Source organism: Neolewinella agarilytica, from assembly GCF_900110645.1.
Taxonomy (GTDB): domain Bacteria; phylum Bacteroidota; class Bacteroidia; order Chitinophagales; family Saprospiraceae; genus Neolewinella; species Neolewinella agarilytica.
In genome coordinates this window covers 115,343-173,013 of sequence record NZ_FOFB01000002.1, presented here as the reverse complement: position 1 = coordinate 173,013, position 57,671 = coordinate 115,343, and the positions used below count along the sequence as shown (strand labels likewise).

General features: G+C 48.5%; 56 protein-coding genes (2 of these 56 running past the window's edge). 35 read left to right on the top strand and 21 right to left on the bottom strand.

Going from position 1 to position 57,671, the window contains the following annotated elements; translation table 11 throughout:
- Nucleotides 1–1,240, bottom strand: the 5' portion of a protein-coding gene (locus BM123_RS02975) for an ATP-binding protein (protein ID WP_090165331.1). It extends 998 nt beyond the left edge of the window; 1,240 of the gene's 2,238 nt are visible here — the first part of the coding sequence; it begins with the start codon at nt 1,238–1,240; the stop codon falls past the left edge of the window.
- Nucleotides 1,241–1,558: 318 nt separating this feature from the next.
- Nucleotides 1,559–2,260: an SIR2 family NAD-dependent protein deacylase gene (locus BM123_RS02970; protein WP_090165330.1), complete on the bottom strand. Its 702-nt coding sequence runs from the start codon at nt 2,258–2,260 to the stop codon at nt 1,559–1,561.
- Between the two features lie 187 nt (nt 2,261–2,447).
- Between BM123_RS02970 and BM123_RS02965 the strand changes: the two genes are divergently transcribed.
- The 5 genes from BM123_RS02965 (at nt 2,448) to BM123_RS02945 (ending at nt 6,995) form a co-directional block, all read left to right on the top strand.
- Nucleotides 2,448–3,026, top strand: coding sequence for an SH3 domain-containing protein (locus tag BM123_RS02965; RefSeq protein ID WP_090165329.1), 579 nt, complete (start codon nt 2,448–2,450; stop codon nt 3,024–3,026).
- A gap of 170 nt (nt 3,027–3,196) precedes the next feature.
- The gene (locus tag BM123_RS02960) at nt 3,197–4,111 is read left to right on the top strand and encodes a UDP-3-O-(3-hydroxymyristoyl)glucosamine N-acyltransferase (protein WP_090165328.1); all 915 of its coding nucleotides are present in this window, start codon (nt 3,197–3,199) and stop codon (nt 4,109–4,111) included.
- 183 nt (nt 4,112–4,294) lie between these two features.
- Nucleotides 4,295–5,293 (top strand): rhomboid family protein, encoded by a 999-nt coding sequence (locus BM123_RS02955; RefSeq protein WP_090165327.1) that lies wholly within the window; start codon nt 4,295–4,297, stop codon nt 5,291–5,293.
- Nucleotides 5,294–5,492: 199 nt separating this feature from the next.
- Complete coding sequence (locus tag BM123_RS02950; protein WP_139211738.1) at nt 5,493–6,347, top strand: endonuclease/exonuclease/phosphatase family protein; 855 nt, start codon at nt 5,493–5,495, stop codon at nt 6,345–6,347.
- Between the two features lie 153 nt (nt 6,348–6,500).
- A complete protein-coding gene (locus tag BM123_RS02945) occupies nt 6,501–6,995 on the top strand; it encodes a hypothetical protein (protein WP_090165325.1) in 495 nt (164 codons plus the stop codon).
- An 87-nt stretch (nt 6,996–7,082) separates the two neighbouring features.
- Here the strand turns inward: BM123_RS02945 and lpdA are convergent, their stop codons facing one another.
- Both lpdA and BM123_RS02935 read right to left on the bottom strand, forming a co-directional pair.
- On the bottom strand, nt 7,083–8,492 hold the full coding sequence (gene lpdA / locus BM123_RS02940) for a dihydrolipoyl dehydrogenase (protein ID WP_090165324.1): 1,410 nt from the start codon (nt 8,490–8,492) through the stop codon (nt 7,083–7,085).
- A gap of 291 nt (nt 8,493–8,783) precedes the next feature.
- Complete coding sequence (locus tag BM123_RS02935) at nt 8,784–10,358, bottom strand: hypothetical protein (protein ID WP_090165323.1); 1,575 nt, start codon at nt 10,356–10,358, stop codon at nt 8,784–8,786.
- 287 nt (nt 10,359–10,645) lie between these two features.
- On the opposite strand from BM123_RS02935, the gene BM123_RS24155 reads away from it, so the two are divergent.
- The 22 genes from BM123_RS24155 (at nt 10,646) to BM123_RS02835 (ending at nt 30,693) form a co-directional block, all read left to right on the top strand.
- Nucleotides 10,646–10,792, top strand: a complete 147-nt coding sequence (locus BM123_RS24155; RefSeq protein WP_175489228.1) for a hypothetical protein — start codon at nt 10,646–10,648, stop codon at nt 10,790–10,792.
- A gap of 393 nt (nt 10,793–11,185) precedes the next feature.
- Complete coding sequence (locus tag BM123_RS02930; protein WP_090165322.1) at nt 11,186–11,668, top strand: hypothetical protein; 483 nt, start codon at nt 11,186–11,188, stop codon at nt 11,666–11,668.
- Nucleotides 11,668–13,950 (top strand): TonB-dependent receptor, encoded by a 2,283-nt coding sequence (locus BM123_RS02925; protein ID WP_090165321.1) that lies wholly within the window; start codon nt 11,668–11,670, stop codon nt 13,948–13,950. Before BM123_RS02930 ends, BM123_RS02925 begins: the two co-directional genes overlap by 1 nt.
- An 11-nt stretch (nt 13,951–13,961) precedes the next feature.
- On the top strand, nt 13,962–14,690 hold the full coding sequence (locus BM123_RS02920; RefSeq protein WP_090165320.1) for a hypothetical protein: 729 nt from the start codon (nt 13,962–13,964) through the stop codon (nt 14,688–14,690).
- A gap of 80 nt (nt 14,691–14,770) precedes the next feature.
- Entirely contained in the window at nt 14,771–15,031 is a 261-nt protein-coding gene (locus BM123_RS02915) for a phosphopantetheine-binding protein (protein WP_090165319.1), read from the top strand.
- A 57-nt stretch (nt 15,032–15,088) separates the two neighbouring features.
- The gene (locus BM123_RS02910; RefSeq protein WP_175489227.1) at nt 15,089–16,294 is read left to right on the top strand and encodes a beta-ketoacyl-[acyl-carrier-protein] synthase family protein; all 1,206 of its coding nucleotides are present in this window, start codon (nt 15,089–15,091) and stop codon (nt 16,292–16,294) included.
- 1 nt (nt 16,295) lies between these two features.
- Nucleotides 16,296–17,291, top strand: coding sequence for a beta-ketoacyl synthase N-terminal-like domain-containing protein (locus BM123_RS02905; RefSeq protein ID WP_090165317.1), 996 nt, complete (start codon nt 16,296–16,298; stop codon nt 17,289–17,291).
- 9 nt (nt 17,292–17,300) lie between these two features.
- Entirely contained in the window at nt 17,301–17,696 is a 396-nt protein-coding gene (locus BM123_RS02900; protein ID WP_090165316.1) for a hotdog family protein, read from the top strand.
- Entirely contained in the window at nt 17,696–18,991 is a 1,296-nt protein-coding gene (locus BM123_RS02895; RefSeq protein WP_090165315.1) for a phenylacetate--CoA ligase family protein, read from the top strand. Before BM123_RS02900 ends, BM123_RS02895 begins: the two co-directional genes overlap by 1 nt.
- 209 nt (nt 18,992–19,200) lie before the next feature.
- A complete protein-coding gene (locus tag BM123_RS02890; protein ID WP_175489226.1) occupies nt 19,201–20,370 on the top strand; it encodes a class I SAM-dependent methyltransferase in 1,170 nt (389 codons plus the stop codon).
- Nucleotides 20,363–21,976: an HAL/PAL/TAL family ammonia-lyase gene (locus BM123_RS02885; RefSeq protein ID WP_090165313.1), complete on the top strand. Its 1,614-nt coding sequence runs from the start codon at nt 20,363–20,365 to the stop codon at nt 21,974–21,976. Before BM123_RS02890 ends, BM123_RS02885 begins: the two co-directional genes overlap by 8 nt.
- Nucleotides 21,973–22,725: an SDR family oxidoreductase gene (locus BM123_RS02880; RefSeq protein ID WP_090165312.1), complete on the top strand. Its 753-nt coding sequence runs from the start codon at nt 21,973–21,975 to the stop codon at nt 22,723–22,725. Before BM123_RS02885 ends, BM123_RS02880 begins: the two co-directional genes overlap by 4 nt.
- Nucleotides 22,726–22,883: 158 nt before the next feature.
- The gene (locus BM123_RS02875; RefSeq protein WP_090165311.1) at nt 22,884–23,066 is read left to right on the top strand and encodes a hypothetical protein; all 183 of its coding nucleotides are present in this window, start codon (nt 22,884–22,886) and stop codon (nt 23,064–23,066) included.
- A 346-nt stretch (nt 23,067–23,412) separates the two neighbouring features.
- On the top strand, nt 23,413–23,592 hold the full coding sequence (locus BM123_RS02870) for a hypothetical protein (protein ID WP_090165310.1): 180 nt from the start codon (nt 23,413–23,415) through the stop codon (nt 23,590–23,592).
- Between the two features lie 328 nt (nt 23,593–23,920).
- Nucleotides 23,921–24,085, top strand: a complete 165-nt coding sequence (locus BM123_RS24150; protein WP_175489225.1) for a hypothetical protein — start codon at nt 23,921–23,923, stop codon at nt 24,083–24,085.
- Nucleotides 24,086–24,173: 88 nt separating this feature from the next.
- On the top strand, nt 24,174–25,328 hold the full coding sequence (locus BM123_RS02865; RefSeq protein WP_090165309.1) for a M50 family metallopeptidase: 1,155 nt from the start codon (nt 24,174–24,176) through the stop codon (nt 25,326–25,328).
- Between the two features lie 44 nt (nt 25,329–25,372).
- Nucleotides 25,373–26,533, top strand: a complete 1,161-nt coding sequence (locus BM123_RS02860; RefSeq protein WP_090165308.1) for an LpxL/LpxP family acyltransferase — start codon at nt 25,373–25,375, stop codon at nt 26,531–26,533.
- The gene (locus tag BM123_RS02855) at nt 26,530–27,198 is read left to right on the top strand and encodes a 4'-phosphopantetheinyl transferase family protein (protein ID WP_090165307.1); all 669 of its coding nucleotides are present in this window, start codon (nt 26,530–26,532) and stop codon (nt 27,196–27,198) included. The genes BM123_RS02860 and BM123_RS02855 overlap by 4 nt, the downstream gene beginning before the upstream one ends.
- A 24-nt stretch (nt 27,199–27,222) precedes the next feature.
- The gene (locus BM123_RS02850) at nt 27,223–28,449 is read left to right on the top strand and encodes a glycosyltransferase (protein ID WP_090165306.1); all 1,227 of its coding nucleotides are present in this window, start codon (nt 27,223–27,225) and stop codon (nt 28,447–28,449) included.
- A gap of 3 nt (nt 28,450–28,452) precedes the next feature.
- On the top strand, nt 28,453–29,454 hold the full coding sequence (locus tag BM123_RS02845) for an ATP-grasp domain-containing protein (RefSeq protein WP_090165305.1): 1,002 nt from the start codon (nt 28,453–28,455) through the stop codon (nt 29,452–29,454).
- Nucleotides 29,444–29,686 (top strand): hypothetical protein, encoded by a 243-nt coding sequence (locus BM123_RS02840; RefSeq protein WP_090165304.1) that lies wholly within the window; start codon nt 29,444–29,446, stop codon nt 29,684–29,686. Before BM123_RS02845 ends, BM123_RS02840 begins: the two co-directional genes overlap by 11 nt.
- On the top strand, nt 29,683–30,693 hold the full coding sequence (locus BM123_RS02835; protein ID WP_090165303.1) for a hypothetical protein: 1,011 nt from the start codon (nt 29,683–29,685) through the stop codon (nt 30,691–30,693). The genes BM123_RS02840 and BM123_RS02835 overlap by 4 nt, the downstream gene beginning before the upstream one ends.
- Here BM123_RS02835 and BM123_RS23830 read toward each other — a convergent pair.
- The 6 genes from BM123_RS23830 to BM123_RS02810 form a co-directional block, all read right to left on the bottom strand.
- Nucleotides 30,630–31,142, bottom strand: a complete 513-nt coding sequence (locus BM123_RS23830; RefSeq protein ID WP_139211736.1) for a beta-ketoacyl synthase N-terminal-like domain-containing protein — start codon at nt 31,140–31,142, stop codon at nt 30,630–30,632. The genes BM123_RS02835 and BM123_RS23830 overlap by 64 nt on opposite strands.
- A gap of 103 nt (nt 31,143–31,245) precedes the next feature.
- A complete protein-coding gene (locus BM123_RS02830) occupies nt 31,246–32,316 on the bottom strand; it encodes a beta-ketoacyl synthase N-terminal-like domain-containing protein (RefSeq protein ID WP_090165302.1) in 1,071 nt (356 codons plus the stop codon).
- On the bottom strand, nt 32,313–32,786 hold the full coding sequence (locus tag BM123_RS02825) for an acyl-CoA thioesterase (protein WP_090165301.1): 474 nt from the start codon (nt 32,784–32,786) through the stop codon (nt 32,313–32,315). The genes BM123_RS02830 and BM123_RS02825 overlap by 4 nt, the downstream gene beginning before the upstream one ends.
- The gene (locus BM123_RS02820; protein WP_139211735.1) at nt 32,783–33,559 is read right to left on the bottom strand and encodes a hypothetical protein; all 777 of its coding nucleotides are present in this window, start codon (nt 33,557–33,559) and stop codon (nt 32,783–32,785) included. The genes BM123_RS02825 and BM123_RS02820 overlap by 4 nt, the downstream gene beginning before the upstream one ends.
- Before the next feature lie 39 nt (nt 33,560–33,598).
- Nucleotides 33,599–34,198 (bottom strand): RNA polymerase sigma factor, encoded by a 600-nt coding sequence (locus BM123_RS02815; RefSeq protein WP_090165299.1) that lies wholly within the window; start codon nt 34,196–34,198, stop codon nt 33,599–33,601.
- Between the two features lie 12 nt (nt 34,199–34,210).
- Entirely contained in the window at nt 34,211–34,684 is a 474-nt protein-coding gene (locus BM123_RS02810; protein ID WP_090165298.1) for a hypothetical protein, read from the bottom strand.
- A 221-nt stretch (nt 34,685–34,905) separates the two neighbouring features.
- Between BM123_RS02810 and BM123_RS02805 the strand changes: the two genes are divergently transcribed.
- On the top strand, nt 34,906–36,147 hold the full coding sequence (locus BM123_RS02805; protein WP_090165297.1) for an arginase family protein: 1,242 nt from the start codon (nt 34,906–34,908) through the stop codon (nt 36,145–36,147).
- 266 nt (nt 36,148–36,413) lie between these two features.
- Nucleotides 36,414–37,022: a hypothetical protein gene (locus BM123_RS02800; RefSeq protein ID WP_139211734.1), complete on the top strand. Its 609-nt coding sequence runs from the start codon at nt 36,414–36,416 to the stop codon at nt 37,020–37,022.
- A 168-nt stretch (nt 37,023–37,190) separates the two neighbouring features.
- Here the strand turns inward: BM123_RS02800 and BM123_RS02795 are convergent, their stop codons facing one another.
- The 5 genes from BM123_RS02795 to BM123_RS02775 form a co-directional block, all read right to left on the bottom strand.
- A complete protein-coding gene (locus BM123_RS02795; protein ID WP_090165295.1) occupies nt 37,191–38,681 on the bottom strand; it encodes a PSP1 domain-containing protein in 1,491 nt (496 codons plus the stop codon).
- Nucleotides 38,682–38,739: 58 nt separating this feature from the next.
- The gene (locus BM123_RS02790; protein ID WP_090165294.1) at nt 38,740–39,882 is read right to left on the bottom strand and encodes a DNA polymerase III subunit; all 1,143 of its coding nucleotides are present in this window, start codon (nt 39,880–39,882) and stop codon (nt 38,740–38,742) included.
- A 382-nt stretch (nt 39,883–40,264) separates the two neighbouring features.
- Nucleotides 40,265–42,214, bottom strand: a complete 1,950-nt coding sequence (locus BM123_RS02785; protein WP_090165293.1) for a SulP family inorganic anion transporter — start codon at nt 42,212–42,214, stop codon at nt 40,265–40,267.
- A gap of 354 nt (nt 42,215–42,568) precedes the next feature.
- Entirely contained in the window at nt 42,569–44,335 is a 1,767-nt protein-coding gene (locus BM123_RS02780; protein WP_090165292.1) for an ABC transporter ATP-binding protein, read from the bottom strand.
- A gap of 189 nt (nt 44,336–44,524) precedes the next feature.
- Nucleotides 44,525–45,151, bottom strand: coding sequence for a 50S ribosomal protein L25 (locus tag BM123_RS02775; protein WP_090165291.1), 627 nt, complete (start codon nt 45,149–45,151; stop codon nt 44,525–44,527).
- 330 nt (nt 45,152–45,481) lie between these two features.
- Between BM123_RS02775 and BM123_RS02770 the strand changes: the two genes are divergently transcribed.
- From BM123_RS02770 to BM123_RS02760, 3 genes are all read left to right on the top strand, one after another.
- Nucleotides 45,482–45,829: a c-type cytochrome gene (locus BM123_RS02770; RefSeq protein ID WP_090165290.1), complete on the top strand. Its 348-nt coding sequence runs from the start codon at nt 45,482–45,484 to the stop codon at nt 45,827–45,829.
- Nucleotides 45,830–45,834: 5 nt separating this feature from the next.
- Complete coding sequence (locus tag BM123_RS02765) at nt 45,835–46,965, top strand: anhydro-N-acetylmuramic acid kinase (RefSeq protein WP_090165289.1); 1,131 nt, start codon at nt 45,835–45,837, stop codon at nt 46,963–46,965.
- A gap of 238 nt (nt 46,966–47,203) precedes the next feature.
- A complete protein-coding gene (locus BM123_RS02760; protein ID WP_090165288.1) occupies nt 47,204–51,727 on the top strand; it encodes a T9SS type B sorting domain-containing protein in 4,524 nt (1,507 codons plus the stop codon).
- A gap of 66 nt (nt 51,728–51,793) precedes the next feature.
- Here the strand turns inward: BM123_RS02760 and BM123_RS02755 are convergent, their stop codons facing one another.
- The 5 genes from BM123_RS02755 to BM123_RS02735 all read right to left on the bottom strand — a co-directional run bounded on the left by BM123_RS02755 (nt 51,794) and on the right by BM123_RS02735 (nt 54,688).
- A complete protein-coding gene (locus BM123_RS02755) occupies nt 51,794–52,354 on the bottom strand; it encodes a pentapeptide repeat-containing protein (protein ID WP_090165287.1) in 561 nt (186 codons plus the stop codon).
- 10 nt (nt 52,355–52,364) lie between these two features.
- Nucleotides 52,365–52,829 carry a GNAT family N-acetyltransferase gene (locus tag BM123_RS02750; protein WP_245748398.1) on the bottom strand — a complete coding sequence of 155 codons (465 nt, stop codon included), beginning with the start codon at nt 52,827–52,829 and terminating at the stop codon, nt 52,365–52,367.
- A 10-nt stretch (nt 52,830–52,839) separates the two neighbouring features.
- Complete coding sequence (locus BM123_RS02745; RefSeq protein ID WP_139211733.1) at nt 52,840–53,556, bottom strand: hypothetical protein; 717 nt, start codon at nt 53,554–53,556, stop codon at nt 52,840–52,842.
- Between the two features lie 122 nt (nt 53,557–53,678).
- Nucleotides 53,679–54,101 (bottom strand): Hsp20/alpha crystallin family protein, encoded by a 423-nt coding sequence (locus tag BM123_RS02740; RefSeq protein WP_090165284.1) that lies wholly within the window; start codon nt 54,099–54,101, stop codon nt 53,679–53,681.
- A gap of 68 nt (nt 54,102–54,169) precedes the next feature.
- Nucleotides 54,170–54,688, bottom strand: coding sequence for an RNA polymerase sigma factor (locus tag BM123_RS02735; protein ID WP_090165283.1), 519 nt, complete (start codon nt 54,686–54,688; stop codon nt 54,170–54,172).
- Between the two features lie 162 nt (nt 54,689–54,850).
- On the opposite strand from BM123_RS02735, the gene BM123_RS02730 reads away from it, so the two are divergent.
- The 3 genes from BM123_RS02730 to BM123_RS02720 all read left to right on the top strand — a co-directional run bounded on the left by BM123_RS02730 (nt 54,851) and on the right by BM123_RS02720 (nt 57,343).
- Nucleotides 54,851–55,183 (top strand): PadR family transcriptional regulator, encoded by a 333-nt coding sequence (locus BM123_RS02730; RefSeq protein WP_090165282.1) that lies wholly within the window; start codon nt 54,851–54,853, stop codon nt 55,181–55,183.
- A gap of 2 nt (nt 55,184–55,185) precedes the next feature.
- Nucleotides 55,186–56,001 carry a M23 family metallopeptidase gene (locus tag BM123_RS02725; RefSeq protein ID WP_090165281.1) on the top strand — a complete coding sequence of 272 codons (816 nt, stop codon included), beginning with the start codon at nt 55,186–55,188 and terminating at the stop codon, nt 55,999–56,001.
- Between the two features lie 157 nt (nt 56,002–56,158).
- Nucleotides 56,159–57,343, top strand: coding sequence for a flotillin family protein (locus tag BM123_RS02720; RefSeq protein WP_090165280.1), 1,185 nt, complete (start codon nt 56,159–56,161; stop codon nt 57,341–57,343).
- Nucleotides 57,344–57,412: 69 nt separating this feature from the next.
- Here BM123_RS02720 and BM123_RS02715 read toward each other — a convergent pair whose 3' ends face one another.
- Nucleotides 57,413–57,671, bottom strand: the 3' end of a protein-coding gene (locus tag BM123_RS02715) for an alpha/beta hydrolase family protein (protein WP_090165279.1). 647 nt of this gene lie beyond the right edge of the window; only the last 259 of its 906 coding nucleotides appear in the window; its start codon lies off the right edge, out of view — the gene reads right to left on this strand; it ends in the stop codon at nt 57,413–57,415.

Sequence of the window (57,671 nt, the reverse complement as noted above, 5' to 3'; positions counted from 1 at the left end):
AACCCCGGCTGGGTGGATACTCCGTAAAGAGGACGTTAGTGTACCAGCAATTCCTCTCTTTAGTGGCTAAAAACTGGATGAGACCTTCCAGTTCACGGTCTGTCGGGCAATTACCTATTCGCTGAAATTCACCGTTAAGCAGGATTGCTGCTCCATGAGCATGTACAAGCTCCTGCAATTGGTTTTCTTCCTTAACTAAGGTTTCCTGAATCTCAAGACTCTCATTCATCCGATGGACCAGGTTTGACCGGATTTCGGAGGCTACGCGGACGCCTTCCTGATAATCAGCTCCCCGTTGCAGGGCAATATGTCCGGAAACCACCCGGGCGAGAAATTTCAAAATTCTTCGCAGGCGGTAATCGATGATTTTTTCGGTTCCATGATGACAAGCGATTAAGCCCCATAGCCGGTTTTCAAAAATAATCGCGATACTCATACTCGCACCGACCTCCATTGCCCTAAGGTATTCAAGATGGATTGGCGAGACCCCGCGGTTATCGGCCTGGGTAAGATTTATCACTTCGCCTGGATTCATAATCAGCAGGGCATCACTGTTTTCTGCCGTGGAGACAACCTGTCGAATTTCCTGACTGAGGTACAGCGCTCTGGCTTGCCGGGGGATATCGGTATGGGGGTAACGCAAGCCCAGAAAGGGAGAAAGAGAAGGATGTAAATCTTCGGCCAGAACCTCTCCGTTATAGTCCTCGTCAAACCCATAAAGCATAACCCGATCAAAACCGGTCAACTTTCTGACTTCTCCAACCACACTACTGAAAGTCTCTTCCAGAGAAGTACAGGATTGGATATTCCGTAGTGCCAGATCAACCTCCAGCATGAAGTTCCCGGCAATTACTTTGTCTTCGCGTTGTTCAAACTCCAGAATAAAGTAATCGTCTTGTTCATGCACGATAACGTTCTCCAGCCTAAGGCTACCGTCAGGCAGCACATAAGAGAAGTGCAGAGGATGGTGCAAATCAGCACCTGACCGCTCAACGTGAATTCTGAAGACCTGACAAAAGTCCTTGGAGATAAGATTCTCCAAAGGTTGACCAATTGGTCCCGTAGTTACTCCATCAGAAGGGAAAGCCCAGTTTTCGCTGTAAGCCACCAGCTCAAAGCTTCCCTTAAGGACTATCAGCATTCGGGCGTGCGCCTGACAACATCTGATAAAACGCAGCGGTTCTTTATCACAATTTGTGAGGTCGTAGGTTATGGAGTATCTCTGGTTGTTCTCAGTCATTTACCAATCAAGTATAATTTTAACCCACCGTTAAGGGCAATGTAGCCTGTTGAATACGCTGTAACATACAGTATTTGCTGGATTTAAGTCTGATATTTTGCCTAATGGCATCAGTAAAAACAATTCCACAACTGCAGCTACATAATATTAGCAGGATACTACCTACGATAAATTTCCCTTGACGGTCTTAAAGACAACAAAAAAATCAACCGCTTAAAACCAGACGTCTGTTTTATCATTTGTCTCTCTCTACGCTGCGTATTTGTCATTTAGAGATTAAAACTTCTGAAGCTCTTATCTGGCGTTTTTGGCATCAGCTTAATCGTTCAACAGTTCAGGCAGCATTTTCCGGGCCAGGGCCATGCCTTCGCTTCCGCCTTTTTCAATGAGATGAATGTTCCCTCTACGCTTCAGTTCGTAGCTGATGGTTGGCTTAGGGTCTATATAGACAACTGGCACAGAGTTGGCCGCATAGCCCACTAAGCCTGCTGCGGGGTACACCTGCATAGAAGTCCCTATAATAATAATCAGGTCTGCCTCACTCACCACCTCTGCCGCGTTTTCTATTTCAGGAACACCCTCCCCGAACCAAACAATGTGGGGTCGCATTTGCACTCCCTTGTCATCCGTATCCCCCAGCTTTATGTCTCCGGTCCAGTTTACTACTTCGCCATCACCTCTTGCGGGTCGGGCCTTCAGCAATTCGCCGTGAAGGTGGATGATGTTGGTACTTCCCGCCCGTTCGTGCAGGTCATCAATATTCTGGGTAATAACGGTGACATTGTAATCTTCTTCCAGTGCGGCGACCAGGTGATGGCCGGCATTGGGTTCCACCGTATGGAGCTGCGCACGACGTTGGTTGTAAAAGTTGAGTACCAAGCCGGGATCGCGGGCAAATCCTTCCGGGCTGGCGACGTCTTCAACGCGGTGGTTTTCCCACAGGCCATTGCTATCTCTGAAAGTAGCAATGCCCGACTCCGCAGAGACGCCGGCGCCAGTTAAAACGGCTATTTTTTTCATCGGTATACTGTTTTTAGGTTGATTGATGGTAAAAGTCGGGAACGATGATTAAAGTTGCTCGTTTTGATTGCAGTCGACTATGCTGTTGCTTCAGAAAGCCGGGACAAGTATTACTGACAATAGATTAAAAGGCGCCCTTTGGGCGCTGTCCTTATCTTTACCCCGTCCCTAACTAGGTTAAATACTAATGGCAACTAAAAAAACGAATAACGCACGGCTGGTGCCCTTCATCCTGATGTCACTGGTGACACTCATTTTTCTATTCTGGGCCATGAAGCAATGCGATTCCGGCAACCGGGAATACGCAATGGTAGCAGAGGCGGAAGCACGCGAGAACTACCTGGACAGCATCCGGCGCGTCGAAGACGCCGCGCAGCGGAATGCTGAAATTGACGCGGAAGCCGAAGCCCGTGCGCAGGCACTGCTAAGAGCCCGGACACAACCCCTGCCGGGAGACAGTGTCGTCAGGATTCCTGCTTCGGAGGTAGTCGTCCAGAAGGTAACCCCGCTCTACTCTACGATCAATGGCCTGAACGTACGGTCCGGCCCCAGCCTGAAGAATGGGGTACTGGCCCGCCTACCGCTTTACACGGAAGTCACCTTCATGGGAGAAGTGACGGACTCACTCTACACCATTGACCTGGGTGACATTACACCAACGGCCCCCTGGGTAAAGATTCAACTGGCCGACGGGAAAGTCGGCTGGGTGTATGGCCCGGGCGTTTCCTACTATAAATACCAGCTAAAGGGGGTGATTACGGATTAGTGTTTATTCGCCAATATTTTTTGGCCTTATTTAGGCTAAACCCCAAACCTGTGTTACAAAGCTCTTCGAGCCACGGCGCTTACAAGGCTTGGCAAAAAACCTGAAAGTTCTATTATCCTGGCTGCAAGGTTGCGCACTCTCCATATTCCCTCACAGAAATTTCGCCAAACATGAAACTCGCTACTCCCATTACTGCTGCTGCACTAGCTGATCGCCTCGGGGCGGAGCTGGTGGGTAACGGCCAACTCCTCATTACGGGCATTAATGAGATCCACCACGTAGAGAACGGGGACCTTTCTTTTGTGGATCACCCCAAGTATTACGGTAAAGCCCTCGCATCGGCGGCGTCTGTCCTTCTGATTGACAGCCGGCGGGAATGCCCGGCGGGCAAAGCTCTGCTCGTTATCCGCGAGCCCTTCGCGGCTTACAACAAACTCGTCTGGGAAGAGCGCCCGCTCCGCCGGACGGCGGAAAGCATTGCCCCCAGTGCCCGCATTGGCGCCGGAACTTACGTAGAGCCGGGGGCGGTCATCGGAGCCGATGTCGTTATTGGTAAAAGCTGCATGATCGGGGCAAACGCCGTTATCGGGGAAGGCGTCAGTATTGGAGATGACGTGGTTATTGGTCCGGGAACGGTCATTGGCGGAGAGGCTTTTTACTTCAAAGGCGGAGAGGACGGTTTTACTTCCTGGCGGAGCGGCGGCAGTGTCCGCCTCGAAGACCGGGTAGAGATCGGGCCGAACTGTACCGTTGCCCGGGGCGTATCGTCAACGACCACCATTGGCAAGGGGACTAAGCTGGACGCTCAGGTACAGATTGGGCACGATTGCCGGATCGGGGAGCACTGCCTCCTGGCCGCACAAGTCGGTATTGCGGGTAACACCACCATAGGCAACCGTTGTGTGTTTCAGGGGCAGGTGGGCGTCGCTCAGAACCTGGTGATTGGGGATCGATGCATCATCCTTGCAAAATCCGGTGTAAGCAAAAACCTGGAAGGCGGGCGGGAGTATTTCGGCTACCCCGCGCAGGAGGCGCGGACGGCGTTTAAAGACCTCGCCGTATTACGACGCTTGCGTAAGGAGTAGACGATGACCAACAGGGGTGTTTTTTCCCAAAAAGCGGAGATCAGCTGTTTCCGATATAGCCCTCATTGCACCTGCGCTCCGGCGCCCAAATAGTCTTTAACGACGAAAAGCAGGATTTCCCGGACCAGAGACACAACTATTCCTCCCTTTGGTGTTTTCTTATTACGCAGCAGCGAAAAGACTATGCTACAATCTATCTGGGACGACGTCCGCAACGAATTTAGTATTGGCAATATGATCAACAAGATCATCATTGTGAACGTCGCCATATGGATGACGATCAGTATTGTCTGGGTTTTGCTACGGATTTTCAACGGCATGGAAACGCCGGCACTCTACGGCACCATCGTTGACATGATGGCGGTGTCCCATGACTGGAAGCACATGCTCTTCCGACCATGGACGCTGCTCACCCACATGTTTTTCCACGAGGCCTTTTTCCACCTGCTCTGGAACATGTTGTACCTCTTCTGGTTTGGTCGGATATTTGGCGACCTACTGGGCGACCATCGGGTACTTCCGCTCTACATAACGGGAGGGCTGGCGGGCTTCGCCGCCTACTTTCTGGCCTACAACCTTACGGGGCTGGGAGCTGGCCCCAGCATTGCTTACGGTGCCAGCGGAGCGGTGTTCTGCATCGTAACGGCCATTGGCATTTACGTGCCTGATTACCCTATTCGACTTTTCATCCTGGGTACTATCCGGCTAAAGTACCTGGTGTTTTTCGCCATATTCGCCCAGATTCTGGCGCTGGGAACGATGGACAATATCGGGGGAACGATCGACCACATAGGAGGCATCATTATGGGCTTTCTGTTTGTTTTCTACCTGAAGCGTGGCAGTGATCTGACGAAGCCCGTTGGCAACGCACTGAACTGGGTCACTAAGAGCTGGCAAAACCTGATGAAGCCCAGTCCGGACCATCAGCAACGCAGTGGCCCCAGGGCCGCCTACCGGGCGGGGAAGTCCGTTAAGGAAACAGCCACCAAAACACGCCCATCCTTTATGCGTAAGGCGGGCGGGAAAGCCAGAGACCGGCAGCAAGACGATAATAGCCCAAGGGCGGGGATGAGCCATCAGGAACAACTCGATGCCATTCTGGATAAGATTAAGGACAAGGGCTATAACAGCCTGAGCAAAGAGGAAAAAGACTTCCTCTTCCGGGCCTCCAATCAGAAGTAACTTCATCGTGCTGCGCAAAGCCATTCTTTTTTCCGGGAATCTCCTGGCCCTGATCGCCGGTTTTGGGCTTCTCGCGAGATTTGTCCCACCAGACGTCTGGTGGCCCCCATCCGTTATTTCGTTACTGCTGCCTGGCCTTTTGCTGGTAACACTACTTTTTCTTTTACTGTGTCTGTATTGGAAAAAGTGGAGATCGGCATTGCTTCCTGCCCTTATTCTAGTGGCTACGATGCCACTCATCGGGCGTCTTTTCGCGTTCGGCCAACCGGCAGATAGCAGCCAGGAATCTTCCCCGATCAGCGTACTGACGGCAAATGTTCACAGCTTCAAAGATCAAAGCTGGAAGGGAATGCCGGCCGAAACAGCCACTCGATTTATTAAGGATTCACCTCCCGACATCCTGCTTCTACAGGAGGCCAGAAGTGAACGGCCAGTCTCTTCCTTTATTGAGGAGGTGAAAGCCGCCAGTCAGTTGAGCAAGCGGCACCAACCCCAAAAGAAAACCATTGCCATTTACGCCAACGAGATAACTTTCGTCAAGGATGTTTTCAATACCCCAAGGGGTTACAATGGGTATTTAATTTCAGATGTAAAAACGCACTTAGGCACCATTAGGGTGATTAACGCGCACCTTCAATCCAATCAAATTAGCGGTATGGCGGGTGAAATCGGGCAAGACTCCACGCTGGCCGAAGGCCTGGGCCGCGCGGAGTCGATGTTTCGCAGCTATGGCGCCTCCGCTGCTATTCGCGCACAGCAGGCTAACGAGATCAGAAAAGCTATTAAGGAAAGCCCCTACCCCGTCATCGTCGGCGGAGATTTCAACGACGTCCCATCTTCCTATACCTACCAACGGATCCTGACGCCCCGCCTCCGGGATGCCTGGGCGGAAGCCGGGTTTGGGACAGGAACCACCTTTACTGGGCCGCTTCCCGGACTGCGGATTGACTTTTTGCTGGTGGACACCAGTCTTTCTGTACTCGATATTGAGCGAATAGAAACGGGGTATTCGGACCACCGGGCGCTGCGGGCCAAAATTGCACGTAGAAAATAAATACGTATTCCCAGGATATAATGCTATTATATTTTGGAGCGGTCACTTTTTTTCTTAATACATTGTGGATATTCTAAACCTGATTAACTATATTTTTAGTGCAAAGCTTAAAAGCGACACCTTTGCTGGTTAATCATCAACCCTAATTGCATTATGTTACGTAAGATTTCTTTATTTGTAATACTCCTTGTCTGCCTTATACAGGCCTGTGCGCCCGACGAAATTGATCCGGTTGTGGCTGAGGCTCCGTCATTGGTTGGCAGGATCACGGAAACCGGCCCCGCCCTGACCGTCCCTAATGCTGAGGTCACGAGTATTTTTCTGAATAATTTCCCTGTTTCTGACATTAGTCTAATTGAATTGGTAGAGAACAAGACTGAAAGCGGAAAATACTTTTTGTATGCTGAAGGAAATGATTTGTCACCCGATGTCGAGGATGGTCAAAAGTTAGCTATGCGCTTCACTACTGAAAGTAGAGGAAACGAAATTCATCTATTCTTAGCAAAATCTTTAGGGGAATCTTGTTCAGGTGTTAATTGTTCTCTTTGTGCTTTCAAAGACGGAGGAGGTTGTACTTGCAAAAAAGCAATAGACCTGTTAAAACCAGCTGGTTGCAATCATACCATTACTAAACCTGACGAAGAGTAAGATAGGCTATATCTATAATAGAGGAGGGTTGTGGTATTACACCACAACCCTCCTTTACATTTAAAGCAAAGTCTACAAATAGTTCTTTTACACGTGCAGCGCCCGGTTCCCCGTCGCCGCCAGTGCCGCCTCTTTAAAGGCTTCTGTATAAGTAGGGTGTGCGTGGCTCATCCGGGCAGCATCTTCAGCGGATGCCCGGAATTCCATCAGGGCAACGGCTTCGGCAATCATATCGGCGGTTCTGGGGCCAACCATGTGCACGCCGAGAATTTCGTCAGTTTCTGCGTCGCTGAGCACCTTAACCATACCTTCCAGGTCCATACTCGCCCGGGCGCGCCCCAGAGCTTTGAAGGGGAACTTTCCAGATTTGTAGGCAATACCGGCTGCTTTCAGTTCTTCTTCCGTCTTGCCTACGGCAGCTACTTCGGGCCAGGTGTACACCACACCTGGAATCAGGTTATAATCAACGTGCGGTTTTTCGCCAGCGATAGTTTCCGCAACAAAGACGCCTTCTTCCTCCGCTTTATGAGCCAGCATGGCACCACGGATTACGTCTCCGATGGCGTAGATATGGGGGATGTTGGTTGCCAGATGATCATCAACCACCACGCGGCCACGCTCATCCAGATTGACGCCGGCTTTATCGAGGCCAAGATTATCCGTATAGGGCCGGCGGCCGATAGCAATAAGACAGTAATCTGCATCGATAACGAAAGGCTCGCCGCCATCCCGCTTTTCAACGGTGACTTTAGCCTTGGTTTTGGTTCCTTTTACGTCAACAACTTTGTGCTTCAGGTGAAACTTCACCCCCGTTTTTTTAAGAGCTCGCATTAGCTCCTTTGAGCAGTCTTTATCCATCGTAGGCAGGATGCGGTCTTGAAACTCGACCACTTCAACCTCTGTTCCCAGACGAGCATACACACTTCCCAGTTCAAGGCCAATAACTCCACCGCCAACGATGACCATTCGCTTAGGAACCTTTTTAATGTTGAGGGCTTCGGTGCTGGTGATGACCCGGTTTTTATCATAGTTCATCATAGCTGGCGTGATGGGTTTAGACCCCGTAGCGATAATGAAATTTTTGCCGGTCAGGCTTTGATCTTCCCCGCCGTCAGAAGCAGCAATGTGTACTTCGTTAGGGCCGGTAAAGGAGCCATGACCGTAGAATACATCAACCTTGTTCTTCTTCATCAGGAATTGGACGCCCTTAACGGTTTGGTCTACAACCTCGTCCTTCCGCTTAATCATTTGCGGCATATCAATGCCGAGGTTACTGATTTTAATCCCGTGCTCAGCGAATTTTTCGTGAGCAGCATGATAGTGCTCAGAGCTGTCAAGTAGCGCCTTAGAAGGTATACAACCAACGTTAAGACAGGTTCCGCCCAGACGATCATTATACCGTTCGATAATGGCCGTCTTCAGTCCTAGTTGAGCAGCGCGAATGGCGGCTACGTAGCCGCCGGGGCCGGAGCCGATGATGATGAGATCGTAAGTCATCTACAGATTCTTTAAGATTGTGTCTTGTATTGGTTTGGGACACGTGCAACAGGCTCAGTGGAGCCGCGGACGCAGGTGCAAAGGTAAGGTTTGAAAACAGCAAAGGTTGAGTTGAACGAAGGCATATTCTCTTCGAAGTGGTGGATATTACCCTGCCAGTACACTTTTAGCCCTGCCAAGGGAACGATGTGAGGCGCCGGCTTATGATTTCGGGACTATTTGCCATGTTCGTTTCAATTGCCTTACCTGGCAGGTAAGAGCCCTTACTCCTGATGGCACTACCCTCTGAGGCTAACGAGAGGCTGATCTTTTATCCGTTTTCTTCGCCATTGCACGGCGTTGAAACTTAACCTCCAGGCTTTCCAGAGCCAACTCAAAGAGCGTTTCGTAGGGCAATACTTCTACCTCAAAGGACTGGTTAGCCAGATCAATAGGGTTGTCCTTCAACTGCTTTGCGTAACGCTCTGTCTTACGGCGCACCCCGTTGCGATGAAAGGCTACTACGGGGAATTGCAGGAGAATTTTAATGAACAGATTCGAGCGGAAACTTTCATCTCGCCGAACGTGGCGGCTGCGGTATTTCTCAATCGCTTCAATACGGTCTACCGTTAATGCATAACGCTTGAGTACGATACTGTAGGCAATTTGAAGGATAAGAATCGGGATGTTCATACCCTTTTTGTCCCGGCTAAAAGCAGGAACGTTATTGAGAAACTTGCCCAGGCGGAATTTGCCCCAGGGATCTTCTCCTTCCGGAATCTCCACCCGATTAATGGAAGCCAGATAATATAAGTAAGCCCGATTAAGCAGCCAGCGATCCTGGTATCGTTTAGGAATGCTGCCTACAGACTTATAATTTGCCACCGATTGATAAGTAGCTAAAGCTTCAGTGTAATGACCTGTATGCATCGCCAGCAAAAACTCCATCTCCTTGAATTTAAACCAGTTAGCAAAGCCAGGAACTAATAATGGAGCGGCAGCGGCAAGTGTTTCGGAGCCCGACGGATAGTCTTTTTCAATAATGTGAACCACTACCTTGTTGACGTAAAAAAAGGACTTGGGAATATCGGCAGGATATGGCTTTTGCTGGACAGCCTCCAGGCCATTATCAATGATGGCAAGTAAGCCTTTTGCATCCCCTTTAAGTTGGTGCCCCAAAATGGATAATGCGAAATAATTGATAATACTCCGATAAGTGTGCTCGATTACCGGATAGGCCTCATGAATCTCTTCCAAACGCTTGTCTATGAGCTCAATAGACATTTTCCGGGCTTTGGGGCTTACGCCGTAGTTCATCACAACTTCCTCGTATGCCATGCGCACATCATTCTCCATATCGTAGAGCTTCCGGGCGCGGAGATATTCTTCCCGGTAAAATTTATACTTCTCCTGTTCCGCTGACCGATAAGCATAATAAGATCGCAGAGAATCAGTACTAAGCATCAAAAGCTCCGTAAAGTCGTAAGTGCTGGAGCGCTTATAGACCTTACGCATAAAGTGATTTCCGGCCGTTGAGGCATCTCTTCCTACCAGGATACGAGATAGTGCATAGTCCCGGTTAGTTTGGTAATAAGCTCGCTGAAACTCATTGAACTGATTGTCTTTGGGGTCAATAAAAAACAAGGTGTTAGCCATTCTCCGGGTTAGCCGTTGCTTAAGCTTTCGGAAGCGGTTATCCTTATCTGTACTCTCTGATCCGTATAAGCGTTGCGCGATTTGTTCATGATCTAAGTCTGGCTCATCCTGCAGAATATTGTAGAAAGCATTGACTAAATCACCCTCACCTGATTGATTGGGGGTTATCACGTTGATATTCTTAACACAATAGCGATTAAGAACAAACGCAAGCTCTTGCAGTAATTTCATTCAGATAGGTCTTAGCACGCAGTTTAGTAGGCAACGGTTCTAAAGATAAAGTAGAAAAATTTAAATACCAAACCACTTCTGAACATGTCCCTGATAAAAGACTCTTTCACGACCTAATTTTTGTGAGACACAACCTTATAAATTATTGATTATCAGTATTTTATAAAAACGGAAATTAAAATAATGAGAAATTTACCAGGACACGACCAGAAATAATATGTCGTTTTTTTGGCTATTTGGCACCAATACTTTTGTGGCATACAGAAACCACAAAACATAATTTGACCATGATTGCCATTCTAATTTCCCTCCTCCTCCAGATCGGTGCCATCTCTTCAGCAGCTGAGTACGACAACCTGAGTACAGAACAGCAGCAGCAGTACATGGAGAATTACCACGATCAAATCATCATTGAAGACCTTGGACAGATATAATAAAAATTTCTAAAGCCCTAAAAATTAGTGCTTTAGAGTTCCTATTGCTTCCAAAATAAATTATTTCCGGGGCGCAAAACATGGAAAACCGTACTTCTGAAGGAGGATTTAGCCCCCCACCTTTGTATCAACGAAAAAAGAGCACACAACCACTCTTACAATCTGACTGCCATGAGAACACATATTTCTACAACAGCAAATACTTTCTTCCCACTCGGAGTCCCCGTTACGAGCCAGTCTCCCACCCCCACTACAGATGGCAGAGAGCCTTGGGTGGTTTGCCCGGGGGCTGGCTGGCAACCTTGGGGCTACTTCACCAAGCACCAATACAGAGCAGACATACCTCAGGCATAAACCTACCGCACAGTATTCTAACGACTCCAAATCACGACCATGTTCCACCATTACGGCCACCCATTGATCGACCGCCAGGAGGTTACCAATTACCTGCCTCATAGAGAGCCAATGATTCTTGTTGATCGCCTACTTGGCATCAAGGGGGGAACAATAGTAGGAGAGCTCCTGATTCGTCCTGAAAACCCATTTGTCACAGATACTGGAGAAATGCTTTTAGGTGGTGCCATTGAGCACATGGCCCAATCTGCTGGCCTTGGGCAGGCCTATAAAGCAGCATCAATGTCAGGCCCTCGCGATGCGAGTAAGACGGGCAAAGGAGAATTTGGTTTTATCGTAAACATCAGATCTCTTCAATACGAAAGGCTTCCTCGCTTAGGGGAGACTCTACGAACAGAAGCATCCACTATCACGCAGAATGGGAACCATAGTACCATGTCTTTTTTCTGCTACGTAGGAGAACAATTGCTCGTTTCCTGCACAATGGGGCTCATGGGGCCAAAAGACCAAAATACTAAATAATGATACTCATACAACTGCTACCCAAGCTACATAATTCGCTGACTCACTCTAAGATTCCAGCCTTAGCTTTTTGGCTAGTACTCATTATTGTTGGAGGACAACAGATATTCGCTCAGGCCGCTGAGGACTTTTCTGCACCTGACAAAACGGTTATCTATGGCAAAGTACACGATAAGAAAGGAGAGCCACTTATTGGTGTAAGCCTTCAGGTAGAAGGTACTTATGACGGGACGGTAACAGATCTGGACGGAAGCTTTCATTTCTCTACTGCGGCAACTGGCGGAGCTAGGCTAATTGTGAGTATGTTCGGATTTGAGAACGTAGAACGAAATCTTAGCCTGGCAGGAACTGACAGTGTCACTGTGGACATTGAATTCGGAAAAGAAACTTTAAGTCTTGAGCAAGTGGTTGTCAGTGATGTTCGTCAAATCCACACTACAGACAAAGCACGTACAACTCAGCTAAATCGGGTAGAAGCATTAACAACAGCGGTAGACGGAAATGTGCAATCAGCTTTTCAAACTATGGCTGGAGTACAACCTGCAGCAACGACAAGCGGCTTATTCATCAGAGGAGGATCCGGACGGGAGTCCCAGGCCTTTGTTGACGGGATGTTGGTGGACAACTTCAATTACAGTAGTCCTTCCAACACAGCTGGTTCCGCAAGGTTTTCCGCGAATATGTTCAAAGGAACTTTTCTGAGTACGGGAGGCTTCTCCGCAAAATATGGGCAAGCCATATCAGGGGCACTAGTGCTCGAAACTACTGATATTCCCAATAAATCAAGCGCCGACATCGGCATTAGCCCTTTATTTGGAGAAGCTGGTTTTGAAAAAGTAAACAGGAAGGGAAATTTCTCCGTCGGCGCTACTGGCAAATACCAAAACCTTGGTTTGTTTCTACGACTTATGCCTTCGCGAAAGTCCTTCACCCAATACCCCGTCACATATGAAGGTACTGCGAATGTTAAGTGGGCGCCAGTTGAGGGTACACTTATCAAATCTTTCGGCAGTATTGGAGACTCTAAAATTGGAATCTTTGATCAAAACCTGGACAACCCCACAATAAGTGACCACACTCAATTAAAAAATAAAAATGTTTTTTGGCAAAGTACTATTTCTCATGAGCTATCAAACCAATGGACATTAACGGGCGGAATGGGGTACGGAAAACGCTTCACGAACGTCCATCAATTCATTTCTGAAGAAGACCTTCTACCAATTGAAGCCGGAGAGTTTATCAGGGAAGAAAACATGTTGAGTCAGGCCCGTATAAACCTCAACCACCGTCATAAGAGTCAAACCTTTGATCTTGGAGCAGAAATACAACACCGTAGAGACCTGATTGATGTAGAAGAATTCACCGGAATATTCAATGACACTTACGGAGCGGCTTTTATTGAAAGAGCAGGCACCTTATTTGGAAGACTTCACGGACGTGCGGGGTTACGGGTAGAATACAGTGACCTACTATCCCAAACGAACTTCGCTCCTCGTATGAATCTGAATTATATACTAGGAAGTAAAGAACAGCTTTTTGCAAGTTGGGGGGTTTATCACCAGCGCCCTGCTACTCAGCAATTATACCTTACCGGAGGCAATCTCAATTTCGAAAGAGCCAAACACTTCACCTTTGGCTACAATCGTAATGAAAACAAACGCAGTTTCAGAGCAGAATTATACAGAAAGGAATATGATCAGCTGGTACTATTCGACACAGACTTAGAAAACCCCAGCTATAATAATACAGGTAAAGGATATGCTCGAGGTCTTGATGTTTTCTATCGTGACCGAAGCCTTAATAAAGGAACTGACATATGGCTCACGTACAGTTACCTGGATTCAGAACGTCGCTATTCGCATTATCCGGTATCCGCTCAACCTAATTTTGCGGCTAAGCATGTAGGGAACATTGTAGTAAAGCATTTCTTCCAAAAGCAGATGATTAATTTATCCTCTACCTATACTATTGGTTCCGGAAGACCTTACTACAACCCAAACCGACCACTAGGAGAGTTCAACTCTGATCGAACTAAAACATATCATAACGTCAATTTCAATATTGCGTACCTGCCTAAATCAAAGAAATCATTCAGTGTCATTGTTTTGACAGTTTATAATGCTTTCAATTTTGAGCAAACCCTCAATTACGAATATAGTGCGAACGATTTTAACATCCGACGAGCTATTGGCCCCCTTACGGAAAGATATCTATTTCTAGGATACTTTGTCAATTTCGGCATTGACCGGACGGATGACATTATTAATCAACAACTTAATTAAATTTTATTATTATGAAAAAGTTCTTATTTATCACTCTAGCTGCCTTATGCAGCATCACAATGAGCTGCTTAGCCGGTACGTACGCAGTTGCATCATCAGATGAGGAAACGGCAACAATTGAAGCATATGAGGAGACTCTTTGCGAAGCTGTTGCAGGCCTGCGTGAGGCTCAATCACTCGAAGAAATTGAAGCCGCTGCAACCGTTCTCGAAACAGTTACCAAGCAGGAGCCCGAAAACTGGTTAGCTCATTACCACCTCGCTTATGCATATGGTCGAATTGCTCACACTATTGAAAAAAAGAAGGACATAGACGGTTGGGTTGAAAAAGCCACTGAAGCTGTTGAGCAAGCCAGCAATTGTTCTAATGTTGATGTAAGCGAAATCGAGACACTACAAGCATTCCTGGTATATGGTAGTATGCGGGCAAACCCAATGATTCGTGGTTACAAGTTGAATTCAACAGCCTTGGGTCATTTAAAAGCTGCCGTAAAAGCAAATGGGAAAAACCCACGAGCCTACCTATTAACCACCCGACACGTAATGAACACACCAGCAGTATTTGGTGGTGGAGACATCGAAAAAATTTGCAAATACAGTGGTGCCGCTCAGAGAGCTTTTGAACTAGAAAAAGCTAATGAAGAACGTGACCCTCTCAGTCCTTCCTGGGGGCAAGCAGAGAGTGATGAAATCGCTGCTACCATTGATTGCGCTGACGAATCAGGCTCTAAGCGCGATTAAGCCTACGGCTTGATTCAAAGCGCCTACCAATAAATTTCAATAAGGAATATCAATTTTCACAACTTTAAATTACGTTTATCATGTCCGCAATAGACACACTCAAATTGAGAATTATCGAAGAGCTCGCTCTTGATATTACTCCCGACGAAATTGACGCCGCCGCCCCGCTCTTTGGTGGAGGACTTGGCCTCGACAGTATCGACGGACTCGAACTAGTTGTTTTACTGGAAAAGTACTACGACATTAAAGTAGGTCAAGATGAAGATATGCACAACATCTTTTCTTCTGTAAATACGCTTTACGACTACATCAAGGAGCGCTCTGCTTCTGCCGCTGCATAACACTTCTTTTTTCAGTTACCTCCTAGAAGCGGTGGTACAAATATGAATTACGGACTTATGGAACCGATCTATATTACCGGGATGGGGATGAATTGCTCCTTAGGCTGGACGCCCGAGGAAATTCACACCTCACTAATCGCGGACGCAAAAGGAGGAATTAGCAATATTGAAATCCTTAATACCCGTCATCGCGGGACCTTTCCTGTAGGTGAAATCAAGCGAGAGACAGAAGACCTTCGCGCTGAAATAACCAATCAGGGAGGATATCAATTGAACAGAACTTCCATCCTGGCCACCAAAGCCGTTGAACAAGCCATCGAGCAAGCTCGCCACGCTCATAGAGCTGGCGGGCGGCTCGGGCTCATTTCTGGAACAACCGTTGGGGGGATGGATGTCACTGAAGATGGATATATCAACCATGTGGAAGGGCGCCTCCATAACATCAACTTCTTCCAGTTAGGAGGAGCAGCTTTTTGTGCGGAATATCTGGCCGAACGCTTAGGCGGAGTCCAGTATTTATCGACTATAAGTACAGCTTGTTCATCCTCGCTCAACGCCATAGGGAATGCCGTTCAATTGTTGCAGGCAGGCCAACTTGACATTGCCATTGCGGGAGGAGCCGACGCTTTGTGCAGGTTTACCATTAATGGCTTTAATAGCTTCAGACTTCTTGATCAGAACCGCTGTCGCCCCTTTGACGCTACCCGTTCGGGTATCAATCTTGGAGAAGGAGCTGCCTACTTTGTCTTAGAAACGGAAACGTCTCTACGCCGAACTGGTAATAAGCCCATCGCAATGATTACCGGCTATGGAAACCACAACGACCGCTTTCACCCGTCTTCGATTTCCCCCGATGGGGTGGGAATTCAGATGGCTATGCGCTCTGCTCTTGAGCAATCCAAAACGCCTCTAGATAAAGTAGATTATATACTAACACATGGAACCGCAACTCCCAACAATGATGCAAGCGAAGGAGCTGCAATTCACAATTTGTTTTCAGAAGTTGCTGTCCCTGATTATGTATCGCTAAAATCGAGCTTTGGGCATACCCTAGCAGCCTCCGGAGCCATCAACACCGGCGTTGGAATAACGAGTATTCTAAACGGCACGAAATACCCAAATTACAATTGGACCGAAGCGATGCCAGAGCTAAGCTCAGGCCCGTTAGCGACAACTCTCGAGAAGCAGTCTGTAAACAATGTAATTATTAATGCTACTGGAATGGGCGGCTACTGCTCCTCCATGGTCCTAAGTAAAACCTAATATGCAACCAGTCTACATTAATGGAGCGGCTCGAATCGGAGCCAAACCTATTACCGATATCTCAGTTGCTTCTATCCAAGTAGAAGAACCAGATTACACCCAATATATAGATAAGCGTAAACTTAGGCGAATGGACCGACTCAGTCGGTTTGCTCTCCATACTACTTACGCAGCACTTGAAGAAGCCAAAATAGAGACCATTGATGGCGTAGTTATGGGCATTGGGCAAACCGTTAGCCAAACGACTGACGATATGCTACGCAAAATGATCGAATATCAGGAAGGCCTAACCAATCCAACTCGCTTTATGAATAGCCTATTAGGTACCGCTGCCGGGCAAATCGCCTTACGATTAAATTGCAACGGCTATTCTAATACGCATACCCAACGAGGCTTCTCCATAGAATCTGCTCTTATGGATGCAGCCCTACAGTTGCAGACAAAATCCTCTCAAAACATCATAGTGGGAGGTTTAGATATCGTTGGCCACGACCTTTACGCAGAAATGTCTGCAAAATATGGCCAGCTAACCTCTGCCCCCTCTGATAAAGTAAATCGTACAATTGGTGAGGGAGGCGCTACCTTTTTGGTTTCAGGCCAGCCTTCTGCCCAAACACAGGCCTGTCTTCGCTCAATATTCACTGTTTTCCTAACAGATACTGCACGCAGGGAATGGTCTGCTCAAGAACTACAAAGAACGCTCTTTGGAGAAACTATTCCTACCGTAGACCTGATTATAAGCGGCCGTCCATTCGGTAACGAAGCCCAAAGGAGTTATGACAATATTCTGGAAGCTTTTAGTCAGGATGTCCCAGTAATAAATTACAAACTCCAAACAGGAGAGTTTCCTACCGCTGCAGCACATGGCTTGTATTTAGCGGTAAAAGCGCTCTCGGGGACAGAAGTAAAATCTCGCACTACCACTCCTGAGCGCATACTCGTCATTAATAACTATGGCGAGCGGTACCTGAGCGCCTTTTTAGTAACCCAACAATAATAAAACGCTATGCACTTTATCGATTCACTCTTCAAGGTTATCAAACAAGAGAATGAGCCAGAAGGTGGCGAATTTAAATTGCAACTAAACGCTAGTCATTCAATATACAAAGGCCATTTTCCTGACAACCCCATCACTCCAGGCGTTTGTTCGCTAGAGATCATGACGCAACTGGCTGCCGCACATTATGATGGCTTTGAAAGGCCTAAAAAGATTGACTCCATCAAATACCTCGGCTTCGTCAACCCATTACTTAATCCCGAGGTGGAAGTAGTACTAAAAATAAAAAAAACAGGAGAAGGTATTTGGCGCGTACGCGGGATGCTATGTGCGGATGGAAAGCCAGCAGTTAAAATGGTTGCCAGCTACCAAAACAATATACCTAATCTAAAAATAAAAATGTGATGACTAAGCTTATTTCACCATTGGTCAGCCAGGAGATCGGCCTGCTCCCCGTTTTATTACGCAAAGCTATCAACTATGCAGGGACTTACAGCCCCTACTATTTTCAACTCTTTTCGCAATTAGGGTTGAAGCCTGGCAGCATCATGACTTATACTGATTTTCGCCAAATCCCCTGCACCACAAAAGAGGATATTGCCAAAGACTATCGCAAATTCATCTGTGTATCAGATGAGCAAATCATAGACCGTTCCTGCACCTCAGGAACTACCTCCACGCCAACTCCTTTTGTCCTGACAGACTCTGACTTGAACCGCTTGACACGCAATGAAGCTGCTTCCCTCACCCTTGCAGGCATTGGTAGCCAAGACACTGTAATGCTTTGCTGTACAATGGATCAACGGTTCATGGCTGGCTTAGCCTACTTTCTGGGACTTCGCCAAATTGGCGCCTCAGTTATACGCCAAGGAGTTTGCAACCTGTTAAGTCAATGGGATTGCATCCGCAGAGAAGAACCCACGGCTATTATCTGTGTACCATCATTCTTACTCAGGCTGATCCACTTTGCTAAAGAGAATGGTATTGATTATCGGTCGAGTTCTTTACGCAAGGTGATTTGCATAGGTGAAAGTATTCGCCAACCTGACTTTAGTTTGAATGAACTAGGGCGAAGACTAAAAGAAGCATGGCCCGAATTATCCTTGCACAGCACCTATGCCTCCACTGAAATAGGTGCTGCTTTCACCGAATGTAGCGAGGGTCAGGGAGGTCACCACAATCCAGAACTCACCCATATCGAAGTCCTGGACCAAGTTGGCTTTCCAGTCACTACTGGAGAAATCGGGGAACTGGTTGTCACCACCCTTGGGGTAGAAGGAATGCCTTTGATTCGTTTCCGCACAGGAGATCTTGTTCAACTTCACAATCAAGCTTGTGCCTGCGGCCGCACAACTCCGAGGCTCAGCCCCGTGATTGGTCGAAAAAACCAAATGCTAAAAGTGAAGGGAACAACTATATACCCTCCGGCTATTCATGACTCCTTAAATTCTGTAGCAGAATTAGAAAATTATGTCATAGAAGTATTTACCAATGAATCTGGCCAAGACGACCTGAGAATATACTTCACCACAGTAGCCGGAGTAAACGACCTCGAACTACAAGTTCATTTAAAAGAAATATGCCATGCCCGGCTACGGCTAAAGCCTACATTTTTCGAAGTATCGAAAAAAGAAATGTATCGCATGCAATTCCCTTCCGGAGGACGAAAGCCAAGAAAATTTATTGACTATAGAAAATAAATATTTCGCCTTCTTCTCGCATAAATTACTAAAGCTCTTCAATTTATTTGAAGGGCTTTTTTTTTTAAAAAACAAACCATAAAACCATTCACCCAGCTCCTCATCGGATAAGTATCAAAAAATAAATATTTAGCTAAAAAAACAAGCTCCTATCGTAGCGATTGCTCCTTGAGACTCGTCTAATGGGTGGATACAAACAACAACCATCAATGCTACAAATTTCCGAGTCTAAGTCAATATTCCAGAGAGAGGAATTATATAGCTACGAGCAATTCAGTGAAACTCTTTCTATACGAAAGAAAACAACTGGCGCTTTACTTGCCAAAACCATGTTTACGTGGCTTAGTGGTCAAATTTCCAGTATCCCCGTACAAATATCAACTTTAGCAGAGCGCGTCAATGTCGTAAAAAGCCAGGAAAAGCTATTCACAGCCCTTCTGCTCTCATTAAAAGAAGAGGGATATCTTCATGAAGAAGCTGGCTTTGTAAAAAAAACATCTTTTGATGAAATAAAACTTGACAAACTAGTAAACGACCTGGGGCGTAAAGGGCTAGCAACCTACGGAAAAGGAGATTGGCTAACCAATACTTACGGCCCATTTTTCGAACTGGCTCAATCTTGCATCCCCAAACTCCCAGAAGTCTTACGAGGAGAAATGAGCGGCGTGCAGTTATTATTCTCACCTGACAATTATAGTCGTACAATGGCTACGTATACTAATCACGTACCAGAAGTATACTACGGACTAATTGCTGAGCAAATTGTAGACAAATGCCATAAAATATGGGCCTTAAGACCTGAGCACAAAATTCGCATTTTAGAAATTGGTGCGGGTAGTGGATATGGCACCATAAGAATGCTTGAAGGATTACAGGAACATAGTGACAAAGTCCATTTCTGTTTTACGGATATAGGGAATAGCTTTTTGAGGCGAGCAAAAAGAACGTTTAAACAATTCGATTGTGAGCTTGAGTTTCGCCTATTAGATATCAGCAAGGATTCCACCGAGCAAGGGTTTGCGAAAGAAAGTTTCGATATCGTTTTTGCCACTAACGTCCTTCACGCCACTCCTGACCTACGGGTAACGGTAGGCAACGTACGGGATCTTCTCGCACCAGAAGGGAGTGTTTACATCAACGAAATTGCAACTGAGTCAATAACTAATACTGTCACCTATGGAACAACGTCAGGATGGTGGTTATCTACTGACGGGCTGCGCATCCCCTATACACCTGTAGCATCGACAACGACCTTCAGAAATCTGCTGGCTGAGATTGGATTTAAAGACATAGAAGTTTTCGGCTATCCTGGAATTCCAGAAAGTGAACTTCCACAAGCCATCATTCAAGGAGTAAAAAAATCAATTCACCATGAGTAAGCCAAATAAAAAAATAACCTCTAAATCGCGGCAAACTTGTTGGATTGGAGCAGACCGTTTGACGATAGAAGATTTAGAGAAGGTCATTTATGGAAAATCCAAAGTTGGCATTAGTTCCGCCACATGGAAAGAATTAAATGCCGGGCACGAATTTCTAAAGAAATTCTCCCAAGACAAAGTCATCTACGGTGTTAATACCGGTTTCGGCCCGATGGCTCCTTACAAAATCCCGGATGACAAACATCTGGAGCTACAGCTAAATCTAATCAGGAGTCATTGCTCCGGTTCAGGAAAACTAGTCAGCAAAGAACAAACAATTGCCTTGATGATTGCTCGATTGAGCAGCCTGGCAAAAGGCTATAGTGGGATCCATCCCGAGTGGGCCGAACTGCTGACTCAGATGATAAACGAAGAAATCACTCCACACATCTATGAACATGGAGGTCTGGGAGCAAGTGGAGACTTGGTTCAACTGGCCCACTTAGCTTTGTGTATTATCGGCGAAGGAAAAGTCAAGGATAATGGTGAGGATCGCCCCGCCAAAGAAGTCTTTACGGAAAAGAATTGGACGCCCCTACGCCCCCGTATCCGCGAAGCCCTTGCAACCCTCAACGGCACTTCTGCCATGACCGGCTACGGTGCTATTAACGTCATCAAAGCACGACGCTTAGTCGAATGGTCTGAACTTAGTTCAGCATTGCTTATCGAAATTGTCGGCAGTTATGACGACTATTACTCCGAAGGGCTGAATGGCGTCAAAGCACACGCAGGCCAACAAAAGGCAGCACGACGTTTGCGCGAATTACTCACCGGCAGCAAGCGTCTACGAGACAGGTCCGACCACCTCTACTGCTCTCATGAGAATAAGAAGCTTGACGACAAGGTGCAAGAGTATTATAGCATCCGTTGCCTACCTCAGATCATGGGACCTATCCTTGACACCCTGATAGATTCTCAACAAACCGTTGAAGACGAGCTCAACAGTGTAAGCGACAATCCAATTATCGATTACCAAAATGAAAACGTTTTCCACGGTGGCAACTTCCACGGCGATTATGTCAGTCTATCAATGGACAAGCTGAAAATTGCCATTACAAAACTAAGCCTGCTAATCGAACGGCAGTTGAATTATCTACTCAATGATAAGCTTAACCAGCAGCTACCTCCCTTTGTCAATATGGGAACACTTGGCTTGAACCTGGGCATGCAAGGAGCACAATTCGTTGCCACGTCAACTACCTCCGAAAACCAATCTCTTTGCAGCCCAGTCTACATCCATACCATTCCGAGTAACAACGACAATCAGGATATCGTAAGCATGGGAGCCAATGCAGCCTTGATGGCTAACCGAGTAATTGAAAACACCTATGAAGTTTTGGCGGTCAAATTACTTACAGCAATTCAGGCTGTAGATGTACTCGGAATTCAGGAAAGCCTTGCTCCAAAAACACGCAAACTATATGACCTGGTGCGGTCTCGGGTACCCGCTTTTAGCCAGGACGGCATAATGTACGAAGCAACGCACCCTGTACTGGACTTATTAAACAATACTGATCCGCAGACTATCACCGGCGAAGAAAAAGCCAGTAAATCAAATAACAAATGAAAACGTCCAAACTTACCAATAAATATGCCCTCGTTACCGGAGGAAGTCGAGGAATCGGACGAGCTACTTGCATTGAATTAGCCCGAATGGGATACAACATCCTCATCAACTACAACAATAACGCTGAAGCCGCAGCTGAAACGGCTCGTGAAGTAAACGTAATTGGACAGGTGGCTGAATGTTTAAAATTCGACATCAGTGATGAAAAGCAAGTTGATGACGCACTGAATGGCTGGATAGAGAATAACCCGGATAGTATCATCGAAATTCTAGTCAATAATGCAGGGCTTCGCAGAGACAACCTCTTCGTCTGGATCAATAAAAATGAGTGGGAATCAGTCTTTCATACAAATGTTGATGGCTTTTATCACGTATCCCGTCGGGTTCTTCGGGCCATGATCAAGCAGAGGTACGGTCGTATCGTAACGGTAGTAAGTATGTCAGGCCTCGTAGGACCTTCAGGACAAACCCATTACGCTGCAAGTAAGGCTGCACTGATTGCCGCTACAAAAAGCCTTTCTAAGGAAGTAGGCAAGCGAAATGTAACCGTCAATTCAGTCGCTCCTGGGTTCATCCGAACTGAAATGATTGCCGACATTAATGAAGAAACACGTGCCAAAGGCATACCCGTTAAACGCTTCGGAGAGCCCGAAGAAGTTGCCTCTCTAATCGGATTTCTTTGCTCAAAAAAAGCAGGATTTATCACCGGGGAGAACATGAATATTGATGGTGGCGGCATGCTAATCTAAAGCCCTGAAATTAGAGGAAAATGAACCATAAAAGAAAACCAAGACCACAACGTGCTTAGCTCTAAAACAGAGCAAAGACTCAAAAGCAATTTTGCGTATTGGAAGTTCCCAACATCGCACTTTCACATCATTTTTTCATTCATTAATTCCTTTTTATTATGAGTAATCAACTCACCCCACTCAGTTCCACGGACATCGCAAAAGGACTCGAAGTAGTCGAGCTAGAGCAGCGCTTGGAAATGGTTCACCTCACTGCAGTTGAAGCGGAAGCTTCTTCTCGCTGCGACGGTAACGACGTTGACATCCAAGTAGATGTTGAATTGTCTGCAATTGATCGCTAAAATGTTCTAGAACATTAGCCAAGAAGGAGAGCCGGGTTCTCCCGGTTCTTCTTCTATTCTCAAGCTGAGAAAGTTCTCTACCTAGAACCTTACAAAAAAATTGTAAGCAGCGTAAAATCGTCATTCCATTTACTTTCCGTTCCGAATAAAAAATGAAGATGTTCCCATCTGGCACACTGATGGAAAAGAACAATGGCTTTTTTCCAGAACTATGGCTATAAAACCAAAATGAGATCGCAGCTAGTTCTGGCAACGGAATGGCAGCCAACAATAGCAATTTCGCGTATTGGGAGTTCCCAACATCGCACTTTCATATCATTTTTTCATTCATTAATTCCTTTTTATTATGAGTAACCAACTCAACACTCTTAACGCTCAGGACATTGCCAAAGGACTCGAAGTAGTCGAGCTGGAGCAGCGCCTGGAAATGGTTCACCTCACTGCAGTTGAAGCGGAAGCTTCTTCCCGCTGCGACGGCAACGAAGTAGACATCGAAGTAGATGTCGAACTGTCTGCTATGCGCTAGAGTGTTTTAGAACATTAGCCAAGAAGGAGAGCCGGGGCCTCCCGGTTCTTCTTCTATTTTCAACTTAAAAGAGTTTTGACGCAAAAGGTTATCAAGCGAATTAAAATAACCCGATCAGTTGTTTTCTTTTATTTAGCAAAAAATAAAAACAGCAATACGCGAAGGTATTAAAAAAGAATAATAATCTTTTCAAGATCAGGATTTAAGGGAGCTAAAACAACAGAGCCCTCAGACCTGACAGCGAAATGATCGCTAAAAGCAATTTCAGTGCTGGTAATTCCCAGCATTCCACTTTCACATCATTTTTCATTCATCAATTCCTTTTATTATGAGTAATCAACTCAACACACTTAATGCTCAGGACATTGCTAAAGGACTCGAAGTAGTCGAGCTGGAGCAACGCCTGGAAATGGTTCACCTTACTGCTGTTGAAGCAGAAGCTTCTGCTCGCTGCGACGACAATAGAAGTGTAGACATAGCCGTGAGTGTTTAAAGTGTTTTAATACACTAACCGAGAAGGAGAGCCGGGTTAGCACGGCCCTTCTTCTCTTTCTCCTTCTAAATTAAAAATTTACCCAACGATGAATTTCGAACAATTGGAACTCAAACCTACGGATAGTGACCAGTATCTGGCTTCTATGGATGGACAGTATTTCTACATAGGTCCTTTACTTTACGAAATTGTAGTACGCGCAAAGTCACTGCGGTCTCCCGTTGAAATCGTTGAAGATTTAAAGCAAGACCTATCCATCAATCTTGACATCAAGCAAGTAGAAGAAGCCCTGGAAGGGCTTAAGAAGCGATTCAATCCTGAAGGAATTGAAGGAGGGACACGAAAACGAACCCGCTCTAGCTACATCCACTTCAAGTGGCGATTAATGGGGGGAGAAATGCTCGAAAAAATAACAAGACCACTATCACTCCTATTCCGCCCTAAGACAATTGCCATATTGGGCGTATTGTCAATTTTAATTACGGGATACTACTACTTAATGGCAACCCGCCCGGAGATAAGCTTAAGTTCCAAAGAATTGGCCGCCGCGTATCTCATTCTGTTCTGCGTATTCTTTATTCACGAACTAGGCCACGCAGCAGCCACCAAGTATTATGGAATGAAACCACATGAAATCAGTTTTGGGTTTTACCTGGTCTTCCCTGTTTTTTTTGCTGATGTTTCAGAGGCATGGTCCCTTAACAAGTACAAACGCATCATCATCAACCTAGGAGGAGTCTATTTTCAACTAATCATCAACGCCATTTTCGTATCACTTGCCTTCATTTATCCAAGTTCATCCATACTGGCAACTCTCTTGTATACGAACCTCTTTGTAATTGCCTACTCACTAATGCCCTTTTTACGATACGACGGGTATTGGATTTATTCGGACTTGTTTGAAATCCCAAACTTGATGAGCCGTAGCATCCTATATCCTTATCAATTATGGGCTCATTATCGGGCGGGAAAAAAGACAAAGACTAATTGGCCTCTGCTTACATATTCTGTATCCAGTTACCTCTTCTTTATGGTTATGTTCTATTTTATGGGGCGGTTTGTGGCAAAATGCATCGAACAAGTAATGATTACAACCGAATCCACGGACCTTGGCTGGATGGATTTTTTAAGCCAAGTAGAGCTTAGCTTTTTCTTCCGTGCTTTCATCGTTCTCTTCATGATCAGTTTTCTGACATATCGGTTGGCCAAGTATGGATGGGCCAAGTTCATTAAGAATTTCTAGGTCCAGAAAAATTATCTTGTAAAGCACTCAAATTTATACCCACAATGAATGATTTAACATGCAAAAGAGTCCAAAGATCTGATCTGGAATGTATCGATCACCCTATGCGGAAGCGATATCTCTTCTTCAAAGCTAATCATCAGCATTTTTTCGGGACGAAATCGGAAAAAGTGGACATTGCGGAGCTCTTTCTCCGCCATCTAAAGTTCAAGGGACAGGCTTCTCGGCAATTTGAGCCAGAAAACCTGGCCCACGCAATGAACAACTACAGGATCGTAGATGAATACGGAGCACTGGAAATTGCTCAAAGCCGTGCCGTTATGATTAGTTCGTTTCACTTTGGGCCCTATGACCTTTTAGGAGGATTCCTCTCAAATGAACGAGTACAATTCTCTGTGCTGGCCAATGGTGCAAAATATTTTGAGCAAGTAAAGGCATATCAAATCCAAAAAGCAGAGGCATCAGATTCGGAAGTTATTCCGATAATCATACCAGAATCAGACGTAGTGAATCCCAACGATTTTACTACAATGATCAAGATGATGCATAAGATTCGTCAAGGTAAAAGCATGCTGGTTTACGCTGATGGGCTCGAGGGAGAAGGAGGTTATTACGACCAGAGCAAACTGGAAAAAGTCCCCTTCCTTGGCCAGGAAGTTTTCGCCCGAAAGGGTACAGCCACACTAGCTTACAAACTAAAAATGCCCATCGTTTTCTCAATGGTAGAACAAGAAGATGAAGGCTTTATTGTCAGACTCTTTCCAGTTCTTCACCCAAAAGACTATAAAGACAAAAAATCATTTGTAAGAGCTTATTGTGAACTAGGCTACAAATACCTTGAGTCATACGTTCAAAAATCTCCTGAATACTGGGAAATTTTCGACCGTTTACACATCTGGCTCCCCGAATTCAACACACCTAGTGAAGTACCTGATTTACAACCTGACTGGGTAGTTCCTGAGTGGTGCTGCTACGACAAGGACCGCTTTGGCATCTTCAAAGAGGGAGGGAAAACTTTCTTGCTGGATATTCAATCCAAAGATGTCATTTCTGTATCAGCGGGGCTGGCAACTCTACTACAACGCATCGACCATGTACGGGGTGAGGTTGTATCAGAGGTTCTCTCACCAGCTATACTAAGAGATTTATTCCAAAGAGGCATACTTACTGAAGACAAAGTAGGAGAAGAAATAATGGTAGCATGAGAACATCAACGGTATTTTGCGGAAATTTTGGCAACCAATTTGACTTCTCTCAGGAATCGCTTGAATTTGCATTATGCTATCTTCCTGACACCTCCTTTAGGGAATCCATCCTCCGTTACCAAAACCACAATCAAAAGTGGATGTCCCTGCTAGGTCGGCAACTTTTGTTTAAAGGTCTTGCGGAATTAGGACACCCAATAAACGAAACTACCGTTTGGTCGAAAGCCATTTACGGCCGGCCATATATTAAAGCTTTTCCAGACTTTAATATCTCTCACTCTGGAGAGTTGGCCGTTTGCGCTATTGGGGAAAAGGGGAAAAGGGTAGGTATCGACATTCAAAGAGAAAAAAACCTGGGTCCACGACTCTTGAATCAGGTATTCACTGCTCAAGAGCTGGACTGGGTTGCCGGCAAAAAAAGCCGGGCTGCACGCCTGTGGTCACGTAAGGAAGCCGTTACAAAATTACTGGGACTAGGCATGAGGGTTAATTTTCGAAAGCTGGAAGCACTCAGCAATCAAGTGACTTTCGAAGGCAAGTCTTACTACCTGCAAAACATTCCAGTAAGCGATGGATATCAATGTACGCTAGCAGGAGAAACGCCATTAGATGTCCAGCTCAATCTTTACCACTGGTCTTCACTTAATCAGATGGATAAATATTAATTCAATTTAAGGAAAAAAATTGCCATGGCTACTCAACCTAAAGTACTCGTTTTTGCCTTTGATCTACTGGCCCATTATACCCGTTGTTTACGTGTTGCCGAGCTTTTATCTAATGAATATGAGTTTCTTTTCCAATCATCCGATTATGATGCAGTAGTTCATCAGCAGGGCTTCAGCACATTCAATTGCCTGCGGCTTGCGGAGAAAGAACTTGTTGCACAGGGTTGTCGGGAAGACATTATGAATTGGCCTGGTGCAGATCTTGAATTAGTAATGCTCGCTCAGAGTGAAGCAATCCAGCAATACCAACCAGTATTTGTTATCGGGGATATGAGCCCAACCCTTCGCATGGCTACTGAGCGAACGGGGGTAAAATATATTAGCATTACCAATGCGTATTTGAGTCGCTACTATGACGCCCCCTTCGAAGCCCCCGACTTTTTAAAGAAGCTTGGGGCAGACGTTGCCGATGTCCCCCCCTTCTATCGGAACAAATTATCCGACATGAAAGGCTTCATGGCAGTTTCTCGTTCACAGAAAGAATTCCGTTTTTTAAGGCGGCGGTATGGGTTAGCAAAGCAACTCAACCTTGCTCTCGAACTGGAAGGCGACCAAACCTGGATCTGCGACACAAAGCTCTTTCATCCTTTAAAAGATAATTTGCCTAAGGACATAGAAGAAATAGGTCCACTACGTTTTTCCCCGAAAGGATTAAAAGAAAAAGATCAAGTAAACGTACACCCCGATAGAAAAACGATCCTCGTTACCATGGGAAGCTCTGGCAACTATGCCTGGCTACAGCAGCTAGCGGATCAACGGTTCGCTGATTATGATTTTCTGGTTTGTGGAAGTACTACAGAGGAAAATCTACCCGAAAATATCCGCTATTTCCAATTTGCCGACTTCAACAAGCTAATGCCTCAAGTAGACTTAGTCATCTGTCATGGAGGTAATGGCAGCCTATACCAGGCGCTGGCAGCGGGAAAACCAATTATTTGCTTTCCTGGCTTCTTTGAGCAACTCTTCAATGCTGAACGAATAGAAGAAAACGGCTGGGGAGCAAGCTATCTAGAGGGAACAAGTACGGAAGATTTATTAGCAGCAATAGAAACCTGGGTTGGCAGGTCACTCCTCCCTATTGCAGAAACTATTGCAAAAATGGAAGAGACTCAGTCAAACTTACTGCGCAAGCTCACAAGCCATCTTCTGGCAAGCATTTCCGAAACAGAATTATCAGAAACAGTCGCATAAGCTATGGTCCTCATACTCTCCTACGATGGTTACGAACAAGGTACCGAAGGTGTCATCGACTGGCTCCTTTACCACGGCCACCCCTTTGTACGGGCAAGTGCAAACGCATTACTTCGTCCTGGCTCAGACTGGAAAATCAACATCCATGATGGTCGAATAGAATTTAAAGGAGTCAATCTGAACAAGGAGGTTGGCGCCATCTTTTATCGTCGGTTTGAGGCTGACGCTCCTTATTATGACATCGGAGAGCCTCGCGTAAGTCGCCAGCTGCAAAGAGAATTGCAGGGAGAAGCCGAGCGCTTAACTACCTTCGTATCCGATAGTCTGGCTGATAAATTTTGGTTGCCAACAATCGCTGCATCCAACCGTGCGGCTAACAAACTATCTACTTTAACCCTAGCTCGCACCTGCGGCCTCGCCGTCCCACAATCCTACATTTGCCGAAGCCGGTCAGAAGTAGTTAACCTACTCGACGAGAACTCCAATGGATGGATTACTAAACCCATTAATTATTGCGGATACTACTCTCGCGAAAATTTCGCCTACACCACGTTCACCTCCAGGCTCGGGCACGAAAACGTTGCGGAGTTACCAGAGCGCTTTCATCCCAGCCTGCTTCAAGAATGTGTAACCCCTGTATATGAGGTCCGCGCATTTTATTTGATGGGAGAATTCTTTTCCGAGGCCACTCAAACTCAGGGAAGTACCACCAGCGTTAATGATACGGTGTTCATGGATGTTAAGTTAAAAACCGCTGAAGCCGAGACTCGATACCTCCCCTACCAACTTCCAATAGAAGTAGAAAACAAGCTGACTCAGCTCATGCAAAAGCTTGACCTGAATACGGGAAGTATTGACCTGATCGTAAACGAAACAGGAGAGTACTACTTTCTGGAAGTTAACCCCGGCGGTCAATTCTCTGCTCCTTCCGAACGGTCCAACTTTCACCTTGAAAAACGGATCGCGGAACTACTCATCAAAAAAGATACCTCCCATGGAAAATAAACCTTTCAACGACCTTTTTCAGGGCCTCGACAATGGCGAATTACCTCTGTCTTACCTATTCATCGCCCGCCTCAACCGAGAGTCTTTACCCGAACTCGCTAAACGAGATCGACAGAAGGCCTATGCATCCAGACATAACTGCTCCAATTTACCCATCATTGGTTCAGACATATTACGAAATAGCGTTTGGTGGGATGGAGATTTTTGTGAAGAACAAGATGAAATATCATGAATGACTACTTACATCTATATGCACACGTCGAATTCGTAAAGGGAAGCCAGTTGGGCGCACTCTATGACCTTCAGGGCGGACGCGTTCGAACGGTTCCTCTCATCCTGGAATCCATTCTTAAGGCATTTCAAATGGCCCCGACCCAACAAGTTTTGAAAGAGACTTTTGCCGGTAACGAAACGGTATTTCATCGCTATACCGATTTTCTGCTAAAGGAAAAATGGGCCTTTACGACAACGAAGCCGCAAGTTTTTCCAGCGGCGGACTTATCGTGGGAAAGCCCCTACGCTATCAACTCCGGGATTGTATCACATGACAGGCTTCAGCCATACGACTTACCCTCAGCTCTACTAGAACTATCTGATGTGGGATGTCGCACTTTAGAGTTACAACTGCACAACTATTCTCTTAAAGAAGAAGATAGCGCAGTATGGGACCAAATTGGCGCTGCTTTACGGCAAGGAGAATTTAGGCGCGGAACGCTGGTGCTAGGAGTGGGCCAAACAGCAATGCCAGTAGTAAACCCCGCTGAAGTGGACCGTTTATTGCACGATTGGCCTCGTTTTGGCACCGTAGTACTCTTAGGGCAAGAAAAAGATATCAACCTGAAAATTGGGAAACGGCAATACTACTTGCGCTGCGCGAACACCCTCATGGATTACGCTAAGAAAACCTGGGAGCTTCGTCCAAACGTACATTTTGTCGGGCCAGCTTACTTCCGGGAATCGCGCGTAGCCAATCCTTATTTCAATCGCCGGCTAGCCATTGATTCCCAAGGGTACTTTAAAAACGACCTGCTATATGGCGGCCAGGAAACCTTTGGTAAAATTGGCCAGCGAACGATTAAGGAAGTAATCATTGACCCTCAATTCCAACAACGCTGGCGCGCTAATCCAGATGTGATTTCCGATACTTCGAGCAACCCTCTCCGGTATTGCCTCCGTTACGACCGGGCAATTGAAGCTGATGCTAAAGACCCTACAAACTGGTCTTTTTCATGGGCATAACGAATGGTCATCTTTACGGTTAGCTCTTGTTCAATGGTATATTCCATCCAACCAGTCAGGCAAAGATCAGCCCCTCCGTATGCAAGCGTCAAGGCAGCCGTATTTTCAAGTGTCGCATTATCGGGCGAGGTTTGCACCAACACATAGTATTCGCCTCGTATTCCAAAGCAGGCAGCCACCTGGCCAGCAGCCATATTGGGCAGCGTTTGCACAAAAACTCTGGGGCTGGTTCGCCTATTTAGGTCAAGGCAATTTTGGTATTCCTGATCAGTAACTATTGAGCCATGATGAGTGGCAAATACCAGCGCACGTTTTTCCAGCACCGTAGAATGCCACCTTTTTTCGTGATATACACAAACCGCAGTTGTAGCTAAACAAGCCAGCCCCAGGTCATCGACTACCTTAAAGCGGTAGCTTTCTCCAGTGTAAAATTCCTGAAGTAAAGCCATAAGGAAATCCCGGAGGCATTGCCCTTCGGCTCTGTTCCGGTAGGGAGAACCGTCCTGAAATAAGCAATCGTTCGTAAGCCTGAATTGATGCATCGGTTCTGCTTTATGCTTTGGTAAGATGGATGGCCGCATTCCCCCCACCGAAGCCAACGGAGAGGTTAAGAGCTGAACGTAAGGGGCGTTTTTGCACCTTACGGGAAACGTTAATGATTGCACTGGTGCCAGGCTTCTTAAAACCGCAAGAAGAAAGAATCGTGTCTTCTTGCAGGCATTTGGCCGTAACAACTGTTTCCAATACTCCACAAGCGCCAAGGGTATGTCCTATTTGCCCCTTTATGCTAAATAAAGGAATAGTAGCCATTCCACTACGAGCAATGGCCTCACTCTCCATATTATCATTGAGTAAGGTAGCCGTACCATGCCCACAAATAAAATCAGGAATCTCCGTTCCGCAGCTACGGCGGATACAGTCACTCAAACCAGCACCATCAGGTTTAGGCCGGGAAATATGAAAGCCATCATTAGAAGTCGCCTCTCCGGTCAGGTAAATCTCACCAGGTTTTGGTGATCGCCATTCTAAAAAAATGGTCGCTGCAGCTGTCGCCAGATTTATACCCTTACGGTCCGCATCATATGGCCGGCAAATTTCAGGAGAGACTGCATTGATTCGATTAAACCCATTGAGAACAAAATCTGATGCAAGATCACAACCCGTTACGGCAACATGCGTATACTGACCCGACTTCATCATCCGTACTGCCAGTACAATACCTGCAAGGCTACTCGTACAAGCAGTACTGATACAGGTGGGGGTATTTATCAGCTTCAAATCATCAGCAATGCTTTTAGCACTGTCTGCCAGGCTGTAAGCACCTTTATGACCTAACCCTGTGATGTTCCCTTTTGCAGAACAAAGTATCCAGCTGGTAGCAGAACGAGTCCAATCCCACCCCATCGGAGGGCTTTTAAGCGTACTCCTTGTAAGGTCCACAAACTCCGGATCCGAAAAGATTCCTTCCTGAAAAATTCGCCCAACGGGGCAGGCATATCCACCGGCTACTTTTTCTTTTCGTAAGCCGATATACCCTGCTAAAAGGGACTGCCAGTTTGCCTCCGTTGAGTCCCCGAAAGAACTTACCAGTCCATGACCAGTTATGACAGCTGCCTTTTTCATATCATTGACTTTGCCTGGGCCAGCCAACCTGCGTGCCAGTCCGGAAGGCTGGGTAGCGTCCGGCCAGTATCAATATCTTGTAAGGCTTGCTCCGTTTTACCCCGACAATAAATGATTTTCCCATCAAGAGAAGTAAGCTTATAGCTAAAGCAAATCTTAGCCTGAGGCTTTTCAACATATTCCGTAAGTACAAGAAACCTATCTCCATATTTCAGTGAACGGCGGTAGTTCATCTCAACGTGAATAATAGGAGCTCTTAGTCCCCTGTCTATAAGGCTTTGATAACTGATCCCGAATTTCTTTCCAAAGGCCTCACGACCTACTTCCAGGTAGTTGACATAGTTACCATGCCAAACAATTTGATAGCTATCTACCTCGCAAAACCGAACGGAAAGAATTGTTTCGTGGTAGATTTTTCCCGCTGAAGGGGCTGGACTCGTAACTGAGCTTTGAGGAACTACGCGCATCATGGGGTCTTCGTTTTAGCTTCGGTTCGCTTTGAACGGCAGTACTTGTTGACTAAATAATTCACATCAAACTCACCCCAATGGGGAACAATAGGAAAGATCCCTTCCGGGAAGCTCTGCTTTTCCTTTACAAAGGCCTCCTTCGACAAGGAAAGGAATTGGCAGGATTTTTCACGACTCCCCCCCACCTGTGGAGGAATATTGAGGTAATGTTGACCAAGTACCGCTAAAATCCGAGGGTTATCAGGGTTCATCTTGTAGCCCTTACTCAAGTAGCGTTCTGCTTGTGCACTCGCCTCCATTCCCCTTCCCATAAAGTCTACTCTGAGACGACCATATTGTATTAATGCACGAATGACCAATATTTCTTCTTCATCGATTCCGCCGATTTGTTCCGCCTTATATAAAGCGAGTTCACTTCGATCACACCATTTATCAATATTGTCCAGGTCATCTTCTTTGAAAGACATGGTCGAAAGAGAAAATGCCAGATAATACTGAGGAAGTGCTTCATCCTGCTCTACCCGAGCTACTCGCTCTAATGTACCGATTAATTGCTGGAGGTCTTCATACGCTATAAATGAATCTAGCTTGCCCACATTCTCTGCCATAATCTGATAATAGGGGTTATGGACGTCCCATTCAATAGACACAGAGGTCTCTTCACTGTCGTTCACATTAGCCGGTTGCGCTAAGGAGCAAGTGAAAAAGCTCAGGCAAATCGACAGGGTGAAAAAAGAGCGAATATTTCCGATATAGGAATAAGGATATTTCATTGGATGAAATTTTAAACTTTTAAAAGTAGATCAAGACCATTAAGCCTGCGGCATGTCTTTCTGGCACCAGCCAGGACAGAGGTCGTTTAATTCTTGACCGAAGTATTTTTGAAGGCTCGTTTTAGCACGGGCTCGGGCACGAGAGAGCTTGGTCCTGATGTGACTGGGAGTACAGTCCAGGAAGATCGCAATTTCACGGATATCTCTTTGCTGGAAATAATGCAAGTCAAGTAGTATTGCATCAGCCTTCGGTAAAGCACGAACCGCGTCGCGTATTGAGGCGGCGTCCAGTTGATTCATTTTCTGATCAAGAGAACCGCTTCTGGGTAAGGTTTTACCGTAGCGTTGGCGGTTTTCCTCACGGCGCTTCTGACGACTTAAGTAGTCAAGAGCCACCGTACGAACAATCGTAAACAGCCAGGTCCCAAAACTCGCCTCTCCCCGATAATGAGATCGTTTTTCATAAGCCTTTATAAAGGCCTTTTGCTTGATTTCGTCTAGGGTGATCGAGCAAGAAGTATATCGATTCAAAATAGCCGAAACCTGGGAGTCATACTTACTGACGAGCTCAGGAAAATCCAGCTTAATCATATCGTTTCGATAGTTAGCTCCATTTTTATTTGTCTGATAAGTGGACATAGTGGCAATGATTTAAAAGGTAGTAGGAATTCGACTGTCGGTAATGCCCGAAAAGGACATTTTTGCGGAGAGGCCCAAAGAAAGCATAAACCGCAGGCGGCCACCTTTCTCCTCGATAGGATAAAGGCCTTGCTTTATGCTTGACTCTGCGGGCAAGCCACAGGCCTGAATCAACTCTTCTGGGAAAGCGACATCTTCTTCAATCCGAAAAAGACCATTTTTAAATTGTTTGTTGTAAGTACAAGTCCTTATATCTCTCCGCCGAAACTCCAGCTGCACTTTGCCATTTCTTGGCGTGTAAGACAAAAAAGCCTGTACAGTACAAGCTTTACACCGATGCGCTCTTAAGGTATTCATCGTACCCGCTAATTCAACATTACAAATCCCCATACCTTCGCAATCACGTCGCTTAGGGTTGCCAAATTCGATGTTCACAAATTTGCCTATTGGTCGATGGATATCATTAAAAGGTAGAATTCTTGACATTTTCGTTTTGATTGGTGACACAACAAAGATGAGCCGGGAAATTGCCTTCTGTGAGGACGAACAGTCAACAATCAAGCCCTCTATATATCAATTAAAAATTTAGCAAAGTTTTCACAAAACACTATATAACAACAACTTAAGAATTAAACAACACGCCAAAAACAGCCTAATCATTCAATTAGCACCCCCTAAATTTGAGACATCAACAAATCAACTATTAGATGTCACTAGACTCCCTGCACTACCGCACTGCTCGCTGCCTTAACGTTATTCCTCGTGGAGAGAACTATGAAATAACCCATGAGCTGAATGGCCGCAAGTTCGTTTTGCCCCGGCTAGCTTATCAGTTGTTAACTCACCTAAAAGAACCTACAACAATTGAAGAGTTACTTGACCGTACATCAACCTCATTTCCTTCAAAAGAGGTGCAGACAATGCTTAATCGATTACGTAAAGGAGGAGTGATCGTAGCAACGGGTGATGATGAGACCTATCACCGGCGGTTGCCGAATAAAACCTTAATGGGTATTCCTGCTTACCACGACTCCGCTCCTGAAGATCTGCAGAATCGTCGTCTTGTTTTACTGGGCGTCCCCTTTGGAAGTGGCAATAAACTGGATGGAGCTTGTGCTAAATTTCCCGCAAAAATTCGTTGGTTTACCCAATCATATCTCTCTTCACTACATGCTCGAAATCACCAACTTGACTTTCGGGGCTTTGGTGCAGACAATAGTTTTTTTACTTCTCTGCGCGAATGGCTGGCAAGTAACAGATTAACCGATGGCGGAGACCTGGTCTTACAACCCAACGAATATCCCTCCTCCGTTTACGCCAAAGTTGAACGGCTTACGGAAGAAATAAATGGAAAAGGCAACGTCCCCATTATGCTCGGCGGAGACCACAGCTTAACTTTTCCCGCCATTGCCGGCGTTGCCCGGCAACATGAAGCCATCCAGATCATCCAGTTTGATGCTCACACCGACACTTACGTCAATCGGGTAGCCGAACTTTACGCAGGCAGCGGCAAGGCCCCCCATCATCACGGTAATTTCCTGAGCAATGCCCTAAAGTCTACTAAAATCGCCAAGGTCTGGCAATTTGGTATTCGAGGTCCGTTCACCATGACACCACCGAAAGATGCTCGCTGCAAAATCGTCTATGCCCACGAAATTCCGGACTTCCTGCAAAGTAATAGTGTTCAACAGCTCGACCCGGACCTACCGACCTATCTGACTTTTGACATCGACTTCTTCGACCCCACCGTAGCCCCCGGCACCGCAACGCCGGTCATCGATGGCCCGGGCTATCGAACCGGACTGGACTTACTGGCCACCGTACTGGACCGGGTCAACGTCGTTGGCGCAGACCTGATGGAGGTCAACCCCGATCGCGACCGGGACGACCAGACCATTCAGGTAGCCGTCAGTACGCTGCTTCGGTTGATTAATGGGATTAAGATGTAACCTATACCTGTAGAGCAGAGCGCTTCTTCACTCCAAAAGCGATCAGGCGCGGACGCAGGTGCAAGAAAAGTCTTTAGAGGAGCAATGCTCAGCAACGATAATCGATTAACTTGCAGTTGATTGATACACCAAGACAACTCCTTATTAAGATGACAAGATCGTTTTTTTTACTCCTGGCAAGCTGTTTTCCAATTTTACTTACGGGTCAAAGCTCACCGCGCAAGCCTGATCCCAATAAGTGCTACGTCCGTACAGTAACCCTGGATGTGTATGAGACTGAAGTCGAAGAATACCTCACTTATTCGGAAGAAGAAGCAGCCTTGTATCCACATAAACTTAAAAGAGTAGTAACAAAACCCGAGATAAGTCAATGGGAATCAACAAGGTATGATGGATGTGAGAGTCCCGACCCTAATGATTGCCAAGTTCTGTGTTACAGAACTTACCCCGCCGAATACACAACCATCTACCGACCTAAAGACAAATCGCTAGGCAAGCCTTTTTATAAGGAGGTAACCCGTTCCCTTTTAATAGAGAAGGGCGGTTTAACCAGCTACAAAGAACTTGACTGCAAGTTCACCAGCTACCAGCCTTTAGGCCCATTAGATTTTAGCACAGAGGGGGAGTTTCATCCTGAAGAGGAGCACACTCTTCAAGAAATAATATACCTGCTAGACCGCAATCCCAGTTTTAGAATAGAGCTTCAGTTTCGTTACACGGGGGAATTACCGGAAAGCGAAGCAGAAAAAATAGAAGCCTACCTTATTGAAGAAGGGGCAAAGCAAGGAAATTTGATAGTCCAATACTTACCGGACGACCAGCTCACTTTAGATGAGCTAGAAATATACTGGAGAGTCGCCAATATGGACCTCTGATAAAGAGCCAATTCCACCGGGGGCTTGCCACCACCAGTATAATTCATGGTCACAAAACGCGTAGCGTTTACATCTGGCCCCTCTCCGTCGAGCCATTGGCGAGACGTGCCGGAGAGGGGTTGGGGAGAGGTAGCCAAAGAGACAAAACCCAGGTTGAAGCCCCTACCCCTAGTCCCCCTTCGGAGCATCCCCTCCCCTCTTCTTCCGGCGGGGCGTCCGCTTTTTACGTCCGCTACTGCTACTTCCACCTTTCCCGCCTTCGCCGGTGGGTTTAGGAGTAGAAGGTTTATTGGCGGGTTTATCCCCACCCCCACTACTGGCCTTCGGGCCAGCAGAAGCATTTTCACCTCTCTTCTTATTCCGGTTATTCGACCGGCCCCGCCGCCGCTTACTGCTGCGGGAGCCTTCTTTCGTCTCTCCGCCAGCGGCAGGCTTGTCACCAGTGTTGCTTGTCTTGGCTTCTCCGGTTTTTGCCCTGCTGTCTCCGGAGGCGGGCTTCCGCCCGGAGCCAGAGGAGCGCCCCTTAGCGTTAGTCCCTGACTTTTTCTTCCGCCGCTTCTTCCGCCGCTTCTCGGCGGGTAGTTCAATGGCTCCGGTCACGTCCTCGTAGCCGAAGACATCGTCCTTTTCTTCTACCACCAACTGGTTACTTTGCAGGTCAATGGGCTTATCCCCGGCTTTATTCATCGCCAGAATTTCGTGCACCTTAGCTACGGGAATCGGGTACAGCAGGCCCCTGTTTTCCTTGTAGGTGTAGTACATGATTCCTTTGAAGATATCCGTCTTGATCAGGATCGCCAGACCGGCTTCGGTACGGAGTTTGTCCGCCTTCTTCGGAAAGACTTCCAGCGCCTCCATATAAGTATCCAACTCGTAGTTGAGGCAACACTTCAGGCGGCCGCACTGGCCGGACAGCTTAGCCTGGTTGATGGCAATGTTCTGGTAGCGGGCTGCCGCAGTATTGACCGAAGAAAAATCACTCAGCCAGGTAGAACAGCAAAGCTCCCGGCCACAACTGCCAATACCGCCCAGGCGGGCGGATTCCTGGCGAGGGCCAATCTGCCGCATCTCAATCTTGATCCGAAACTGGTGGGAAAACTGACGGACAAGCTCCCGAAAATCAACCCGCTCATCACAGGTGTAGTAGATGGTTGCTTTTTTACCGTCACCCTGAAATTCCACATCCGTGATCTTCATCTTAGAGTGGTTAGAGCGGGCAATGGCCCGTGCCTTCACCAGGGTAGAACGCTCCATGTCACGCACTTCAGCCAGTCGCTCCATATCACGGGTATTGGCGCGCCGAATGATGGACTCGGTAACCTTCTCTTCCCGCACCTTTTTCTTTTTCATCTGCAGGCGAACGAGCTCACCACTCAGGGTAATCCGGCCTACGTTATAGCCATTCTTCGTTTCTACCGCTACATTGTCTCCCGTAAAAACCTCCAGTTCCGAAGGAGCATAGTAGAAGTCTTTAGAAGCTCCGTTTTTGAAGCTCACCTCCACGATACTCGCAGCGTAGGGATCGTCGATCCCCAGGTCGGAGAGCCAGTCGTAGGTACTCCGTTGATTACAGGAACTTGTATTACAGGCGCCCTTGCTACCGCAGCCTTTCGGCGTGCCGTCTTCGTTGGTTCCTGATCCGCAGGATTTGCATCCCATGTGTAGTTAATTTTGGCGGGCGGGTAAGTGACGGATCACTCAAAGCCTCGCATTATGATTACGCCGTTCGGAGGTTTTGGCCTCTCGGTTGGCGGAGTATTTGGTGAATGCGGATGCCGGCGTCGAGAAACAGAATCTTTGGATTCGCGTTTCGCTCCACGTTTTCGGTGCATTCGCTGATGATATGGGTGATGCCCGCCAACTGATCAAGATTGACCAACGGCAGCAGTTTTTTAGCACTATTGAGCTCATCCGCCGGCAGGCGAATATTGCCATCTTCATCACCATTGACGCTGAGCAGTAAAAACTCACGCCAGAAGTGAAGCGCATAGCGCAGAAAGTGTTTTTGATTTTCTCGGCCGAGCTTCGCAAACTCGTCCGTCCAGGCCGTCAGACCGGCGGCGCTACCCTGAAAGCAGAGTCGCATCCACTTCAGAAAACGTGGCCCGTGGCTAACGGATTCGTTTTCGGCCATGGCAGTAGCCAGGTTGAAATTGCCGTCCGCCAGCCTGGCGGCAGCCCCCGCCCGGTCAGCGGGTATGCCCCGTGCCTCCAGCGCAGCCGAAATCTCCGCTCCGGCAGGAGGGCCGAGCTTCGTCAATTGACAGCGACTGAGGATGGTATTGAGGATTAGCTCCAGCCTTTCGGCTACCAGCAAGAAGATGGTGTTCTCCGGTGGCTCTTCGATCATTTTCAACAGGCGGTTACCTTCATTACCGAGGTACTCCGGCAACCAGATGAGCATGATTTTGTAGCGCCCCTCAAAAATTTTCAGGTTGAGCTTTCGCACAATGTTGGCACAAGACTCCCGGGTAATATTGCCCTGTTTGTTTTCTGCTCCGATTCGTTGCAGCCAGTCATTAGCCTCCTGATATGGGGTCTCTTTCAGCGCTTCGCGCCATTGCGGGAGGAAGGGATCGCTGGTCATCCGCGCCCCAACGGTAGGGAAAGCGAAGTGCAGGTCCGGGTGTACATAGCCCGCCGTTTTCCGGCAGGCCCGGCAGTTACCACAGGCCGTGTCCCCCTGCTCTCCGCTACGGTTTTCACACAAGAGCAGGGTGGCAATCGCCAGCGCGGCGGCCAGGCCGCCCGCCCCGGGAGGGCTCAACAACAGATTAGCGTGCGGCAAGCGATCAGCAGCGGCCATTTGCCGTAACTGTCGAAGCCCCGCAGGCTGATGTAAGAGTTGGGTGAACTGCATGCTTTACTGGTCTGAACAACAGAGTTCAGGGCCGTAGCAACAGCACGATACCGATAGGCACCGAGGGAAGCGCAGCAGCTTTAACCAAAGGCTGCACCTCACCAAAACCTTGCTTTTCTAAAAACGCTGCTTTGCACCTGCGGCCGCGCCCACCATAAGGCAGCAGCAACCAAACGCATAAAAAGGTGCCCGCGGAGCGGTCAGAAAAGCAAAAAGTATATATATCTACCCTTCCCAAAGAAGGGATCAATTTATCGGATGGCCCGAAGGCCGCTACCGGAACCGGACGCTGACACGAACCTGATTCCATAAAGCAAACGCTCTCTGTTTTGATTGCGTATGCTCTCCCCCAAAGGTAATGCGAAAATGGGAAATCCCCGACTTACATCTCGTCAATGTTATCGCCAACTCTGGGCGGCTGTTGAACTTGCTCGTCGGACACTTTACGGAGCTCTCCACGTTCCAGCCGGTCACTCAGCCAGCTGCGGCATTCCTTAAAGGTGTCAAAGACGTATTTTTCTTCCACCAAGCCGGGAATAAGGTTGATCCGCTCCATCATACTCCTGATCTGGGGGTTCATGCCCGTAAAGACGACCGCTTTGCCCTGGCTCTGCAGGTCAAGAATAGCATCTTCCATGGCGTAGAGCCCCGACTGGTCAATGTAGGGCACTCTCCCCAGGCGAATGACAAGCACCTGCAAGTCCGGCAAACGCTGAATAATGCCCTGAAAGGAAGACACGAAGCCAAAAAAGAGTGGCCCGTCAAGGTGCTTAATGTAGACCTGATCGCCTACGCGCTTAATGAGATCCCCTTCGTCCGCCCAGGGCTTTTCGTGAGAGAAGTCGGTCAGGGTTTGTGAACTTGCGCCGCTTTCAACGGTATCAGCTGACTTTTTCATAAACAGCATCGCCGCCAGGACCATACCAATGGCCACTGCTTCGAGGAGGCCAACAAAGACCGTTAACAGTAGCACGAGCAGCATAACCGCCGCGTCTCCGCGGGGAACTGCATTCAGGTGGCGAAAGCCTTTATAATCGATGATGCCAATGCCGACGGTGATCAAGATCCCGGCCAGCACCCCGTTGGGGATAAATTGTACGATGCCGCTGAGGCCCAGGAGCACCGCCAGCAAAAAGACCCCGGCGACGATGCCGGAAATTTTCGTTTTCCCGCCTGACTGGGCGTTAATCACCGTCCGCATGGTTGCCCCTGCCCCCGGCAGACCGGCAATGAAAGCCGCTCCCATATTGCCGATACCCTGCCCGATGAGTTCCTGATTGGGGTCGTGTCGGGTTTTAGTGATGTTATCAGCCACCACCGAAGTCAGCAGGGAATCAATTGCTCCGAGTGCCGCCAGTGTGAAGGCAAACTTGAAGATCAGCATCAAGGTGCTGGTATCCGCAAACTGCCCGAAGAAATCAAAGTAAAAGGGGGGTAGCCCTTTTTGAACCTCCCCGATTACGGGAATATCTCCTGCGGGAATGAAGAAGAAAGCAATGAGGGTAAACAGTATGAGCGCCACCAGGCTGGAGGGCACCGCTTTCGTTATTCGCTTGAAGCCATAAATGACTATAATCGTACCAATAGCCAGCAAAAAGTTGAGCCAGTTGATGCCGTTGGTCTGGAAAGGCCGCAGGATATTCTTGAGTGTACCTACCGTACCACTGGCTTCCCGCTTGGCCTGTTTACGGGCTTCTTCGCGAATTTGTTCGGGCGTTATGGCTTTGAAGGCCGCCTGGGTGGCGGTGATGACTTCCCCGTCCATCACTCCCTTCAGGGTACCATTTTGCTCCTCTTCCCGAATGATGCCTTCCAGAATTTGCTCTTCGGCGTGAATCATTCGCGATTCCACGAGCGCTTCGTCATTGGTTGGGTTATAGCCCAGCAAGGGGAAAAGCTGCGTAATTACAATGATGACCCCGATACCGCTCATGAAGCCGGAGACAACGGGATAAGGGATGTATTTGATGTATTTACCCAACTTGATGATGCCGAAGATCATCTCGATCAGCCCGGCCAGGAAGAAGGTCGCCAGAATGAGGGGCAGCGCATCAGTAACGGACTCCGCACCGGTTTCCACGATAGCGTTGGCGATAATGGCACTGGAGACAACCGTCATCGGCGCGGTTGGCCCGGATACCTGGGTCGGGGTGCCGCCAAAGAGCGCGGCCAGGATCGCAATGGCGATGGCGCCATAAAGTCCGGCCATAGGTCCAAGCGCCGTTTGAGCGCCGAAGGCCAGAGCCAGGGGCAGGGCGACGATGCCGGCCGTCAGGCCACCAAAGAAATCACCCCGAAGGTTAGAGAAGTCTAATTTGAAAACATCAGTCATGCAGTAAGGATTGGGCTAGCGTGGGTAAAATACAGAGGAGATCGGGGTTCATTGTTCACTATCTCTATACCGCAAAATAAGCAAGCCTGGTGAGTTGTTCTGCAAGGTGTATAATTTTCCGCTAAAGGAGAGGACGTGGCGCGGACGCAGGATGCAGGGTTGGGTAAAAAGAGCCAGGTAAGGGGCAATAGGTCGAGGGGGTGCTTTGTCGTACTAAATTAATGCCGTGTAAGCTAAGTTTGTACATATTCTTATTGAGCCCTCGGTGCGTACCGAGGGACTCTTAAAGCAACGAAGAATTTAGATTGCCGTGTAAGTTAAGTTGAATAAGGCTTTTACACCAAGCATACCACTCTACTCCGCCATTTCCAGAAACTGCATCTCGTACAACTCCCGGTAGCGGCCATTTTCCAGCTCTACCAATTCATCGTGTGGGCCAAGCTCTTTGATCTCCCCCTTCTCCAGTACCATGATATTGTTTGCATTACGGATAGTACTCAGGCGATGGGCGATGATGACGCTCGTCCGACGGTCAATTAATTTTTCAATGGCGTGTTGAATAACGCCCTCTGTTTCAGGGTCTACGCTGGAGGTAGCCTCATCAAGAATCAAGATATCGGGATCAAAGACCAATGCCCGGACAAACGAAATCAGTTGGCGCTGACCCATGCTCAGGGTCGCTCCGCGCTCCTGAACGTCGTAGTCATATCCTCCGGGCAGTTTCTCGATAAACTCATGCGCACCGATCATCTTTGAAGCAGCCACGACTTGCTCCCGGGTAATCTCCGGGTCCCGCAGGCTGATGTTGTCCATCACCGTCCCCGTAAACAGAAATACATCCTGTAGGACCATCGCCATTCGGCTACGAAGAGCATACAGGTCATATTCCCGGATGTCTTTCCCGTCAATTTTGATCTGTCCTTCCTGAAATTCGTAGAAGCGATTAATGACGTTTGTGATGGTCGTTTTCCCGGACCCCGTACTCCCCACAATAGCCAGCGTTTCTCCGGCATGGAGATTAAAGCTAAGGTCTCGCAGGATCCAATCGTTAGCGACGTAAGCGAAGTGTACGTTCTGGAATTCGACTTCTCCTTCCAGCTTTTCCGGAGCGTAGGTGCCGGTATTCTTAATAATGTCCGTCCGGTCTACTACAGCGAAAACGCGTTCAGCGGCCACCAGCCCCATCTGCAGGGTGTTAAACTTATCGGCCAGGACCCGAATTGGGCGGAAGAGCATATTCAGGTAAATCGGGAAGGCCACCAGCGCGCCCAGAGTGACGCCTCCCAGCTGGGCGACGTCCCGTGCTCCCCACCAAACCATCAGGGCTAAAGACACGGCGGCAATGATGTCCACTACCGGAAAGAAAATGGCGTAATACAGAATGGCATCAATGTTTGCTTTTCGGTATTCCCGATTGATGCCCGCAAAGGTTTCCCGCTCCTGCTCTTCGGCGTTGAATACCTGAACGATGCGCATCCCCGTGATCCGCTCCTGCAGAAAAGCGTTCATCTTCTGAATCTGCGTCCGAACCCGCTGATAAGACTTTTTCACCGCTTCCTTGAAGATATAACTCGCCAGGATGAGGAAGGGCATTGTTGTCAGACAGATAAGCGTAAGCCGCCAACTGGTGGTTACCATAACCGCCAATACGGCGAAAATGGACAGCAGGTCGGCCATAATAGTGATGACTCCTTCGGTAAATATGCTGTTGATGGACTGAATGTCGTTAATCGTCCGGGTAGTGGAAGTCCCGATTGGCGTCTTATCGAAGTAGCTTAGCCGAAGGCTGTTGATGTGGCTAAAAACCCGGACTCTGAAATCCCGGATGATGGATTGCCCCAGCCAGTTCGAGCTGTAGATGAAGGCGTAACGGCAAATAGCCTCCAGAACAATGAGGCCGAAAACGACAGCCGTCCAGAAAGTCATACCATCTACATCTCCGGTAAAGACAAACTCGTCAACAATTTTCTGAACGATACGGGGCCGGGCAATAGCCAGGGGGGCTAATAAAATGGCCAATAAAACCGCAAAAAAGGCGATTTTCTTATACGGCTTAGCCAGCGCGAGAACGCGCCACAGCAGCTGCAGGTCGAATTTTTTCTTTGGGTCTTGTTGGGCCATTCGTGGAGGTAACAATGTTTAGGTGCCGGGGGTTCTAACAATAGACTTGTTGCGAGTTCTCTTTTCGAGCGCAGCGGAAGGGTGAACTCGCAACAAGGTCTAACAAAAAATCCTTCGGCACGCCAGGCGTACCGAAGGATTTTCATTGGCTAGAGTGATAGCTAGCGCGAAAAAACAGATAACTGAATATTATTCAGCAGCTCCTTCTTCGCCTTCAGCGGCACCTCCTGCTTCAGCGGCTTTCGCTTCAGCAGTAGCTGCAGAACGAAGAGCACGCGGTACTTCAACGGAAGCGATCGGCTGACCGGGAGGGTTCATGATTTCAACACCTTCGATTTCCTTGATGTCACGAACACGGATGGCACTGCCAAGTTCGAGTTTGCTGATGTCAAGAACGAGTTTGTCTACGAGGTTAGCTGGAGTCGTCTTGATTTTCACCCGACGAACCGCTACCTGCAGCTTACCGCCACTGCGAACGCCAGGGCTGGTACCTTCGAAGGTAACGGGTACCTGTACTTTGACGGGGTGGTCTTCTTTAAGAGCCAAAAAGTCAATGTGACGCAGATCATCCGTTACCGGGTGAAACTGGTAATCTTTAACGATAGCCTTATAGGTCTTTCCACCTATTGACAGTTCCGCCAGCTTAAACTCCGGAGAGTAAATCAGGCTGCGAACAGAAAGTGGCTTAATGGTAAAGTGAACGGGGTCACCAGCGCCATAGAGAACGGCTGGAACGGAACCTTCACGGCGGGTAGCCTTGCTGTGCTTCTTACCCAGGTTTTCGCGGACTTCACCGCTAACTTGTACGGACTGCATATCTTTATTCTTTGAGCGGCTTTGCGCTTACGGCCCGCAAAGATAAGACTTTTTACTAAGAGAGAAAGAAGTTGGTGCTTTTTTCTTTTGCTAAGCACCTGGCAATAAGAAACTAAGCCTGCATTCAGGCTCCTCTTGTACTTCTTCCGGCGGCCTCACATATAAAGACAAATTCCAGATTACTGGCCACCGTAGAACATGCTTCAGATAGAAGACCTTTATACACAGACATAACTATTGACTATAGTATATTTACCGCTATGGGCTCATCTTCGTTTCCTCAACCAGGGAAAATCATGAGAATGAGTCCGGTACCAAAAAACCATAAACATGCAAAAGTTCACCATCCTATTTGTTCTGGCTCTCATCGCACTCGCTTGTGGTGGCGGAGAAGACATTCCTGCAGAATCTTCAACTACGCCCGATAAGCCGGTGGCAAAAGAGATTAACGCGAAAAAAATCTGGAAAGTCCGCTGTATTGCTTGTCATGGCCTTTACGGAGACATGGGCACAAATGGGGCCGCTAATCTTCAGGAGAGCACCAAAGACCTTGACTACCGGATCAACATTATTAAGAATGGCAGCGAAAATGGCATTATGACTGCCTTTGGTGAAATTCTTAATGACGACGAGATCAAAGCCATGGCCGAGTATACCATGGACCTGAAGAAAGACTAACTTCGTTGGGCCAACAGGATCACCTGGTTCTCGGCATTATGTCGGGTAGTTCTCTTGATGGACTGGACTTTGCCATTTGCCGGTTCCGGTTGGCAGAAGGGGGTCCTTTTGCGGTTGCAGAATGGGAAATTTTGGCGGCGGAGACTGATCCTTATCCGCCAACCTGGAAGGCTCGGTTGCGCTCCGCGCCTGCTCTTCCTGGTCGGGAGCTGTGGCGGCTGCATGCTGATTACGGTCGTTGGACCGGCCGCCGGGCAGCGGCCTTTCTCGCTAAGTACCCAGCGCTGGAACCCGAGTTAGCAGGTAGTCATGGTCATACCATTTTCCACGATCCCGCCCGGGGGTTCACTACTCAGATCGGAGATGGTGCTTTTATTGCTCAAATACTTGGCCTGAAGACCGTTACGGAGTTTCGCAGCGGAGACCTGGCCGCCGAAGGCCAGGGCGCGCCCCTGGCTCCCGTAGCGGACAAGTACCTCTTTCCGCAGTATGATGCTTTTTTGAATCTCGGCGGAATTGCTAATCTAAGCCTCAAGACTCCCCAGGGAGAATATCTGGCGGGAGACATCAGCGGCTGCTGCCAGGTACTGGATCGGTTAGCAGCCCGGGCGGGGCTGGCCTACGATGATGAGGGGAAGCTGGCCGCCGGGGGCTCCCTTGCACCTGCGCTTGCGCAAAAACTGGACGCGCTGCCCTTTCACGATCTTCCCTATCCTAAATCACTCGGTAATGCCTGGGTACGGGAAAGCCTTTGGCCACTCATTGATGAGATGGGGCTGCCGGCTGCTGACGCCCTCCATTCCTTTACCTTATGGCTCGCCGAAAAAATAGCCAAAGACCTGGAAAGAGCAGATACTGACTGTTCTGCCAAAACGACTGCTTCCACCACCAAACAAGTGCTGATAAGCGGTGGTGGGGCCAGAAATACTTTCCTGGTCGACCAACTCCGGGCAACTCAAAAAGAAGAGAATCCACGATTTAATTTCCTGGTCGCAGATCGAACAACCGGAGACTTTAAAGAAGCCGCCCTTATGGCTTTATGTGCTTTATTGCGAACCAAAGGACAAACGAATTCTCTTTCTTCTGCAACGGGGGCTAAGCGAGACTCTGTGAATGGAGCCCTATATTTACCGTAGTTTTTACGCAAACCATTTCGTCAACGAAAACCTCCCTTTCCCAACAAAACAGCATCGCTTCATAACCCAATGAAGCAGTACTGCTTTCCCGTTGCATATCGGACGAAATTTGCGCGTTCTCTATCTACACACCCTTCTGGAAAAACCGACCCTGGTATCTTAATACTGCTTTAAGCCCGACTCCGAATATCCGGAGGCGGAGTGGTCGTATACAAGCTACCGGGCCAGATTTACATTTATGGCACAACGACGTATTAGTTCTACAGTTATCCTTCTTTTTTTATTTACCGGCCTCTTTAGCACCGCTCTTTTCGGAGCGGATTACTTCTGGGTAGGCGGAAGTGGAGATTGGTCAGAAATTAGCCATTGGGCGACTTCTTCCGGTGGATCGATAACACATTCACAAGCGCCTACCGCTGAGGATGACGTCTATTTTGATGGCAACTCTTTTACGGCAGCGAATCAGATCATCACCCTGAATACAGACTTTCTTTTTTGCCGCTCCATGAACTGGCAGGCCGTTAACAACACCCCAACTTTCGTCGGAGGTGATGGAGTAAGGCTAAGTGTCTTTGGATCTATGATTCTTAGCCCGGACATGATTTTCGACTTCAATGGTAACATTCGTTTTACGGGAGCACTGACGGACAACCAGATAGATTTTGCCGGCCACACCATTGACGCCTCTCTTGAGTTTTCTGGTTTGGGTAGTTGGTCGTTAGCGTCCACAGTAGCAACTAATAAAGCGATCACCTTTAGTCAGGGCAATTTCAGCAGTAATGATCAGGAGATTCGCTGTAGCCATTTCCTGAGTTCATCGGGGTCTCTTCGCTTGCTGGATCTGGGCAGCAGTACAATTATCATTCAGCCCAGCACAAATGCGAACAGTAATAATGCAACGGTCCTTAACCTTAACGCTAACAATTTTGACTTCAGAGCAGCGAATGCTGTTTTTCAGTTGGAAGGGCCCTCAGTAACCAATGTGGTACTTACGGGGGATGGGGCGCTGCAATTTGGGGAACTGTTCCTGAACGGATTAACGGGCAACTCTGCGATTACGATACAGGCCGGAAATCAAGTTGCACCAAGCGTTGGTTTTGCCCTGATTGAGGCTAACCGCCAGTGTCGTTTTGCAGGAGAAATGGCCATTGCCCAACTTCGCCTTGCACCGGGTAACAACTACATATTCGGAAGCCGGGACACCTTTACCATCAACAATCTTCAGGCCGTGGGTGATTGTGTAAATCGTATCAGTCTGCGGGCCAGCAACCTGGCTACGCCAGCGGTTTTCCAATCCAGCAACAATATTGGGGCAGAGTTTGTCGCCATTCAGTCTGTTCACGCCATTGGCACTGGTAGTTTCACGGCCAATGATGCCATTGACCAGGGTAGTAATGACGGCTGGTCTATTAATGCTAAGCTTGCAGAGACTTTGTTTTGGATCGGAGGCAGCGGGCAATGGCATGACCCACAGAACTGGTCTTTCAGCTCCGGAGGCCCCGCCAGCGGGTGTATCCCGGCAGCCGTGGACGATGTCGTTTTTGACGCTAATTCCTTTATGGGTGCGGCAGATACAGTTTCCATTATTGGCAGAAGTGCCAGCTGCCATGACATGAGCTGGCTGGCCCCCGTTGGCCAACCCTTCCTTGCCGGAGCCAGCCAGCTTTCGATCACACTGGGAGGCTCCCTGATCTTTTCTCCAAACCTGCAGCACACCTTCGCCGGAGACTATATTTTTTCATCTGTAGAAACAGGGAATACCATTCAGTCAGCAGGAATCGGATTCAACCGAAACGTTACTTTTGAAAATGTCGGGAGTTGGCAGTTAGCGGATAGCCTCTACGTATCACAAAAGCTAAATCTGAATGGAGGATCCCTGCGAACAGACGGCTTCGCGCTCAATGTCAACCAACTGCTGTCTACTTTCCCTGCTTCCCGGGCTCTTTCCATCGCTGGCTCCAATGTATACTTGACCGGCCGGCCGGGCCTGCGGAACCTGGCTTTAGTCCAGTTATTGAGCACAGACCTGACCCTGGAGGCAGACAACTCCACCATTTTATTTGAAGGAGTTACTGTTGGAAGGGTTAACCTGACTGGCAGGCACCTCCTTAATTTCAGCAAGCTCTTTTTCAACACTGACCGGGGGCAGTTTTACAACAACTCAACGGTTCAAACTGTATCGGCTACCGTGGACAGTTTAAGCTTCGCGGGCAATGGAGACCTTAGAGGCAATAATTATTTTGACTATTGCCGCTTTCTACCGGGATATACCTTTACGCTCCAAACTGACCGGACACAAACCTTTAATGAATTGATTGCCGAAGGGAACTGCAACCGTGGATTGATTAACATCATCAACTCTACTCCAGACAATACCGCGCGAGTCAATTTCCCGCCTGACCAGCAGTTTGACCGGCTCCATCTACGTGGCATTGAAGTGAATAATGGCGCGCCCGTACTACTGACCAACTCCGTTGACGAAAGAGATAACAGCGGCTGGAACTTTGACAATCCGGCAGGCCGACAGCTCTTCTGGGTTGGCGGATCCGGCGACTGGTATGATACTACACACTGGTCATTGACCAGCGGCGGAGCCGGTGGAGAATGTGTTCCAACCATCATCGATGATGTGTCCTTTGATGGTAATAGTGGTTTCCCCGCTAATGGTCAGGTAACGGACAACAACTCCCAGCCCGCCTATTGTCGTAACCTGCGTTGGGCGGCAAGTCTGGCTTCCACGCTGAACTTCGACCTCGGCACCATTACCATTAATGGAAGCCTGACAAACGATGTTACCACCGTAGATTACAATGCTGCCAGCACGCTCTTTACCGGTTCCGGAGTTCATTCTATTCTTAGTTCCGGAATCAGATTTGCCAATGCCAGTTTTCAGGGCAGTGGAGAATATCTGATTGAAGATCGTTTGCAGGCAGGAAGCCTCAGACACCAAACCGGTGTACTGCGTATTCTGGCCCCGGAAGTCGAATGTGATTTTTATCTGGCAGATAATAGCAACAGCAACAAAACGCTCTCTCTGGGTGATACCCACCTGCTGATAACGGGTGAATTAAACGGGCGGAAAACAAGCTTTCAGGCAGAAGCTAACTCCCTCCTCACCATTGAGCCCGGAACGTCATTGATTGAATTTACTGCTCCGCTGGCAAGCCTGACCGCTCACCTACCCCTTGAGCTGAATAACCTTCTTTTTTCTGACGAAGCAGGCCTCGGTCAGATTCTCAGCAGCAATACAAACGACCAGGGAATAGATGCCTCCGGCATATCCTTCAACGGAAGCGGGAATATTCTCTTAGCCATTACAACGGACAGCCTGTTCTGTGCCCCCGGAAAATCCTATCGTCTGGCTTCAGGTATTCAACAACGAATCAACGAATACTGGAGAATACTGGGTAACAATTGCACCCCTATTTCGCTCAACTCAACGGAGACCGGAACGGCCGCCATCGTCAGTATGCCTCCTAATGCTGAAGTATTGGCGAACTCCGTTCAAATGCGGGACATCAACGCCCGCGGTGGTGCAGAATTTCTTGCCGGCATGTTAAGCACTAATATTGCCAACTCCAATGACGGCTGGTTCTTTGAAACCGCCCAGCGCTTTGTCGACGTTGGCTTTCTGGGGGAAGACCGTGGCCTATGCCAGGAAGCCAGCCTCGTATTAGACGCCAATAATTTCAGCGCCGACGAATCGTACCGCTGGCAAGATGGCTCCGTGGACTCAACCCTGACCGTTACGGCTCCGGGCGTTTACTCCGTAGAGGTCACCTTTCAGTCCAGTTGCACTATTCAGGATTCAATACTCATCATCGATGAGAACACCTTCAGCGTAAGCCTGCCGGCTGACACGGCAATTTGCGCCGGAGATTCGCTTCTCATCGAACCCGCCGCTGCCTTAAACGGAGTAGACTTCGTCTGGCAGGATGGAAGCAATCAACCTGACTTTACTGCTCAACGCAGTGGGGTATACTTCGTCAATGCAGCCCTTGATGGTTGCCTCGCTTCTGATACTCTTCTGCTTACCGTAGCAGACCTGCCTGATTTCTCCCTTGGCGGAGACCAGGCTGCCTGCGAAGGAGAAACCATCACCCTCGTTGCTCCTGATCTGGGCGGAAGCATCCGCTGGAATGACGGAGACAGCCTTGCCAGAAAAGAATTTACGGCCGACGCTTTCCCCTTCGTGGAAGTAACGAATACTTTCGGTTGCACCGGTCGTGATTCTGCCATGCTTACCTTCGACCCGCTTCCCGCCCTGGACCTTGGCCCGGATACCACCATTTGCAATGACCGCCCCTACGTCCTGCAGGTAGCCGAAGGAAGCGGAAACATTTTCTGGCCCGATGGCTCCACCGAAAATGAATTCCGGGTCCGTAATAAAGGCACCTTCATTGCCCTTCTGGAAGCCGATGGCTGCACCGTAAGGGACACCGTCAACATAGAACTGGAGGAATGTAAAGATTTTCAGGCCTACCTGCCAACGGCCTTCTCCCCTGACGGAGACGGTGTAAACGACGGCTTCGCACCCCTCTTTGACGAAGAGCTCTCCATCCTCAGTTATCGCCTCGAGATCTTCAGCCGATGGGGAGAGCAGGTCTTTGTTACCGAAGACCCCTTCGAGCGCTGGGACGGCAAGATTGCCGGAAGAGATGCCCCCTTCGGAGTCTACATTGCCCGGGCAACCATCAGCTATGAGGACGACCGCGGACCGGGGTCAAACGTACTGGCCGGAGATGTGATGCTGCTTAGGTAATACTAGTTTAAACGGGTTCTTAGCAGAATAGTAGTGGTAGTGTGAACGCAGGCAAAAAGCCTTGCTTTATCCTTCCACTACTATTCCATAGTCTGTCAACAGCCCCGCCAGCCCGTCAGACGAAAACTTTGCCCCCCGAAGGCGATTGTCTTCGGGAGAAAGCTGGTAGTTACGGGCAGTACTAAAGTCAGCTTTACGCAAATCCGTTCGTTCAAAGGTGCTCCGGTTGAGATCACAATTCTCAAAAGCTACTTCCTGTAAATCGGCCCCCGTAAAGTCAACTTCGATAAGCTGGCTGTTCAAAAAGGTGGATCGGCGTAAGTCACGCTCCCGGAAAGTCGACAATTCCAACTGGCAGCCGGTACAGTGGATAGCGAAGAGAAAACCGCCACAATCATCAAAATGGAGTCCGATCAGTTTACAGTTCGCCAGCCAGACCGGCTTCATGGCCGTTTCTGCCAGTCGAACGTTACTCAGATCGCAGTCTGAAAAACGACAATCCTCAAAAGAAACACCGGAAAAATCAGCTCCGGTAAAGCTACAATTCGTGAAAGCGCAACCTTCGAAATTGCCCGCGGGCAACTCCGTGATGCCATCAAAAATTTCGTCTACGTGAAGTTTCGCCATGACTAAAAGATCAGATAGTTCGCCGCATTTCCAGCAGCAAGGGTGAGAAACCTTTCTTTTCGTAAGCGCGGATCGCCGAGGCGTTTTCGCTATACACCTGCAACCTCACCTCTGAGAGGCCGCGTTTCTTAGCCCAGTCGAGCAGAGCATCCATCACCAGGCGGTTCACCCCCTGACCACGGTAACCGGGATCGACAAACATGAAGCCCAGAAAAGCATACTCGGAGGGTTGCACGTAGTCGCTTGCCTGACGGATCTTGACGTAGCCCGAGCCAATGATCCGCTCACCGTCCAGGGCTACTACTACTTCGGCAGTATCCAGATCGATTAGCTCGCCGATATCATAGTAGCTGATCGGGTCTGGTTTCAGCGTTGGATTGAAGGGGCGCTCCCAGGCCACAATCCCCTGCTCAAACTCCAGCAAAACCGGAAGATCAGCACGGGTGGCGGGGCGGGTCGTTAAAGAAGAACTCACGGGTAATAGCTTAGTAGTAAACGGAAACATCCATTTGCGGAACCTGCACTTTTGTTGTTCCTATCTCATAGGTTTTCATCGACGGAGGAGAGGTCATCCGAATAAAGGCAAGCTTTTTTACCGCCTTCTCAGGCTTTGTTGTGCTGTTAGTACAATCTACCGTTTCCAGGGTGTAGTTGGCCTTTCCAGTGGACAGGTTGTAGTCCAGCTCACCCGTTTTTTCACAGGGTGTATCAGTGATAATCGTCGCTCCGATCAACTTAAAGTCCCCTTCCTGCCAGCGGTAGGTATGGGTGTACTTCCACTTATCGCGACTCCCCCCGAAGTGATCGATCCGGACAACGCCCTTTTCGGTATGGCTTATTCCTTCCAGCGGATCGCCCATCATCCCGCCATGTTCGGTGGAAAGAACAGCCTTTTCAGAGACATACCAGGGTGTATCCTCACCTTCTGTGTAGAAGTGCAATTCGCGCACAAAGCCCAGGCCGTCGTTGTCCCGGTCCGTCGTAATCACTTCGTAGCGGTCTGTCTTTCCATCGCCGTTAAAGTCAACTTTTTTTTCGGTAGCCTTTCCTGCCACCACTGTCTTTGACCCCGATGCCAACACGGCAGACGTGGGCGCAGGCGCAGGTGCAGCAGAGGTTGCAGTAGCAGGGGAAGCCTGCGCAGCCTCCTGTTTACAAGCAAAGAGCAACGTCAGTGCAGTAAGCGTACTAAGTAATAACATTTGTCTCATGAATCAAATATCGGCCTTTAGGAAGTACTAACGCCTTTTTTATAAAAAAAGCCTCTCCCGTAAAGGAGAGGCTTCCGTTATTATATTTATTACATTGTATTCGCAGCGACTAACTACTCAATGGTAATTTCCCGTTCCGGGCGAACCGCCCCCGCAACCTTAGGCGCAGTGATGACGAGCACACCATCTTCGAAAGCTGCCGTTACGGCCTGCTGATCCACTTTTTCGCTCAGCTGAAACCAGCGCTCAAAAGACTTGATGGGATATTCCTGTAACAGAAAGTCAGGGTATTCGTCAACGGGAGTACGGGTACCGCTGATATAAAGCATATCATCAACGATATTGATTTTCACATTCTCTTTCGTGAAGCCAATACAGAAAACTCTCGCTTCAAAGCCAGTCTCTGTTTCCAGGATATTAACGGGAACATTATGCTTCGGGCGGCGGGGCCCGTGTGGCGGACGTCCGTGTCCGCGATGACGACGGCCCGGGCCGCGATGGTGGCGGCCTTCGCCGCGATGTTTATGATGACGCATGTCAGATTTTATTTTTGTTCGTTCTATTTGGTTTACATAAGGGTAGACGATGACTTTCGGGAATTACTTTATTCCTCCCCGAAATAATCATCATACACTTCCCGCAGCAGGTCCTGCAACCGCCGGCGGGCGTAGCCCTTGCGGGAGATGATTGTTTTGAGAGGCAGGCCCAGGTCTTCGGCAATCTCGCGGAGGGTCTCTCCGTCCAGCTCGTTGCGAACGAAAACCTCCCGCTGATCGGGCGGCAACAAGTCGAAGGCTTCTTCGATGCTCTCCCAGGTATCGTCCGGATCGGGAAAACCGTCACTCTCTTCTTCCACGTCAAATTCCTCGTCGAGGTCCACAAAGGCGGGGCGACGGGCGGCCGTGCGGTATTCATCCGTTATCCGGTTGCGGAGCACCCGGTAGAGCCAGGCTCTTGGCTGAAGAATTTCCTCCACCTCCAGTGCCGTAGCAAAAGCTGACCACAACTCCTGCAGCAGATCTTCTGCTGCCAGATCCCCTACCCTGCTGCGGGCAAAAGCCTCCAGCTCGCCGGCATGCGCCTCATAGGCTTCTTCCCATGCTGTCTTTTCTATTTCATACATTCAGTTAAGTAGACGCGCCAAAATGGCTTTTCCTTTAAATCGTCGGAAAAAAATCCGCTGCTTCCCGAAAACAGTTCTTTGCACCTGCGCACCGGCGCCCAAAAAACGTTAAAGTAGCTCTTCGGCAATACAATGCATCTAATTTAGATGTATCATTGTTCTATGTATTCAAAAGAACTGATCAAAGGCACCCTCAGAACCGTCATTTTGCGCCTGCTGGACCGCGAGGGCCGCCTCTACGGCTACCAGATGAGTAAGCTCGTGAATGAGCGTAGCCAGGGTAATTACCAACTCAGCGAAGGCTCTCTCTACCCCCTGCTGCACAAGCTCGTCAAAGATGGTCTCCTCGTTACCGAAACAGAAACCGTCAACGGCCGCTCCCGCCGCTACTACCGGATCACGGAAGCCGGCCGCGCCGCGGCAACCGACCGCAGAGAGGAGTTCCGCCGCTTCGTGCTCACTATGCGTACTCTCCTTGACCTTCAACCCGAATAACGATGATTATACTGAACGAAGAACAAGTGGCCACCGTGCAGGCGCACCTGGCGTCCGCCGGGCTTTCGGAGTCTCTCTCTGCTGAATTGCTCGACCACCTCTGCTGCGCCATCGAAGCGCGGATGGAGGAAGGAGCTGACTTCCCCACTGCCGTCCACACTACCCTGAAAAGCTGGCCCATTCGTCATCTGCGGGGCATCCAGAAAAACATCCGTTTCACCACAAAAATCAAACCTATGATTTTCCGTTTCACCACCGCTGCTGCGCTATTAGCGGGTATTGTCTTTATGTCGCCAGGCTTCTCCCCCTCTCCCGTTGCGGAGGTCACTACCTGTACTTCCCATCATAACGAAGAAATGCTCTATTCTTTAACCCTGCCGGAAAAATTCGAGCCTCCTAGCGCCAGCCCCATCGCCGGTGTTGAAATGGAAGACATCCTCTCCTGTGGGTATGGGATGCGGACACACCCCATTTTTAAGGTTCGAAAGTTTCACCGGGGCATCGACCTCAAGGCAAAATCCGGCACTCCCGTGCTCGCTACCGCTGATGGCAAAGTCATTTTTGCCGGCAGCGATGGGAAATACGGCATCACGGTCCGCATACTTCATGAAGATGGCTACATCACCGTATTTGCTCACCTGAGCGAGCACATTGTCGAGCGGGGAGACCACGTCATCCTTGGCGAAAAGATCGCTGCCGTTGGCTCCACCGGAATGTCCACTGCCCCTCACCTGCACTATGAGGTACTCAAAGACGACAAGCCGGTGGATCCGCTGGCCCTGGGAAGGGCACTCCCCGCAGGTGCAACGGAAGGTTAAAAGAACAAACGCCTCTCCTTTAGGGCTAAAGCCTGCCCATAAAAACCTCCCTTAATCCAACTTCCATCCCACTCCGTCGAGTCTGCAAACAGACTCATCGGGGGGCTATTGACTGGCCTGTTTTGCTCGCCTAATTTAGGAGCAAAACAAATACACCATGAAACTCTCAAGTCGTCACATCTTCCTCATTATTGCGGTAATCGTACTACTGTTATCCGCTTTATTATTCAACCCTTTTTCCGTCAATGACCAGGGCTACCGTACGGTGGTTCAGGGCATTACGGGCACAGAATTTGTTCGCTTTGAGCCCGGCATGTATTGGGCGGGCTTCTTCAGTAAAACCACGGAATATGCCGACGTGGTTACCGTTCAGGTAGAGCGGCCGGAGAAGCGCAAGGCGGACATTTCCTACTTCTCTGAGCCCATTCAGTGTCAGTTTGCGGATGGTACTTACGCCAACCAGGTGGGCTACTCCGTGAAGTGGAAGCTGCCCAATAACGGCGAGCGGATGCTCGCCATCCATAAGGACTACCGTGAGCAGAGCCGGCTGGCCGCCAGCCTGGCCGATTACTCCAAGGAATGCGCCAACTACTCCTTTCAGTTGATGGACAGTGAGCGGCACTACTCCGGTGGAAAATCGGAGCTCGCCGAAGCTTTCAAGTTTCAGCTCCGTAACGGGCAGTACATCATTGATCAGCATGAGCAGATGCGCGTTGACTCCGCCTCCGGCGAGAAGATTCGCAGCTACGAGAATACGCCCCGGACCAATGCCGACGGCAGCTTCGTGCTCGCCAAAAGCGACGTGCAGCAGTATGATATCGTTCCGAACTTTGTGGCCATCACGCTGGTGGACTACGAAAGTGTCGTCAACGAAAAGCTCAAGGCAAAGGTGGAGCAGAGTACCCGCGAGGCGATCGCTAAGCAGGAGCTCGTTACCGCCCAGCAGGAAGCCCTCACGGCCGAGATGCGGGGCCGTCAGAAGGTCGCCGAAGTCCGCGCTACGGAGGAAGCCGCCAAGATTGAGGCGGAGATTCGCGCCCAGGCCGAAACGGCCGTTAGCAAGGAGCAGGCGCTGCAGGCTCGCTACCAGGCTGACAAGGCCCTGGCGCAGGGCCGTGCTGACGCCGAAGTCGCCCGGCTGAAGGTCCAGGCCGGCCTCTCTCCCCGCGAGCGGGCGGAGTTCGAGAAGGAAACCCGGATCGGCATCGCCGCCGAATTAGCCAAAGTCAATATGCCGCAGATCGTCATCGGTGGCGGCAACGGCAAACAGGGCGCTAACCCCATGGATGCCCTGGGCGTCAATATGCTCATGGAGGTGATGGCTAAGATGGAGAAGCAGTAGCCGGGCGACGGTGCGCAGGTGCACTGTTTCGGTTAAAGGAAGCAAGGCGGAGCTGGGGCGATTTTCGTCTCACGCTCTGCCTTTTTTGTTTTCCACCCAGCTTTCCAGCCGTTCCGCCACTTCCACCCAAAGCGTATCCTTCATCTTTCGGCGGAAGTAACCGAAGTGAACAATCTCCTTGACGGAGTAATCGGCAGGTCGGAGTAATTGCTGCGTGATTCCGGCCTTACTGCTCCAATGCCGCCAGAAGGTTCGCACGTTCTCAGAGGTACTGATCGTCTCGTCACTGGCGTGGCAGTGGTGGATGGGAAAATCAATTCGCCCAAAA

Coding starts and splice junctions, on each gene's coding strand:
- BM123_RS02810 (WP_090165298.1), bottom strand. CDS start 34,684: ATGTCAAGAATTCTACCTTTTAATGATATCCATCGACCAATAGGCAAA.
- BM123_RS02895 (WP_090165315.1), top strand. CDS start 17,696: ATGACTAAGCTTATTTCACCATTGGTCAGCCAGGAGATCGGCCTGCTC.
- BM123_RS02815 (WP_090165299.1), bottom strand. CDS start 34,198: ATGTCCACTTATCAGACAAATAAAAATGGAGCTAACTATCGAAACGAT.
- BM123_RS02860 (WP_090165308.1), top strand. CDS start 25,373: ATGAATGATTTAACATGCAAAAGAGTCCAAAGATCTGATCTGGAATGT.
- BM123_RS02740 (WP_090165284.1), bottom strand. CDS start 54,101: ATGCGTCATCATAAACATCGCGGCGAAGGCCGCCACCATCGCGGCCCG.
- BM123_RS02820 (WP_139211735.1), bottom strand. CDS start 33,559: ATGAAATATCCTTATTCCTATATCGGAAATATTCGCTCTTTTTTCACC.
- BM123_RS02925 (WP_090165321.1), top strand. CDS start 11,668: ATGATACTCATACAACTGCTACCCAAGCTACATAATTCGCTGACTCAC.
- BM123_RS23830 (WP_139211736.1), bottom strand. CDS start 31,142: ATGGCTTTACTTCAGGAATTTTACACTGGAGAAAGCTACCGCTTTAAG.
- BM123_RS24150 (WP_175489225.1), top strand. CDS start 23,921: ATGAGTAATCAACTCAACACACTTAATGCTCAGGACATTGCTAAAGGA.
- BM123_RS02905 (WP_090165317.1), top strand. CDS start 16,296: ATGCAACCAGTCTACATTAATGGAGCGGCTCGAATCGGAGCCAAACCT.
- BM123_RS02795 (WP_090165295.1), bottom strand. CDS start 38,681: ATGGGATGCAAATCCTGCGGATCAGGAACCAACGAAGACGGCACGCCG.
- BM123_RS02850 (WP_090165306.1), top strand. CDS start 27,223: ATGGCTACTCAACCTAAAGTACTCGTTTTTGCCTTTGATCTACTGGCC.
- BM123_RS02870 (WP_090165310.1), top strand. CDS start 23,413: ATGAGTAACCAACTCAACACTCTTAACGCTCAGGACATTGCCAAAGGA.
- BM123_RS02845 (WP_090165305.1), top strand. CDS start 28,453: ATGGTCCTCATACTCTCCTACGATGGTTACGAACAAGGTACCGAAGGT.
- BM123_RS02770 (WP_090165290.1), top strand. CDS start 45,482: ATGCAAAAGTTCACCATCCTATTTGTTCTGGCTCTCATCGCACTCGCT.
- BM123_RS24155 (WP_175489228.1), top strand. CDS start 10,646: ATGATTGCCATTCTAATTTCCCTCCTCCTCCAGATCGGTGCCATCTCT.
- BM123_RS02900 (WP_090165316.1), top strand. CDS start 17,301: ATGCACTTTATCGATTCACTCTTCAAGGTTATCAAACAAGAGAATGAG.
- BM123_RS02730 (WP_090165282.1), top strand. CDS start 54,851: ATGTATTCAAAAGAACTGATCAAAGGCACCCTCAGAACCGTCATTTTG.
- BM123_RS02920 (WP_090165320.1), top strand. CDS start 13,962: ATGAAAAAGTTCTTATTTATCACTCTAGCTGCCTTATGCAGCATCACA.
- BM123_RS02760 (WP_090165288.1), top strand. CDS start 47,204: ATGGCACAACGACGTATTAGTTCTACAGTTATCCTTCTTTTTTTATTT.
- BM123_RS02960 (WP_090165328.1), top strand. CDS start 3,197: ATGAAACTCGCTACTCCCATTACTGCTGCTGCACTAGCTGATCGCCTC.
- BM123_RS02755 (WP_090165287.1), bottom strand. CDS start 52,354: ATGGCGAAACTTCACGTAGACGAAATTTTTGATGGCATCACGGAGTTG.
- BM123_RS02935 (WP_090165323.1), bottom strand. CDS start 10,358: ATGAAATTACTGCAAGAGCTTGCGTTTGTTCTTAATCGCTATTGTGTT.
- BM123_RS02835 (WP_090165303.1), top strand. CDS start 29,683: ATGAATGACTACTTACATCTATATGCACACGTCGAATTCGTAAAGGGA.
- BM123_RS02780 (WP_090165292.1), bottom strand. CDS start 44,335: ATGGCCCAACAAGACCCAAAGAAAAAATTCGACCTGCAGCTGCTGTGG.
- BM123_RS02725 (WP_090165281.1), top strand. CDS start 55,186: ATGATTATACTGAACGAAGAACAAGTGGCCACCGTGCAGGCGCACCTG.
- BM123_RS02930 (WP_090165322.1), top strand. CDS start 11,186: ATGTTCCACCATTACGGCCACCCATTGATCGACCGCCAGGAGGTTACC.
- BM123_RS02945 (WP_090165325.1), top strand. CDS start 6,501: ATGTTACGTAAGATTTCTTTATTTGTAATACTCCTTGTCTGCCTTATA.
- BM123_RS02970 (WP_090165330.1), bottom strand. CDS start 2,260: ATGAAAAAAATAGCCGTTTTAACTGGCGCCGGCGTCTCTGCGGAGTCG.
- BM123_RS02805 (WP_090165297.1), top strand. CDS start 34,906: ATGTCACTAGACTCCCTGCACTACCGCACTGCTCGCTGCCTTAACGTT.
- BM123_RS02880 (WP_090165312.1), top strand. CDS start 21,973: ATGAAAACGTCCAAACTTACCAATAAATATGCCCTCGTTACCGGAGGA.
- lpdA (WP_090165324.1), bottom strand. CDS start 8,492: ATGACTTACGATCTCATCATCATCGGCTCCGGCCCCGGCGGCTACGTA.
- BM123_RS02890 (WP_175489226.1), top strand. CDS start 19,201: ATGCTACAAATTTCCGAGTCTAAGTCAATATTCCAGAGAGAGGAATTA.
- BM123_RS02825 (WP_090165301.1), bottom strand. CDS start 32,786: ATGATGCGCGTAGTTCCTCAAAGCTCAGTTACGAGTCCAGCCCCTTCA.
- BM123_RS02955 (WP_090165327.1), top strand. CDS start 4,295: ATGCTACAATCTATCTGGGACGACGTCCGCAACGAATTTAGTATTGGC.
- BM123_RS02745 (WP_139211733.1), bottom strand. CDS start 53,556: ATGTTATTACTTAGTACGCTTACTGCACTGACGTTGCTCTTTGCTTGT.
- BM123_RS02885 (WP_090165313.1), top strand. CDS start 20,363: ATGAGTAAGCCAAATAAAAAAATAACCTCTAAATCGCGGCAAACTTGT.
- BM123_RS02865 (WP_090165309.1), top strand. CDS start 24,174: ATGAATTTCGAACAATTGGAACTCAAACCTACGGATAGTGACCAGTAT.
- BM123_RS02785 (WP_090165293.1), bottom strand. CDS start 42,214: ATGACTGATGTTTTCAAATTAGACTTCTCTAACCTTCGGGGTGATTTC.
- BM123_RS02775 (WP_090165291.1), bottom strand. CDS start 45,151: ATGCAGTCCGTACAAGTTAGCGGTGAAGTCCGCGAAAACCTGGGTAAG.
- BM123_RS02855 (WP_090165307.1), top strand. CDS start 26,530: ATGAGAACATCAACGGTATTTTGCGGAAATTTTGGCAACCAATTTGAC.
- BM123_RS02790 (WP_090165294.1), bottom strand. CDS start 39,882: ATGCAGTTCACCCAACTCTTACATCAGCCTGCGGGGCTTCGACAGTTA.
- BM123_RS02875 (WP_090165311.1), top strand. CDS start 22,884: ATGAGTAATCAACTCACCCCACTCAGTTCCACGGACATCGCAAAAGGA.
- BM123_RS02720 (WP_090165280.1), top strand. CDS start 56,159: ATGAAACTCTCAAGTCGTCACATCTTCCTCATTATTGCGGTAATCGTA.
- BM123_RS02735 (WP_090165283.1), bottom strand. CDS start 54,688: ATGTATGAAATAGAAAAGACAGCATGGGAAGAAGCCTATGAGGCGCAT.
- BM123_RS02915 (WP_090165319.1), top strand. CDS start 14,771: ATGTCCGCAATAGACACACTCAAATTGAGAATTATCGAAGAGCTCGCT.
- BM123_RS02830 (WP_090165302.1), bottom strand. CDS start 32,316: ATGAAAAAGGCAGCTGTCATAACTGGTCATGGACTGGTAAGTTCTTTC.
- BM123_RS02910 (WP_175489227.1), top strand. CDS start 15,089: ATGGAACCGATCTATATTACCGGGATGGGGATGAATTGCTCCTTAGGC.
- BM123_RS02965 (WP_090165329.1), top strand. CDS start 2,448: ATGGCAACTAAAAAAACGAATAACGCACGGCTGGTGCCCTTCATCCTG.
- BM123_RS02840 (WP_090165304.1), top strand. CDS start 29,444: ATGGAAAATAAACCTTTCAACGACCTTTTTCAGGGCCTCGACAATGGC.